At 72.4% G+C, this 40569-nt stretch carries 33 protein-coding genes (1 of these 33 cut by a window edge); 17 read left to right on the top strand and 16 right to left on the bottom strand.

From position 1 onward, the window contains the following. From ACFYVL_RS28810 to ACFYVL_RS28825, 4 genes are all read right to left on the bottom strand, one after another. Positions 1–248 carry the start of a serine/threonine-protein kinase gene (locus ACFYVL_RS28810; RefSeq protein WP_389249895.1) on the bottom strand. The gene continues 1537 nt to the left of window position 1, outside the view, so only the first 248 of its 1785 coding nucleotides appear in the window; the start codon lies at positions 246–248; its stop codon lies off the left edge, out of view. Positions 249–463: 215 nt separating this feature from the next. Beyond that, positions 464–3553 carry a protein kinase gene (locus ACFYVL_RS28815; RefSeq protein ID WP_389249897.1) on the bottom strand — a complete coding sequence of 1030 codons (3090 nt, stop codon included), beginning with the start codon at positions 3551–3553 and terminating at the stop codon, positions 464–466. Between the two features lie 210 nt (positions 3554–3763). Next, positions 3764–5881 (bottom strand): serine/threonine-protein kinase, encoded by a 2118-nt coding sequence (locus tag ACFYVL_RS28820; RefSeq protein ID WP_389249899.1) that lies wholly within the window; start codon positions 5879–5881, stop codon positions 3764–3766. 227 nt (positions 5882–6108) lie between these two features. Further along, a complete protein-coding gene (locus ACFYVL_RS28825) occupies positions 6109–7815 on the bottom strand; it encodes a glycerol-3-phosphate dehydrogenase/oxidase (protein WP_389249901.1) in 1707 nt (568 codons plus the stop codon). 345 nt (positions 7816–8160) lie between these two features. Here ACFYVL_RS28825 and ACFYVL_RS28830 point away from each other — a divergent pair, with 345 nt between their 5' ends. Both ACFYVL_RS28830 and ACFYVL_RS28835 read left to right on the top strand, forming a co-directional pair. Continuing rightward, a complete protein-coding gene (locus ACFYVL_RS28830) occupies positions 8161–9423 on the top strand; it encodes a nucleotide sugar dehydrogenase (RefSeq protein WP_389249902.1) in 1263 nt (420 codons plus the stop codon). Positions 9424–9579: 156 nt separating this feature from the next. Then, on the top strand, positions 9580–10152 hold the full coding sequence (locus tag ACFYVL_RS28835; RefSeq protein WP_389249903.1) for a hypothetical protein: 573 nt from the start codon (positions 9580–9582) through the stop codon (positions 10150–10152). A gap of 90 nt (positions 10153–10242) precedes the next feature. Here the strand turns inward: ACFYVL_RS28835 and ACFYVL_RS28840 are convergent, their stop codons facing one another. The 4 genes from ACFYVL_RS28840 to ACFYVL_RS28855 form a co-directional block, all read right to left on the bottom strand. Further along, positions 10243–11370, bottom strand: a complete 1128-nt coding sequence (locus ACFYVL_RS28840) for a GuaB3 family IMP dehydrogenase-related protein (protein ID WP_389249904.1) — start codon at positions 11368–11370, stop codon at positions 10243–10245. 103 nt (positions 11371–11473) lie between these two features. Next, the gene (gene guaB, locus ACFYVL_RS28845; protein ID WP_389249905.1) at positions 11474–12979 is read right to left on the bottom strand and encodes an IMP dehydrogenase; all 1506 of its coding nucleotides are present in this window, start codon (positions 12977–12979) and stop codon (positions 11474–11476) included. Between the two features lie 187 nt (positions 12980–13166). Next, positions 13167–13754 (bottom strand): sigma-70 family RNA polymerase sigma factor, encoded by a 588-nt coding sequence (locus ACFYVL_RS28850; RefSeq protein ID WP_389249906.1) that lies wholly within the window; start codon positions 13752–13754, stop codon positions 13167–13169. Between the two features lie 253 nt (positions 13755–14007). Then, positions 14008–14619 (bottom strand): response regulator transcription factor, encoded by a 612-nt coding sequence (locus ACFYVL_RS28855; protein ID WP_003948568.1) that lies wholly within the window; start codon positions 14617–14619, stop codon positions 14008–14010. Between the two features lie 330 nt (positions 14620–14949). Between ACFYVL_RS28855 and ACFYVL_RS28860 the strand changes: the two genes are divergently transcribed. Then, a complete protein-coding gene (locus ACFYVL_RS28860; protein ID WP_389249907.1) occupies positions 14950–15348 on the top strand; it encodes a WhiB family transcriptional regulator in 399 nt (132 codons plus the stop codon). Positions 15349–15411: 63 nt separating this feature from the next. Here ACFYVL_RS28860 and ACFYVL_RS28865 read toward each other — a convergent pair whose 3' ends face one another. Beyond that, positions 15412–16308 carry a LysR family transcriptional regulator gene (locus ACFYVL_RS28865; RefSeq protein ID WP_389249909.1) on the bottom strand — a complete coding sequence of 299 codons (897 nt, stop codon included), beginning with the start codon at positions 16306–16308 and terminating at the stop codon, positions 15412–15414. Positions 16309–16389: 81 nt separating this feature from the next. Here ACFYVL_RS28865 and ACFYVL_RS28870 point away from each other — a divergent pair, with 81 nt between their 5' ends. The 4 genes from ACFYVL_RS28870 (at position 16390) to ACFYVL_RS28885 (ending at position 19510) form a co-directional block, all read left to right on the top strand. Next, positions 16390–17070 carry an MOSC domain-containing protein gene (locus ACFYVL_RS28870; RefSeq protein WP_389249911.1) on the top strand — a complete coding sequence of 227 codons (681 nt, stop codon included), beginning with the start codon at positions 16390–16392 and terminating at the stop codon, positions 17068–17070. Between the two features lie 95 nt (positions 17071–17165). After that, positions 17166–18077, top strand: coding sequence for a multicopper oxidase family protein (locus ACFYVL_RS28875; RefSeq protein WP_389249913.1), 912 nt, complete (start codon positions 17166–17168; stop codon positions 18075–18077). Further along, positions 18074–18727 carry a multicopper oxidase domain-containing protein gene (locus tag ACFYVL_RS28880; RefSeq protein ID WP_389249915.1) on the top strand — a complete coding sequence of 218 codons (654 nt, stop codon included), beginning with the start codon at positions 18074–18076 and terminating at the stop codon, positions 18725–18727. Before ACFYVL_RS28875 ends, ACFYVL_RS28880 begins: the two co-directional genes overlap by 4 nt. A gap of 9 nt (positions 18728–18736) precedes the next feature. Continuing rightward, complete coding sequence (locus ACFYVL_RS28885; protein WP_389249917.1) at positions 18737–19510, top strand: SDR family NAD(P)-dependent oxidoreductase; 774 nt, start codon at positions 18737–18739, stop codon at positions 19508–19510. 13 nt (positions 19511–19523) lie between these two features. Here ACFYVL_RS28885 and ACFYVL_RS28890 read toward each other — a convergent pair whose 3' ends face one another. Together ACFYVL_RS28890 and ACFYVL_RS28895 are read right to left on the bottom strand one after the other, a co-directional pair. Next, on the bottom strand, positions 19524–21140 hold the full coding sequence (locus ACFYVL_RS28890; RefSeq protein WP_389249919.1) for a right-handed parallel beta-helix repeat-containing protein: 1617 nt from the start codon (positions 21138–21140) through the stop codon (positions 19524–19526). Then, positions 21137–23005: a DUF2264 domain-containing protein gene (locus ACFYVL_RS28895; RefSeq protein ID WP_389249921.1), complete on the bottom strand. Its 1869-nt coding sequence runs from the start codon at positions 23003–23005 to the stop codon at positions 21137–21139. The genes ACFYVL_RS28890 and ACFYVL_RS28895 overlap by 4 nt, the downstream gene beginning before the upstream one ends. 187 nt (positions 23006–23192) lie before the next feature. Here ACFYVL_RS28895 and ACFYVL_RS28900 point away from each other — a divergent pair, with 187 nt between their 5' ends. From ACFYVL_RS28900 to ACFYVL_RS28920, 5 genes are all read left to right on the top strand, one after another. Next, a complete protein-coding gene (locus ACFYVL_RS28900) occupies positions 23193–24350 on the top strand; it encodes a LacI family DNA-binding transcriptional regulator (RefSeq protein ID WP_389249923.1) in 1158 nt (385 codons plus the stop codon). A gap of 107 nt (positions 24351–24457) precedes the next feature. Then, positions 24458–25783, top strand: a complete 1326-nt coding sequence (locus tag ACFYVL_RS28905; RefSeq protein ID WP_389249925.1) for an ABC transporter substrate-binding protein — start codon at positions 24458–24460, stop codon at positions 25781–25783. Positions 25784–25791: 8 nt separating this feature from the next. Then, the gene (locus tag ACFYVL_RS28910; protein WP_389249927.1) at positions 25792–26811 is read left to right on the top strand and encodes a carbohydrate ABC transporter permease; all 1020 of its coding nucleotides are present in this window, start codon (positions 25792–25794) and stop codon (positions 26809–26811) included. Further along, positions 26808–27683, top strand: a complete 876-nt coding sequence (locus tag ACFYVL_RS28915; protein WP_389249929.1) for a carbohydrate ABC transporter permease — start codon at positions 26808–26810, stop codon at positions 27681–27683. Before ACFYVL_RS28910 ends, ACFYVL_RS28915 begins: the two co-directional genes overlap by 4 nt. A 60-nt stretch (positions 27684–27743) precedes the next feature. Beyond that, positions 27744–28769, top strand: a complete 1026-nt coding sequence (locus ACFYVL_RS28920) for a hydroxyacid dehydrogenase (protein WP_389249931.1) — start codon at positions 27744–27746, stop codon at positions 28767–28769. A 34-nt stretch (positions 28770–28803) separates the two neighbouring features. Here the strand turns inward: ACFYVL_RS28920 and galE are convergent, their stop codons facing one another. Together galE and ACFYVL_RS28930 are read right to left on the bottom strand one after the other, a co-directional pair. Next, the gene (galE, locus tag ACFYVL_RS28925) at positions 28804–29817 is read right to left on the bottom strand and encodes a UDP-glucose 4-epimerase GalE (RefSeq protein ID WP_389249933.1); all 1014 of its coding nucleotides are present in this window, start codon (positions 29815–29817) and stop codon (positions 28804–28806) included. A 133-nt stretch (positions 29818–29950) separates the two neighbouring features. Then, a complete protein-coding gene (locus ACFYVL_RS28930; protein WP_389249935.1) occupies positions 29951–31666 on the bottom strand; it encodes a BTAD domain-containing putative transcriptional regulator in 1716 nt (571 codons plus the stop codon). Positions 31667–32079: 413 nt separating this feature from the next. On the opposite strand from ACFYVL_RS28930, the gene ACFYVL_RS28935 reads away from it, so the two are divergent. From ACFYVL_RS28935 to ACFYVL_RS28950, 4 genes are all read left to right on the top strand, one after another. Next, on the top strand, positions 32080–32793 hold the full coding sequence (locus tag ACFYVL_RS28935) for an LmbU family transcriptional regulator (protein ID WP_389249937.1): 714 nt from the start codon (positions 32080–32082) through the stop codon (positions 32791–32793). 374 nt (positions 32794–33167) lie between these two features. Continuing rightward, positions 33168–33512, top strand: coding sequence for a hypothetical protein (locus ACFYVL_RS28940; RefSeq protein ID WP_389249939.1), 345 nt, complete (start codon positions 33168–33170; stop codon positions 33510–33512). 49 nt (positions 33513–33561) lie between these two features. Then, positions 33562–33777 (top strand): MbtH family protein, encoded by a 216-nt coding sequence (locus tag ACFYVL_RS28945; protein ID WP_389249941.1) that lies wholly within the window; start codon positions 33562–33564, stop codon positions 33775–33777. A gap of 182 nt (positions 33778–33959) precedes the next feature. Next, the gene (locus ACFYVL_RS28950; protein WP_389249943.1) at positions 33960–35135 is read left to right on the top strand and encodes a macrolide family glycosyltransferase; all 1176 of its coding nucleotides are present in this window, start codon (positions 33960–33962) and stop codon (positions 35133–35135) included. A 70-nt stretch (positions 35136–35205) separates the two neighbouring features. Here the strand turns inward: ACFYVL_RS28950 and ACFYVL_RS28955 are convergent, their stop codons facing one another. The 3 genes from ACFYVL_RS28955 to ACFYVL_RS28965 all read right to left on the bottom strand — a co-directional run bounded on the left by ACFYVL_RS28955 (position 35206) and on the right by ACFYVL_RS28965 (position 38604). Then, positions 35206–36474: an activator-dependent family glycosyltransferase gene (locus tag ACFYVL_RS28955; protein ID WP_389249945.1), complete on the bottom strand. Its 1269-nt coding sequence runs from the start codon at positions 36472–36474 to the stop codon at positions 35206–35208. A gap of 75 nt (positions 36475–36549) precedes the next feature. Further along, entirely contained in the window at positions 36550–37764 is a 1215-nt protein-coding gene (locus ACFYVL_RS28960) for a cytochrome P450 (protein WP_389249947.1), read from the bottom strand. 3 nt (positions 37765–37767) lie between these two features. Beyond that, positions 37768–38604: a thioesterase II family protein gene (locus tag ACFYVL_RS28965; protein ID WP_389249949.1), complete on the bottom strand. Its 837-nt coding sequence runs from the start codon at positions 38602–38604 to the stop codon at positions 37768–37770. Positions 38605–38803: 199 nt separating this feature from the next. Here ACFYVL_RS28965 and ACFYVL_RS28970 point away from each other — a divergent pair, with 199 nt between their 5' ends. Next, positions 38804–40405, top strand: a complete 1602-nt coding sequence (locus tag ACFYVL_RS28970; protein WP_389249951.1) for a tryptophan halogenase family protein — start codon at positions 38804–38806, stop codon at positions 40403–40405. Positions 40406–40569: the final 164 nt, after the last annotated feature.

Raw genomic sequence — 40569 nt, forward strand, 5'->3', positions numbered from 1 at the left:
GCCTCCTTCTGGGTGCGCGCGTGCAGTACGGCGCGGTCGGCCTCCGCCGCGTACAGACCGGCCCGCAACTCCTTGACGGCGACGGTGCGGTGCAGCACCTCGTCACGGGCCCGCCAGACGCGGCCCATGCCGCCGCTGCCGAGGACATCGCCCAGCCGGTACCGCCCGGCCAGCAGGTGCCCCTCGCCGGTGCCGCTGTCCGCACCACCGGTCGTACTGCTGCTCGCGTTCTCCACTTTCCAGCCCACCGCCCCGTCTGTCAGGGGACCCAGGTTACGGATCGGAATTGCGGAGGTGGAACACAGGGGCGATCACGAGACCGCACTGTGACCGGCACGCCGAACCCGCGAATCCCTTGACCAGGACGCGTTTCCCGGGTCGGACGGTTCTGGGCGGAGAAGGTCGGCCGTGCGGCACAGGTCGCCTCGTGCGGCGTCGGGGGCCCCTCGGCGGCGCGGCCGGGTCACTTCGTGGAGCGGTAGTGGAGCACCGCGGCGTCGTACACCCGCGTCACCTCGTCGCGCTGCGAGTCCGGGCCGATGACCTGGATGATGTGGTACGCCCCGCCGACGATCATCGCCCTGTTGCGCACGAAGACGTCCCGGCCGCTGCTGTCCTTCCAGGTGAACTGGCCCTCGGCCATGGCCTGCTGGCCGACGCTGATCCGGCGCAGACCGCCCGAGGAGGCCCAGGTGGAGTCGCGCAGCGGCTGGAGCTCCCGCTCCTCCTTGAGCTGGTACGCCATCGGGTCGCCGCCCTTGTCCTTGACGGTGTCCCGGCCGGGAACGACGACGAGTTCGATGTCGTTGCCCTGGTAGCGGACCTGGCGGCTGTCGTTCATCGGCGAGCGCCGCCAGTTCTTGTCGACGGCGACCTGGAAGCCGTCCCGGTCCTTGGCGAGGGTGTACCCGGGCGGCAGGTCGGACGCCGGGTTCTGCTGGGCGGGCGGTGCCGGGGTCGACGGCGAGTCACTGCCCCTGCCGCTGTCGGCGGTCGGCCGACCGGCCGGCTGGCCTCCGGTGCGCTCGGGCTGCGGCTGCGGTCCGCCGCTCTGCTGCCCGGACGGCGCGGGCTGCCCGCTGCCCGTGTTCTCGCCGGGCGAGGTGCCCTCGTCCTTCGGCAGGAACATCACGGCGTAGACGACGGCCGCCGCCAGCCCCGCCATGATGAGCACGAACAGCCACTTGCCCAGCGAACGCGGCTGCCGCGCCCCGATCCTGGGCTCGCGCTGCACCCTGGGGGCGCGCGGCGGCTTCGGCGGTTTCGCCGCCCGCTCCCGCCCCTTGCCCTGCTTGTGCCGGTGCCGCCCGTGCTGGGCCGCGCCCTTGCGCTTGCGGACCAGCTCGCCCCGGCGCCGTACGATCGGCAGCCGGGTGGCGTCGGGCGGCGACGGCAGCGGTACGACCTTGGTGCCCGCGTCCGGCTCGGGCGCCGAGCGCACCAGGGAGCGCAGCCAGCCCCGCAGCTCCTCGAAGTCGGGCCGCTCGGTGGGGTCCTGACGCAGCAGAGACTCCACGACGGGCCGCAGCGGACCGCACTCCTCCGCGAACGCGGGCGGCTCGGCGCACACCATCTGCACCAGTTCGGCGGTGTTGTCCTCCGGGTAGGGGGCGTGCCCCTGGACGACGCGGAACAGCAGCGCGCCCAGCGCCCACAGGTCGGTGGCGGGCCCGATCGGCGGGGCCAGCTGCCAGTTCTCGTACACCGGGCCGGCCTGCTCGGGCGCCCAGCGCTCGGTGACCGCGCCGACCACGGCGATCCGGGTCTGCCGGGCCCGCTCGGCGGCCAGCGGGGTGCTGGGGCCTCGGTAGGGCAGGCCCGCGATGACGTCGTCCCAGCGACCGCTGCCGCCGGACGGCTTGGGGACCGGCGGGGCTGCCGGCGCGTCGGGCACGGCGAGCTGCCGGCCGTGCGGCCGGTCCGCCATGTGCTGCCCCGGGAGCTGTCCGGGCGCGTGCCCGGGGGGTTGCGGGCGCTCCGGCTGGCTGTGCCGCAGTCCGTCCGCGCGCAGCGCCTCGCCGCCGGCGCCGCCGCCCCGGGGCAGCGCACCGTGCCAGCTGGTGCCGGGCGTCTGCCCGCCGACCCGCTCGACGCCGGCTCCGCGCTCGACGCCCTCGCGGCGCGGGACGCCCTCGCGGCGCTCCACGCCCGTGCCGCGCTGGTCGCCCGCGCGCTCGGTGCGGGCCGGTGCGGGCGCGTCGCCGTACGGGGAGATCGCCCGGCTGGGCCTGCCGTACGGGGACACCGCGCCCGGCCGGTCGCCCGGTCCGGCCGTCCCGCCGCCCGTTCCGTACGGGGCGACGGCACCCGGCCGCTTCCCGGCGGCTCCGGCGCCCTCGCCGTACGGCGACACCGGTCCGGTCCCGGCCGCCGCGGCACCGTAGGGCGACGCCGCGCCCGGCCCGGTGGCGGAAGCGGAATCCGGGCCCGTGCCGATGCCGGGGCCCGTGTCCCGGCCGGGGGCCGCGGCCGGTCCGGTGTCCGTGTCCGACCCGCCGTCCGGGTCCTGGAGGTACGGGCTGCGCGAGGGCTCGACCGCCTGGCGGCGCTGCTCCTCGGTGGCCCTGGCCGCCGCCCGCGCACCGGCCCGGTACGCGGCGATGGCCCCGGCGCGCGCCGCCCGCGCGTCCGCCACCGGGTTCGCCGGACCCGCCCCCGGTGCCCCGGAACCGGTCGGTCCGGAGCCGGTCGGTCCGTCGGGCCCGGTGCCGCCCGACGGCAACGCCTGCCGCGCCCCGGGCTGCTCGGCGGGGCGGCCGAGGAAGTCCGTCGGCAGTGCGGGCAGCCCGGTGCCCGGTCCGCCCCCCGGGCCCTCGAAGCCGTCTCCGCCCCGGGGGACATGGCCGCGCGGCACCGGAACCTGTGCCGACGGATCGCCCCAGCCGCCGCCCGGCGCCCCCGGCGCACCTGCCGCGTCATCCGCTCCGGGCGCCCCGGCGGGCGCCGTAACGCCGGGTCCTCCCGGTATCGGCGCGTAGCCGCACAGCACCTCCTCCGCGGCGCCCGCCGCCAGACCGGTGAGCACTATGCGCCCGTCGTCGCAGACCAGCACGGTACGGACGGTGATGTTCCGGTGGGTCCAGCCGTGTGCGTGCAGCACCCGCAGCGCGGTGAGCACGTCGGAGGCGACCTCGGCGGCCCGGTACGGGCTGAGCGGCGCCTCGGCGAGCAGCGCGGCCAGCGGCCGTGCCGCCACCAGCTCACTCACTATCCAGAGGGAGCCGTCCTCCTCGAAGACGTCGAAGACCTGGTCGAGGCGGGGGTGGTCGGGGATCTGCGCGGCGGCCTGGGCCGCCTCGATCGCCCGTCGTACGGCGGGGTCGCCGGAGCGTCGCGGAGCACCGCGCCCCGGGGCCGGCCGCCGGTGCACCGGGCCGCCGTCGCTGTCGACGAACTCGGCGTCCACGACCTCGGGCAGCGGCACCTGCCGCACGAGGACTTCCTGTCCGCTGTACCCGTCGAAGGCCCGGGTCTCCACCAGGTCGTACTCGTCGGAGGGCGGCAGCGGCAGGCGGTAGCGGTCGGCAAGCACCCGACCCGCGTAGTCGTCCACGACGCCTCCCCAAAGCGCGCTCTTCCCCGCTGTCCCCGGTCGTCGGGACCGGCCCCTGCGGGCCGGCCGTCGATCCGCGGGGCTGACCCTCGGAAGTTCCCGAATCCATCAATTCCGGTCGTTTACCGGCGTATTGCGGCTGCGTACGGTCCGCGAGGTCTCACGATACGTGGCAATACCCCGTCGCGAGGCAGTGTCAACGCATCCCGGTCAGTCAGTCGGCTTGAACGTGGCGAACGCGGTCTCGCGCAGCTTGGTGCACTCCTCGCCCTTCCAGGCGTCGGCCGGGCAGCTCACCATGATCGAGTAGCCGCGCTTGGCGTCGACCTTGAACCCGCGGTTGAGGACGTGAATCCGCTGGCCGCGCTGGTCGCGGGCGAACTCCCAGTCCGCGACGGTGGGGTAGCCGTTGTACTCGACCGGGCTGATGCCGATGTGCTCGTAGCCCTTGCTGGTGGCGGCCACCACGGCGCGCGCGGCGTTCCAGGCGCCCGCGGCGTCGCTGCCGGGACTGCTGTTGAAGTCGACCTGAACGCGCGGGAAACCGCCGTCCTTGCTGTATATCCCGCCCGAGTTCGCACCCGCTATGGCCGTCCGCTTGTACCCGGCGGGCATCGCCATCGTGAAGTGGAACCGGGAGTCGCTGACCGCCTCGAAGCCCGCGGGCACCGCGCCGTCGGCGGGCTTGTCGGCGGACGGCCGGCCGGAGGGCTTGTCACCGGTGCTGCCGGTGGCGCCGCCCTTGTCCGGTCCGCCGCCCTGGTCCGTGGACTTCTCCGGGGTCTTGCCGTCGGCTCCGGCCGTCGCCCCGCTCGAACTGGACGAGCCCTTGCCGTTCTTGCCCTCCTCCGGGGTCCCGTTCGGGGTGTCCTTGTTCATCGCGATGGCCAGCACGGTGCCGAGCACGGCGAGCGCCGCGACCAGCCCGACCACGAGCAGCGCCCGCTTGCGCGCGGCGGGCGACATCCCGCCGACGGTCCCCGACGACATCCCTCCGCCGCCGGAACCGGAACCGGACGGCGAACCGGAGGTCCGGCCGGCGGAAGGCATCGCCGCGGTGGCCCCGACCGCACCGCCCGCAGCCGCGGCGGTGCCCCCCGCCGCAGGCAGGGAGCGCTCGGGCTGCTCCTTCTTCTGCAGACCGGGCTTCGCCGCCGCGGACTTCCCGGTACTCGGGATGTCGGCCGGCACGGGCGGAAGCGGAACCACCTTCGTGGCGTCCGAGCGGGCCAGTTCGTCGCCCGCCGCGTCCGCCTCGTCGAGCTGGTTGAGCACGTCGTTGAGCAGCGCCCGCGCGCCCGCGTCGTCCAGCCGCTGAGCCGGGTCCTTGGCGAGCAGCCCGTAGATGACCTCGTCCAGCGGTCCCGCGTTCTTCGGCGGGTCCACCGGCTCGGTCATCACGGCGGTCAGGGTCGCGATGGCGGACCCCTTGTCGTACGGCGGGACGCCCTCCACCGACGCGTAGATCAGTCCGCCGAGCGACCACAGGTCGGCGGCGGGGCCCGGCTTGTGGCCGCGGGCCCGCTCCGGCGAGATGTACGAGGGGGCGCCGACGAGCATCCCGGTCGAGGTGATCGACGGGTCGCCCTCGACCTGGGCGATGCCGAAGTCGGTCAGGACGACCCGGCCGTCCTCGGCGATCAGCACGTTGGACGGCTTCACGTCGCGGTGCAGGATGCCCTGGCGGTGGGCGGCCCTGAGCACGTCGAGGATGGCGAGGGCGACCTCGGTGGCGCGACGCGGCGTCAGCAGGCCGTCCTCGCGGACGGCTTCGGCGAGGGACTTGCCCTCGATGAGCTCCATGACGATCCACGGCCGGTCGTCCTCGTCGACGACGTCGAAGACGGTGACCGCGCCGTGGTTGCGGATCCGGGCGATGGCCTTGGCCTCGCGCAGGGTCCGGGTGATCAGCCGGCGCTTCTCGTCCTCGTCGATGGCGGTCGGGAAACGCAGTTCCTTGACCGCGACGGTGCGGCCCAGCGTCTCGTCGGTGGCGCGCCAGACCGTGCCCATGCCGCCCCGGCCGAGCACGTCGCCGAGCCGGTAACGGCCCGCCAGCAGCCGGCCCTCGACCTCGCCGGAGGTGTCCGAAGCGGCGTCCCTGGCGGCCTCGGCAGCCGCCGCCTCCGCGCCCGCCCCGTCGTCGGACCCGCTGTCCCGTTCGTCGCCCCGCTCCCGGGACGCGGCGTCGCGCGTCCCGTTCCGCTCGTCGGGCCCGGCGCCCTTCGCGCTCTTCCGCTCGTCGGACCCTGCGTCCTTCGTGCTGTTCCGCTCATCGGACACGGCGTCCTGCGTGCTCTTCCGCGACTGCTCCCGCTCGTCCGACATGCGTCCCCTCTGCGATCCCTGATCTTCGCCCGTGCCCCGGCCGTGCGCGTATGTCCGTCCATGGGCGTCCATGTACGGACCTGTCGTCGGTCGTTTCGGCGGCTTCCCCGGCGATGCGGCAACCCGCCCTGGCAGAGCCCCCATTGTCCCCCACGCGCGGACCGCGAACACCCCCGGGGCGGGAGCGCGCGCTCCCGCCGCGCCCCGCCCGCCTCCCGGCCCGCCCCTTACAGCGGTGCGATGTCCGGTGCGCCCAGCCGTGCGGCGTCCGCCGTCAGGTCGTCGGGCTGGCGCTGCGACTCGCGTTCCGCCTCCACCCGCTTCTCGTAGTGCTCCACCTCGCGCTCCACCTGTCCCTTGTCCCAGCCCAGCACCGGAGCCATCAACTCCGCGCACTCCAGCGCGCTGCGGGTGCCCCGGTCGAAGGTCTCGATGGAGATCCGGGTGCGCCGGGTCAGTACGTCGTCCAGGTGCCGGGCCCCCTCGTGCGAGGCGGCGTAGACGATCTCCGCGCGCAGGTAGTCCTCGGCGCCGGTGAGCGGCTCGCCGAGCCCCGGGTCTTCCGCGATCAGTTCGAGGAGTTCCTCGGCCAGGGACCCGTACCGGTTCAACAGGTGCTCCACGCGCACCACGTGAAGACCCGTCCGGGCCGCGATCCTGGCCCGTGCGTTCCACAGCGCCTTGTAGCCCTCGGCGCCGAGCAGCGGCACGTCCTCGGTGACGCACTCCGCCACCCGCGCGTCCAGCCCGTGCACCGCCTCGTCGACGGCGTCCTTGGCCATCACCCGGTACGTCGTGTACTTGCCGCCCGCGACGACGACGAGCCCCGGCACCGGGTGCGCGACCGTGTGCTCCCGCGACAGCTTGCTGGTGGCGTCCGACTCCCCCGCCAGCAGGGGCCGCAGACCCGCGTAGACACCCTGCACGTCGTCCCTGGTGAGGGGCACGGCCAGGACCGAATTCACGTGTTCCAGGAGATAGTCGATATCCGCGCTGGAGGCCGCCGGGTGCGCCTTGTCCAAATCCCAGTCGGTATCCGTGGTGCCGACAATCCAGTGCCGTCCCCAGGGAATGACGAAAAGGACCGATTTCTCGGTCCGCAGAATCAATCCGGTGGTCGAGTGAATGCGGTCCTTGGGCACCACCAGGTGAATTCCCTTGGACGCGCGGACGTGGAACTGTCCCCTTTCCCCGATCAGCGCCTGGGTGTCGTCCGTCCACACCCCGGTCGCGTTGACCACCTGCTTGGCCCGGATCTCGTACTCGCCGCCCGCCTCGACGTCCTCGACCCGCACGCCGACGACGCGTTCGCCCTCGCGCAGGAAGCCGACCACCCGCGCCCGGTTGGCGACCTGCGCACCGTAGGCGGCGGCCGTGCGCACCAGGGTGGCCACGTAACGGGCGTCGTCCATCTGCGCGTCGTAGTACTGGAGGGCGCCGGTCAGCGCGTCCTTCTTCAAGGCCGGTGCGACGCGCAGCGCGTGACGGCGCGACAGGTGACGGTGCATCGGCAGCCCGCGGCCGTGCCCGGAGGACACCGACATCGCGTCGTACAGGGCCACGCCCGAGCCCGCGTACCACCGCTCCCACCCCTTGTGCTGGAGCGGGTAGAGGAAGGGCACCGGCTTCACCAGGTGCGGAGCCAGCCGCTCCAGGAGCAGTCCGCGCTCCTTCAGCGCCTCGCGCACCAGGGCGAAGTCGAGCATCTCCAGATAGCGCAGGCCGCCGTGGATCAGCTTGCTGGAACGGCTGGACGTGCCGGAGGCCCAGTCGCGCGCCTCGACGAGCCCGGTGGACAGACCCCGGGTCACGGCGTCCAGCGCCGTCCCGGCACCGACCACGCCCGCGCCCACCACCAGCACGTCCAGTTCCCGCTCGGCCATCGCGGCGAGCGCCTGAGCGCGCTCGGCCGGTCCCAGTGTCGCTGTCCTCACTGCTGCCTCCCGTTTGGTGCGGTGGGTGCGGTCGGGCTCGCGGACGTCCCGTGGGACGGGGTTTACCCCGGGCCGCTCCACCGATTCTCGCCGCAGGCGCGTTCTTCAGCCACTGCCTGTGGACAACCAGGGGAACCGGCCGCTCCGCAGCACGCCGGGGAGCGGCCCGAGAGCCACCCCGACCCCGTGCCGGAAATCCCCAATAACGGTCATATTTACGCCTAGTCTGACATTTCTTCGGCTCGAACTGTCCACCGGGCTTGCGCCCCGCCCCGCCTCCGCTTATAGCGGGGCACCCGGCGGGCCGCGGGTCGCAGCGGACTCAAGGGAAGGACGGCTCACGCCATGCCCGCAGATCTCGCCGTCGTCGGACTCGGCCACCTCGGCCTCCCCCTCGCCCAGGCCGCCGTCGCCGCCGGCGTCGCCACCATCGGTTACGACACCGATCCGCGCCCGGTCGCCGAGCTGGCGGCCGGCCGCCCGCCGGTGGAGGGTTCGCTCTCCGCCGCCGAGATCCGCCGGATGCTGGCGGGCGGGTTCCGTCCCACCACCGACCCCGCCGAGCTGGGCCGGGTCCGTACCGCCGTGATCTGCGCGCCCACCAGGCTCGGCGCCGACCGCACCCTCGACCTGTCCGCCGTCGAGGCCGCCGCCCGCACCCTCGCCGCCCGGCTGCGCCCGCACACCACCGTGCTGCTGGAGTCCGCCGTCCACCCGGGCGCGACCGAGGACTTCCTGCGCCCCCTGCTGGAGGCGGGCTCGGGGCTGCGCGCGGGCCGCGACTTCCACCTCGCGTACTCCCCCGCCCGCCTCGACCCCGGCAACCGGGCGCACGGCTACGCGCAGACCCCCAAGGTCATCGGCGGCCTCACCCCCGCCTGCACCGAGTCCGCCGCCGCCTTCTACGGCCGCCTCACCGACAAGGTGGTGCGCGCCCGAGGGCCGCGCGAGGCGGAGACCGTCGGCGTCCTGGAGACCAACTACCGGCACGTCAACATCGCCCTCGCCAACGAGATGGCCGTCCTCTGCCACGACCTGGGCGTCGACCTCTGGGACGTCATCCGCTGCGCCGAGACCAAGCCGTACGGGTTCCAGGCGTTCCGCCCCGGCCCCGGTGTCGGCGGCCACAGCGTCCCCCTCGACCCCAACTACCTCTCGTACAGCAGCCGCACCCCCGGCCACCCGCTGCGCATGGTCGGCCTGGCCCAGGAGATCAACGGCCGGATGCCCGGCTACGTCCTCCAGCGCTGCGCCACCCTCCTCAACGAGCACGGCAAGTCCGCCCGGGGCGCCCGCGTCCTGCTGCTCGGCGTCACCTACAAGGCCGACCTCGCCGACCAGGAGAACTCTCCCGCCCCCGAGATCGCCTCCCGGCTGCGCGACATGGGTGCCCACCTCACGTACCACGACCCGCACGTCCCGCACTGGCGGGTGCGCGACATCCCGGTGCCCCGCGCGGACTCCCTCTACGAGGCCGCGGCGGCGGCCGACCTGACGATCCTGCTCCAGCACCACCGCACGTACGACCTCCAGGGCCTGGCGGTGAAGGCCCAGCTCCTGCTGGACACCCGCGGGGCGGGCCCGGCCGGCGCGACGTACCGCCTCTAGCAGCGACGCTCCCGATCCACCGCACCGCTCCCGGCACACCTCGCCCAGGAGAGAACCCCGGAATCTCCACCCCCATTCGGCGTAGTCGACTGCTACCGTCAAGCGCGCACAACCGAACTTATGCGCGCTTTACGTCACTCCCAGGGGGGAACCACCATGTCTTATCCCGCTCAGCCACCCCAGCAGCCCGGCGGCAACCCGTACGCCCAGAACCAGCCGCCGCAGGGCTTCGGCGCCCCGCAGGGACCGAACCAGTTCCCGGGCGGCCAGTTCCCCCCGCAGCAGGGTCAGTTCGGCGGCGGCTTCCCGCCGCCGCAGCCCGTGCGGCCGAGCGGCAACGTGGGGGCGGGCGTGCTGGTCGGCCTCCTGGTGGCCCTGGTCACCGCGGGCATCTACGGCGCCGTCATCGGGATGCTGGAGGCCGAGGTGGGCTACGCGGCCATCGGCGTCGGCTTCCTCACCGGCCTGGCGGCGGGCAAGGTCGGCGGCCGGAGCCCGGCCGTCATGGTCTTCGCCTCGGTCTTCTCGCTGCTCGGCGTCTACCTCGGCCAGATGCTCGGCATGGCGATCCTGGTCAACAAGGCCATGGGCGCGGGCGTGGTGTCGATGCTCACCGAGCACTTCGACCTGCTCAACCAGGGCTGGAAGGAAGAGCTGGACTTCATGACCTTCCTCTTCTTCGCCCTCGCGGTGGTCGGCGCCGTCTCCGGCGCCAAGAAGGCCTCGTAGCTCCCGGAGCACCACGTACGACGGAAGGGCCCCGCACCGAGTGATCGGTGCGGGGCCCTTCCGTCGTACGGGACCGTGCGGGACCCGCGGTCAGCGGCGGTGCTGGGAGTCCGCGACCGTCACCTCGACGCGCTGGAACTCCTTGAGCTCGCTGTAGCCCGTGGTGGCCATCGAGCGGCGCAGGGCGCCGAAGAGGTTCATCGAGCCGTCCGGGATGTGCGCCGGGCCGGTCAGGATCTCCTCCGTCGTACCGACGACACCCAGGTTCATGCGCTTGCCGCGCGGCACGTCCTCGTGGACGGCCTCCATGCCCCAGTGGTGGCCCTGGCCGGGCGCGTCCGTGGCGCGGGCCAGCGGGGAGCCCATCATGACCGCGTCCGCACCGCAGGCGACGGCCTTGGGCAGGTCGCCGGACCAGCCCACGCCGCCGTCGGCGATGACGTGCACGTACCGGCCGCCGGACTCGTCCATGTAGTCGCGGCGGGCGGCGGCCACGTCCGCGACGGCGGTGGCCATCGGGACCTGGATGCCCAGCACGTTGCGGGTGGTGTGCGCGGCGCCGCCGCCGAAGCCGACGAGGACGCCCGCCGCGCCGGTGCGCATCAGGTGCAGGGCCGCGGTGTACGTGGCGCAGCCGCCGACGATGACCGGGACGTCCAGCTCGTAGATGAACTGCTTGAGGTTGAGCGGCTCGGCCGCGCCGGAGACGTGCTCGGCGGAGACGGTCGTGCCCCGGATGACGAAGATGTCCACACCGGCGTCGACGACGGCCTTGGAGAACTCGGCGGTGCGCTGCGGGGAGAGCGCGGCGGCGGTGACCACGCCCGAGTCGCGCACCTCCTTGATGCGCTGCCCGATCAGCTCGGCCTTGATCGGCTCCGCGTAGATCTCCTGGAGGCGGCGGGTGGCCGCGCTCTCGTCGTTCAGCTCGCGGATCTCGGCCAGCAGCGGCTCGGGGTCCTCGTACCGCGTCCACAGACCTTCGAGGTTCAGTACGCCGAGGCCGCCGAGCTGCCCGATGCGGATCGCGGTCTCGGGCGAGACGACCGAGTCCATGGGGGCGGCCAGGAAGGGCAGCTCGAAGCGGTAGGCGTCGATCTGCCAGGCGATCGAGACCTCCTTCGGGTCCCGCGTACGCCGGCTCGGCACGATGGCGATGTCGTCGAACGCGTACGCCCTGCGGCCGCGCTTGCCGCGCCCGATCTCGATCTCAGTCACGTTGTGTGGCCTTTCCCTCTTGGTCTGCCGTTCCAGTATCCCCGACACACATGGAAGGGGCGGCCCCGGTGATTCCGGGACCGCCCCCCATGCGGGCCAGCGGCTACTTGCGGCTGTAGTTCGGTGCCTCGACCGTCATCTGGATGTCGTGCGGGTGGCTCTCCTTGAGGCCCGCCGAGGTGATCCGGACGAAGCGTCCGTTGTCCTGGAGCTCGGGGACGGTGCGTCCGCCGACGTAGAACATCGACTGGCGCAGACCGCCGACGAGCTGGTGCACGACCGCGGAGACCGGGCCCCGGTAGGGCACCTGGCCCTCGATGCCCTCGGGCACGAGCTTGTCGTCGGTGCGCACGCCCTCCTGGAAGTACCGGTCCTTGGAGTACGACTTGTTGTCGCCGCGCGTCTGCATCGCACCGAGCGAACCCATGCCGCGGTACGACTTGAACTGCTTGCCGTTGATGAACAGCAGCTCGCCCGGGGACTCCTCGCAGCCCGCCAGCAGCGAGCCCAGCATCACGGTGTCGGCACCGGCGACGAGCGCCTTGGCGATGTCGCCCGAGTACTGGAGGCCGCCGTCGCCGATGACCGGGACACCGGCCGCCTTGGCGGCGAGGGAGGCCTCGTAGATCGCGGTGACCTGCGGGACACCGATGCCGGCGACGACGCGGGTGGTGCAGATGGAGCCCGGTCCGACACCGACCTTGATGCCGTCGACACCGGCGTCGATGAGCGCCTGGGCGCCGTCGCGGGTGGCGATGTTGCCGCCGATGACGTCGATGCCCGAGGTGTTCGACTTGATCTTGGCGACCATGTCGCCGACCAGCTTGGAGTGGCCGTGCGCGGTGTCCACCACGATGAAGTCGACGCCGGCCTCGGCCAGCGCCTGGGCGCGCTCGAAGGCGTCACCGGCGACGCCGACGGCGGCACCGACCAGCAGCCGGCCCTCGGCGTCCTTGGCCGCGTTCGGGTACTTCTCGGCCTTGACGAAGTCCTTGACCGTGATCAGGCCCTTGAGGATGCCCGAGTCGTCGACCAGCGGCAGCTTCTCGATCTTGTGGCGGCGCAGCAGCTCGACCGCGTCCACCGCCGAGATGCCGACCTTGCCGGTGACCAGCGGCATCGGCGTCATGACCTCGCGCACCTGACGGCTGCGGTCGGTCTCGAAGGCCATGTCGCGGTTGGTGACGATGCCGAGCAGTTTGCCCGCCGCGTCGGTGACCGGCACACCGCTGATGCGGAACTTGGCGCACAGGTGGTCGGCCTCGGCCAGCGTGGCGTCCGGGTGGACGGTGATCGGGTCGGTCACCATGCCGGACTCGGAGCGCTTGACCAGGTCGACCTGGTTGGCCTGGTCGGCGATGGAGAGGTTGCGGTGCAGGACGCCGACACCGCCCTGGCGGGCCATCGCGATGGCCATCCGGGACTCGGTGACCTTGTCCATGGCGGCGGACAGCAGGGGGATGTTCACCCGTACGTTCCGCGAGATGAGGGAGGAGGTGTCGATCTGGTCGGGTGCCATGTCGGACGCGCCGGGAAGCAGCAGCACATCGTCGTAGGTCAGCCCGAGCGTCGCGAATTTCTCCGGCACTCCATCGACGTTCGCAGTCATGACACCTTCCCAAATGGTCTTGCCCGGCGCGGATGTCCATGCTAACGGGAACCGGAGGTGTCGGATTCCACGATCATGACAAGCGGCCGAGTTTGTACGTTTCTCCCGCGCGCGCGTACGACGAAGGGCGGTGCGGCGCGGTGTCGCCCGGCCGGGTCGCTGTCCGGCCGGTGCGGTGCGGGCCGGGCTACTGCTCGGCGAGGGCGCGGAGTCTGCTCAGCGCCCTGTGCTGTGCAACGCGCACGGCCCCCGGGGACATTCCGAGCTTCTGTCCGGTCTCCTCCGCGGTCAGCCCGACGGCGACCCGCAGCACCAGCAGCTCGCGCTGGTGCTCGGGGAGGTTGGCCAGCAGTTTCTTGGCCCAGGCGGCGTCGCTGCTGAGCAGCGCGCGCTCCTCGGGGCCGAGCGAGTCGTCGGGCCGCTCCGGCATCTCGTCGGAGGGCACCGCGGTCGACCCGGGGTGGCGCATCGCCGCCCGCTGGAGGTCGGCGACCTTGTGCGCGGCGATGGCGAAGACGAACGCCTCGAAGGGCCTGCCGGTGTCCTTGTAGCGCGGCAGTGCCATCAGCACCGCGACGCAGACCTCCTGGGCCAGGTCCTCGACGAAGTGACGAGCGTCACCGGGCAACCGGGACAGTCGTGACCTGCAATAACGCAGAGCCAGGGGATGAACGTGGGCGAGCAGGTCGTGCGTGGCCTGCTCGTCCCCCTCCACGGCGAGGTGCACCAGGGCACCGATGGCCCCCTGGGTCGCCACCGCCTCGTCGTCGCGCATCGGTCCATGGTGCCTTGACGTTCCGGCATCCGCGCCGCCGCGCCCGTAGTTGTGCACTGAAGCGTTATGAGCAGGTACGCCAGGACTCATCTCCCGCGCCCTCCCCTTCCGCTCGACCGATCCGTTCCCGAGGAACCCCATCCCTCAAGGATGCGGCATCGGCCGCCGAACCGGGATCGGGCGTCCTGCGCCCCGTCCGCACGAGGCGGACGGGGGACCTTCTCACGCGTGCTGGTTCACACCGGCCACGGCCCTAGCGGACCAGTCCCCAGCGGAATCCGAGCGCCACCGCGTGGGCCCGGTCCGAGGCGCCGAGCTTCTTGAACAGCCTCCTGGCGTGCGTCTTCACCGTGTCCTCGGAGAGGAAGAGCTCGCGGCCGATCTCCGCGTTGGAGCGGCCGTGGCTCATGCCCTCCAGCACCTGGATCTCCCGGGCGGTGAGGGTCGGCGCCGCACCCATCTCGGCGGACCGCAGCCGGCGCGGGGCGAGCCGCCAGGTCGGGTCGGCGAGCGCCTGCGTGACGGTCGCGCGCAGCTCGGCGCGGGACGCGTCCTTGTGCAGATAGCCGCGGGCCCCGGCGGCGACCGCGAGCGCGACGCCGTCGAGGTCCTCCGCGACCGTGAGCATGATGATCCGGGCGCCGGGGTCGGCCGACAGCAGACGCCGGACCGTCTCGACACCGCCGAGACCGGGCATCCGTACGTCCATCAGAATCAGGTCCGAACGGTCGGCGCCCCAGCGGCGGAGGACTTCCTCGCCGTTGGCAGCCGTCGTCACGCGCTCGACGCCGGGCACGGTCGCGACCGCGCGGCGAAGCGCCTCTCGGGCAAGCGGGGAGTCGTCGCAGACGAGGACGGATGTCATGACCGACCTCCGCCGCTCGCACAGCTGATGCGCGTCACCTTGGGCCTCCAGGCTGAATACAAGTCGTCACCTGTGCGGTTGACACTCTCGGACACCTGCCCGATCGCTCTTTCCTTCAACCGCCTCAGCCAACTCAACGACGGTCACTCGAAAGAGTTACGGCCCAGGAATCGGACTCTCGTGGCCTTAGTGCCCCATTTAGTCGGTTTTCTTCCTTTTTGCTGGTGTCTAGGGCTAGATTTCCAATGAGTCATATTTTCATCTACTCACACCGTAGATGGGTGGGCTCGCTCAAGTTTCCGGCTCAGCACAGACGCAAGGGGACAACCAATGGCAGATTTCTCCCGCCTTCCCGGACCCAACGCCGACCTGTGGGACTGGCAGCTCCTGGCCGCCTGCCGCGGCGTCGACAGCTCGCTGTTCTTCCACCCGGAGGGCGAGCGCGGGGCCGCGCGGAGCGCACGTGAGAACTCGGCGAAGGAGGTCTGCATGAGGTGCCCGGTGCGCGCGCAGTGCGCGGCACACGCGCTCCAGGTGCGCGAGCCCTACGGAGTGTGGGGCGGCCTCACGGAGGACGAGCGCGAGGAGCTGATGGGCCGGGCCAGGCACCGTCTGGTCCCCACCGGCCAGGCGGCGGCCCCCGGCGCGAAGACGGCGGGACCGGCGGGGCGGGCCCCGGTGCGGGGCGGCGGCGCCGAGCACGCGCGCCGCGTCACCCTGGTGAAGTAACCGCCCGGCCCCGCGCGCGAAGGAACGTTTCTGCGATGCGGTACCCGTCCAGCGGGCGGCCGGTCAGCGGGCCGCCGCCAGGGCGAGCTGGTCGAGGGTGGCCGCCACCGCCGGCACCTGGGCCAGGTCGGGCAGGGTGAGCGCGACGATCTCGCGCTGCACCGCCGGTTCGACCGCGACGGTGCGCACGGCCTTGTGCCGTACGGACTCCATGGCCAGCGCGGGCAGCACCGCGACGCCCAGACCGGCGCCGACCAGGCCGATCACGGCCGGGTAGTCGTCGGTGGCGAAGTCGATCCGCGGGGCGAAGCCCGCGCTCTCGCAGACCTCGACCAGTTGTCGGCGGCAGCGCGGGCAGCCCGCGATCCAGGGCTCCTCGGCGAGTTCGCCGATGCCGACGGTGCCCGCCCCGTCGAGCCGGTGCCCCTCGGGGACCAGGCCGACGAGGCGGTCGGTGAGGAGCGGGCGGACGACCAGGTCGGTCCAGTCCTCGGTGGCCCCGCCCGGCCCGTAACGGAAGGCGAGGGCCACGTCGCAGTCGCCCTCGCGGAGCATCTCCACCGAGCGGGGCGGCTCCGCGTCGACGAGGGAGACGCGGGTGCCGGGGTGGGCGGCGCGCAGGGCGGCGAGCGCGGTGGGCACCAGGGTGGAGCTGCCGGAGGGGAAGGAGACCAGCCGCACCCGGCCGGCCCGCAGGCCCGCGATGGCGGCGACCTCCTCCTCCGCCGCGGTGAGCCCGGCGAGGATGCCCGCGGCGTGCCGCACGAGCACCTCGCCGGCCTGGGTGAGGCGCATCTCGCGGCCGGTGCGGATCAGCAGCGGGGTGCCCGTCGACTGCTCCAGCGCCTTCATCTGCTGGCTGACGGCCGGCTGGGTGCAGCCGAGCTCGCGGGCGGCGGCCGAGAAGGACCCGGTGGCGGCGACCGCACGCAGGACGCGGAGGTGGCGGGCTTCGATCATACGCCAATCATAAGGCTGGCTTGGACTTTCAGGCGAATTATTGCTGTCGGCTTTTAGCTGGACTGGGTTAGCGTTCCCGCCATGGAACTACTGAGCGTGAATCTGGGGCGGGCCACGGCCAGCGAGCACACCGACAACCCGAGCGGCATGACCGGCATCGGCAAGATCCCCGCACAGGGGCCGGTGGAGGTGCGGGAGCCGGGGCCCAGCGGCACCGGCGGCAGCGGTCTCGTCGGTGACGACGTCTGCGACCTGCGCCACCACGGCGGCACCCGGCAGGCGGTCTACGCGTACGCGCGCGAGGACCTGGACCGGTGGGAGGAGGAGCTGGGCCGGCCGCTGCGCTCCGGGGAGTTCGGCGAGAACTTCACCACGGCGGGGCTCGACGTGAACGAGGCGCGGCTCGGCGAGCGCTGGCGCGTCGGGGCGGACCTGGTGCTGGAGGTGACCGCCTCGCGCATCCCGTGCCGGACGTTCGCGGGCGCGCTGGACGAGAAGCAGTGGGTGAAGCGCTTCACCCAGGCGGTGGTCCCGGGGGCGTACCTCAGGGTGGTGGAGCCCGGTGCCGTACGGGCCGGGGACCCGATCGAGGTGGTGCACCGGCCCTCGCACGAGGTGACGGTGGCGATGCACTTCCAGGCCTACACGCTGCGCCGGGAACTGCTGCCGAGGCTGCTGGAGGCCGGCGACGTGCTGTCCCCGTACACCCGTGAGAAGGCCCTCGCCTATCTGGAGCAGCAGGGCGGGACCGCCGAGAAGTGAGGGAAATCCCTTAGGCGGCAGGCGAGTTGGAGTCGGGGGCGGCCGGGGGGCCGCCCCCGATGCCGGTGCACGGGGTGCGGCGCGAGGGTCGTGTCATGTCCCGTGGGAAGCGCGTCCTCATCGTCCTCGGCACCCTTGCCGCCGTGTTCGTCGCCGCCGTGGGCGGCCTGTTCGTGTCGGTGTGGACGGGTGCGGAGATCAGCACCGTCGGCACGACGGACTTCCGCAACGAGCTGAAGGTGCCACCGCTCGCGGCATCGGTGGTGGACAAGGACGGCACCCGGGTCTTCGACCTGCGGATGCAGGCGGGGACCACGGAGTTCCTGCCCGGGACGAAGACCCCGACCTGGGGGTTCAACGGCTCCTACCTCGGGCCGACGCTGCGGGCCGCTCGCGGCGAGAAGGTGAAGGTACGCGTCTCCAACGGGCTCGACGAGGCGTCCAGCGTGCACTGGCACGGCATGCACGTCCCCGCCAGGATGGACGGCGGCCCGCACCAGGAGGTCGCGGCGGGGAAGACCTGGACGCCGTACTGGAAGATCGACCAGCCGGCCGCCACCCTCTGGTACCACCCGCATCCGCACGGGCGGACCGAGGCGCACGTGCGGCGCGGGCTGGCGGGGATGTTCCTGGTCGACGACGCGAAGGCGGGGGCGCTCGCGCTGCCGAAGCGGTACGGGGTGGACGACGTGCCGGTGGCGGTGCAGGACGTGACCTTCGACGGGGCGGAGCTCGACGACGGCAAGGGGATGATGCGCAACACCGGGTTCCTGGGCGAGCGGACCATGGTGAACGGGACGCTCGACCCGTACAAGGTGGTCGGTGACGAGCTGGTGCGGCTGCGCCTGCTGAACGCCTCGACGGCCCGGGTCTACGACTTCGGGTTCGGCGACGACCGCGCCTTCGCCCTGGTCGGCACGGACGGCGGGCTGCTGGAGAAGCCGGAGACCCTGCGCCGGGTGCAGCTCTCGCCGGGAATGGGGTCTCCCCTGCTCGAACGAAGTTGAGAGCTTGGGGAAGGGCGGAGGTCGTGGTGCGGATGCGGGCGGGCGAGCGGACCGTGCTGCGCAGCTTTCCGCAGGACAACTACGGGGACGCGTGGAACCGCCGGTTCGGGGGCGGCGACGACTCCTTCGACGTGCTGGAGCTGCGGGCCGCCGCCTCCCTGCGCAGGTCGCCGGCGCTGCCGGCCGTGTTGGGGAAGCTGGAGGTTCCGCAGGCGAAGGACGAGGTGCGGGGTCGGTACTTCGGGCTGCGGATGTCGGGGATCAACGGCCGGAAGATGGACATGGGGCGCGTGGACGAGACGGTCACCCGGGGCACGGCCGAGACCTGGACCGTGCGCAACGAGGACGGTGTACCGCACAACTTCCATGTGCACGACGTGCAGTTCCGGGTGCTGGAGGTGGACGGCAGGCCGCCGGAGGGGACGCTGCGCGGGGCCAAGGACACGGTGTTCGTGCCGGGCGGGAGCACGGTGAAGCTGGCGATGCGGTTCGACGGGCCTGCCGATCCGGACACTCCGTACATGTACCACTGCCATCTGCTGTACCACGAGGACCGGGGAATGATGGGGCAGTTCGTGGTGGTGGAGAAGGGGCAGCGGGCCGGTTCGCCGGGCGGCGGCGGGGGCACGGGCGATCATGCCGGGCACTAACGTAGCCGTATGACGACTGCACTGATCACAGGAGCGACCGCGGGCATCGGCTCCGCGTTCGCGCGGCGGCTGGCCTCCGACGGGCACAACCTGGTGCTGGTGGCCCGCAACACCGAGCGCCTCCAGGAGCAGGCGACCGAGCTGCACGACAAGCACGGGGTCGAGGCGGAGGTGCTGAGCGCCGACCTGGCGACGGACAAGGGCATCGCGGCCGTCGAGGCGCGGCTGGCGGACCGCACGCACCCGGTTGACCTGCTGGTCAACAACGCGGGTTTCGGCAACAAGGGCGAGTTCCTGGAAGTGCCGATGGCCGACGAGCTGACGATGCTGAAGGTGCACTGCGAGGCGGTGCTGCGGCTGACGTCGGCGGCGGTGACGGGCATGAAGGAGCGCGGGCGCGGCGGGGTCGTCAACGTCGCCTCGGTCGCCGCCTTCGTGCCGCGCGGGACGTACGGGGCGAGCAAGGCGTGGGTGGTGCAGTTCACCCAGGGTGTCGCGAAGGACATGACGGGCAGCGGGGTGCGGCTGATGGCGCTGTGTCCGGGCTTCGTGCGCACCGAGTTCCACGAGCGGGCCGGGATGGGGACCGACAACATCCCCTCGTGGATGTGGCTGGACGCGGACAAGCTGGTGGCGGAGGCGCTGAAGGACCTGGCGCGCGGCAAGGCGCTGTCGATCCCCGACCCCCGCTACAAGGCGCTGATGGGTGTGGTGAAGGTGGCGCCGCGCGGCCTGCTCGGGGGGATCACCTCCCGGACAGGCCGCAAGTACGGGCCTCAGTAGCCGTGCGGGGCGCTCAGCGGCCGGGGCCCGCGTAGGCGCCCAGGTTCGGGGCGCCGGCCGGGATCCGGTTGCCGAAGTAGTCCTTGCCGCCGTTGTCGGGGATCTCGGCTCCGGCGGCGAGGGCGGGCGAGCCCTTGGCGAGCCGGAAGTCGGCGCGGACCTTCGGGTCGGTGGTGAGGCCGCCGGGGTTGGGGCGGGTCATCGGGACGCCGTGGAAGGCGTTGTGGTCGAAGGTCAGCCCGGCGGTCGGGTTCTTGAACGCGTAGCCGCCGGTGCCGATGCCGACGAAGACGTTGTTGCGGATCGTCAGCTCGTGCCGGGTGGTCTCGGGCTTGGTCGCGTCGTCCTGGACGAGGAAGTTGGGGACCTTGGCCCGGTTGACGAAGGTGTTGTGGTAGATCTGCGTGTTGATGATCGGCCCCCAGCAGTTCTGGATCAACCGCTCGCCGTCGTCCTCGCTGACGTTGTAGCGCACGACGGTGTCGACGGTCTTCGCGCCGCTGTACGGGCAGATCAGCAGGAAGCCGCCCAGGTTGTCGTGGCTGTAGTTGTACTGGAAGGTCGTGCGCTGCGAGGCCCCGTCGGCGTCGAAGGACATGCCGTCGCGGGTGCCGCCACCGCCGGAGACCTCGTTGTACTGGACGAGGGTGTCGTCGGTGTTGAAGGTCCACAGACCCGCGTTGGCCTCCTTGGAGCGGAGCTGGAAGCCGTCGATGCGGTTGTGCTCGACGACCGCTCCGGCGGTGGTGTCGAGCTTGATGCCGTCGCCCGCCATGGACTTGAGCGTGTTGTGGTGGATGTGCACGCGGGTGGAGGGGGTCCACTCGCCGGGGTAGGCCTGGGGGTCCTGCTGCTCGCCGACCAGGTCGCGCTTGGAGAAGGTGGACTTGAAGTAGATGCCTTCGCGGTCGACGTCCTCGATGCGGTTGTGGTGGATGTCCAGCCCGTCGTAGCTGCTGGCCCTGGCGGTGCCCTCGACGGCCACGTGGATGGCGCTGGAGCCGGTGAGCTTCTTGGCGTCGCCGCCGCGCACGTCGTGGATGTAGAGGTTGCTGATCTCGAAGTTCCGCGCCGTGCCGTAGTCGGTGAGGCGCAGGCGGACACCGTTGCGCTCGGTGTTGGTGTTGGGGATCGTCGCGTTGGTGATTTCGAGGTTGTTGAGCTTGATGTGCTGGGTGTTGCTGAGGAGTACGACGTCGTGGACGCCGTTGCCCGCCAGCTTGGCGCGGTCCTTGGCGCGGCCGTAGTCGGAGATGGTGAAGGGGGCGGTGGCGGAACCGGCTCCCCGGGGTTCCAGGGAACCCTCGCAGGTGGCCCCGCGTTGGAAGAGCAGACGGTCGCCGGGGCCGAAGGTGTGGGCGTTGGCCTCGGCGAGGGTGGTCCAGGGGGCGGACCGGGTGCCGGAGCCGGGGGCGCCGGTGGCTTTGCCGTTCCTGTCGGCTCCGGTGGCTCCGGTCGCTCCGGTGGCGGAGCAGTCGACGTAGTAGGTCGTGCCCGGGGCCTTGGCGGCGGGCCGTACGGCGGCCGTGGCGGGCCCGGTGTCGGCCAGGGCCGCGCCCTGGGACAGCGCGGCGAGGGAGGCGGTGGCGGTCAGCGCGGCGAGCGCGGCGGTGGTCAGACGGTGTCTCACAGTTCCTCCGGGGTGAGGCGGAGCAGGGTGGTGGTGCCGTTCTGCCAGGTCACGTGGATGTCCGTGCCGTGCGGGTCGGCGTCGCGGACCTGGACGTGAGCGAGGGACTCCACGGGGGCGGGGTCGGGGTCGGCCGTCAGGGAGGCGAGCGCCACGAAGAGGGACGCGCCGTCCGCCGACGTACGGCCGTAGAGGGCGAGCGCGTCGGAGTCGGGGCCGAACTGGGTGGGGCCGCAGCGGAGTTCGGCGACGGCCAGGTCGTACCCGTGGACCGGGTGGAGCTGGGCGGTGGGGCCGCCGGGGGCGGTGGCCCAGCCGGTCTGGCGCACCGGGGTGTCCGCGGGGGCGCCGGTGACCAGATGGGCGCGGACCTCGGTGCGGTCGTGGGCGGCGGTGGCGGACAGGACGCGGACGCCGGGGGCCGGGGTGTGTGCGGAGGCCGCCCAGTCGGGGCCGTGGCCCTGCGGTGCGGCGGGGCCGCGCGAGGTCTCCCGGCCGTCGAGGAGGAGGGAGAAGTGGTTGTCGGGGGTCTCGTGGGCGGGGCCGGTGCGGGTGGAGTAGGCGAACCGGGCGTAGCCGGGGTCGTCCTCGGGGCCGACGTGGTTGCTGCCGTGGTTGTGCAGCCGGACCAGGCCGTCGGAGGCGGTGGACTGGAGGAGGAAGTTGGGCGGGCCGACGGGGGTGACCCGGTCCGCCGTCTCGGCGGGGAGGGGTTCCTCGGTGGCCGTCCAGACGGGGTGGTCGGCGGGCAGCAGCAGGCCGAGGAAGCCCTTGGAGGCCCAGTAGGGGGAGCCGGGGCCCGAGTAGTTCTGGACGATCGGGGCGTAGGGGCCGTGCCAGCCGAGGGTGAGCAGCCCTTCGGCGTCGGTGGCGCCGTGGTCCAGGAAGTGGCGGAGGGTGCCGGAGGCGAGGCGGCGGGTGGCGCCGGGGCCCAGCGGGGTGTGCCCGGTGAGCGCGCCGAGCCAGGGGGCGGCGGCAGCGGCGAACCGGTAGGTGAGGGAGCGCCCGTACGGCATGGGGGCGCCGTCCGCGCCGAAGAGGCGGGTGGCGGTGGTGAGTTGGTCGTGCAGGCGGGGCCCGTAGAGGTCGAGGAGGGCCTTGCCGCCGGCGGGGTGCGCGGCGGCGGGGTCCTCCTGTTCGGCGCTCGCCGTGAGGTGGGCGTGCAGGACCGGGTAGAAGTGCAGGGCCCAGGCGTTGTAGTGGTCGAAGGAGCGGTTGGGGCCGTCGCTGTACCAGCCTTCGCCCAGGTGCCATTCCTCGATGCGGGCGAGGGCGGTGTCGATGGTGGCGGCGGCCCGGTCTGTCTCGACGCCGATGTCCTGGAGGAAACCGGCGACGGTGAGGCCGAAGAGCCACCAGTTGTTGTTCACCGGGGACGGGCCGAGGGCGGGCAGCAGCCAGTCGACCGCGCGCTGCCGTACGGCGTCGTCGAGGGTGTCCCAGAGCCAGGGGCGGGTGAGGCGCAGGCCGAGGGCGACCGAGGCGGACTCGACGACGGCCTGGCGGATGTCGGTGGTGCGGGGCCAGGACTCGGGATCGGCCGCACTCAACCCGGCCTGTGCGGTGGGGTGTCCGGTGCCGGCGGCGAGGCCTTCGGCGTAGCGGGCGAGGTGGCCGTGCGGGTCGTCGCCCCGGGCTCCGGCCACCCGGAGCGCGGCCAGCAGGAACGTCCGGGCGTAGCCTTCGAGGCCGTCCGAGCGGGGGCCCGAGACGCTGGGGCGCGGGCCCGGGAGGTGGATCATGCCGTTGCGGGGCGTGGCGTAGGGGCGGACCGCGAGCAGCAGGCGGTCGGCCGTGTGCTCCCAGTGGGCGCGGGTCCAGCCGGTGTACGGGCTGAGCTCACGGTTCTCGGGCGGCGTGGACATGCTGCTCCCTGGGGCGTACGGCTGCGGCGGCGTCGCCCGGAATCATCAACTTCCGCTGATCGAAGGTCAATGGATCGCGTTCGAATGATCGAAACTTCTGTCGTTCGATCAGCCTTGCTGGTCTAGGGTCGGAGGCGTTCGCATCACCGGATGCGTACCGCAGAGCCACTTCCCGGGGGAGGCAGCCGTGCGCGAGAGCGCAGCTGAACGTCATGACCGCCTGCTGGAGCTGGTCCGCAGGCACGGCACCGCACGGGTCTCCGACCTCGCCGGGCTGCTCGGGGTCTCCCCCGTGACCGCCCGCCGCGACGTCGAGGTGCTGGCCGGCCGGGGCCTGCTGGACCGGGTGCACGGGTCGGTCTCCTGGCCCCGGTCGTCGGAGGCGGGGCCGCACGGGGCGGCCGACGGGCTGGTCCTGGGGCTGCTGGCGCCCTCCGCCACGTACTACTTCGCCGAGGTGATCCGCGGTGCGCACGAGGCGGCGGCGCGGGCCGGGGCGCGGCTGATCCTGCGGATCTCGGACTACCGCCCGGAGGAGGACCACGCCCGGGTGGAGGGACTGCTGGCGGCGGGCGCGCAGGGGCTGCTGGTGGCGCCGGGCTGGCGCCGGCCGCAGGACCCGGCCGAGCACGGCGGGTGGCTGGCCGGACTGCCGGTGCCCGCGGTGCTGCTGGAGCGCCAGCCGGAGCCGGGCACCCCGGCGGACGCGCTGGACCGGGTCTGCTCGGACCACCGGTACGGGGCGCTGCTCGCGGTGCGCCACCTGGTGGGGCTGGGGCACGGGGCGCCGGTGCTGGTGGCGCGGGCGGACAGTCCCACCGCGCTGTCGGTGCGGGCCGGTTACGCGGCGGCGCTGGGTTCGCTGGGGCTCGCGGCCCCGCGTCCCGCCATCGACTCCGTACCGGCGGAGCTGGACCCGGCGGGGTTCGAGACGGCGGTGGCGGACCTGCGGGCCGCGGTGGCGGCGGGGGCGACGGCGGCGCTGGTGCACAACGACGTGGACGCCATCCAGATCGTGCAGCGGCTCGCGGAACTGGGGGTGCGGGTGCCGGACGACCTGGCGGTGGTGGCGTACGACGACGAGGTGGCGGCGCTCGCCGACACCCCGCTGACCGCGGTGGCGCCGCCCAAGCGGGAGGTGGGCAGGCACGCGGCGCAGCTGCTGGTGGAGCGGCTGGGCGGGGCCGGTGGCGGGGAGTCGGCGCGGCGGCACCTGACGCTGCTGCCGCGGCTGCGGGTGCGTGCCTCGTGCGGGGCCGAGCGGACCGGCGCGGGTGCCGAGGACGAGCTTCCGGGGGCGGTGCGCGGGAGGGTCCCGCGTCCGGCAGCCCGCACATCCGACTGATCTGATTTCGATCATTCGATCATTCGCTCTTGACTTCGGTCACGGCTGGTCACAGGATCGCGGCCATCCCCACACGTCAATGTCGCCTTCCGTACAGGAGCCGTGCCGTGAGCCGCAGTTGGAACCGTACGACCCATGCCATAGCCGGTGCTGCCACCGCCCTCGCCGTGCTCACGGCGTGCGGCGGCGGGGGCGACGGTGACACCGCCGCCCCGGGGGCCGACGGCAAGCCCGTCGAGATCACCTTCTGGGGCTGGGCGAAGGGGACGAAGGACGTCGTCGACGCCTTCAACGCCTCGCACACGGACATCAAGGTGAAGTTCGAGGAGATCCCGTCCGGCAACGCGGGCGGCTACGCGAAGATCTCCAACGCGGTCAAGGCGGACAACGCCCCCGACCTGGTGTCCATCGAGTACCCGATGCTGCCGGAGTTCGTCAGCCAGGGCTCGGTGCAGGACATCGGCGAGCTGGTCGGCGACGACACGAAGAAGAAGTTCCTGCCGCAGACGGTCGAGCTGACCACACTGGGCGGCAAGACGTGGGCGGTGCCCTTCGACGCGGCGCCGCAGGCCTTCTTCTACCGCAAGGACCTGTTCGCCAAGTACGGCGTCGAGGTGCCGAAGACCTGGGACGAGTTCCGCGCTGCGGCCGAGAAGGTCAAGAAGGCCGACGCCAAGGCCCGGATCGGCACCTTCTTCCCGGACGACCCGACCACCTTCCAGGCGATGACCTGGCAGGCGGGCGCCCAGTGGTTCAAGGCCGAGGGCGACACCTGGAAGGTGAACACCACCGACGCCGCGACCACCAAGGTCGCCGCGTACTGGCAGAAGCTCCTCGACGACGACCTGATCCGCAACAACGCCTCCTTCAGCCCGGAGTGGACCAACTCCCTCAAGAGCGGCGGCACCGTCGGCTACCTGGGGGCCGCCTGGGGCGCGGGCGTGCTCAAGGGCACGCTGCCCGAGCAGGACGGCAAGTGGGCGGTGGCCCCGGTCCCCAGCTGGGACGGGAAGGCCGCCAGCGGAATGCTCGGCGGGTCGACCTTCGCGGTGACCAAGAGCAGCAAGAAGGCCAAGGCCGCCGTCGAGTTCGCGAAGTGGATGACGACGACCGAGGAGGGCGTCAAGGCCCGCATCGCCTCCGGCACCTCCAGCGCGTTCCCGGCCGCCGGTGAGCTGCGGCCCGCCGCGAAGAAGGCCTTCGACGCGAAGTTCTACGGCGGCCAGGACATCTACCAGGTGTTCGAGGACGCGGGGAAGTCGATCAACCCGAACTGGTCGTGGGGCCCGAGCACCGGCACCACCAACAGCGTCGTCAAGGACCGGTTCGGCAAGGTCTCCGGCGGCGGCGCGACCATCGCCGACGCGGTGAAGGCCGGGCACGACGCCACGGTCGCCGAGCTGAAGAAGCGCGGCCTGAAGGTCGAGGGCTGAGCGGCACCATGACCCTCACGAAGGCCGACACCCCGGGCGGGCCGGCCGGCACCTCCGCCGAAGGCCGGGGCCCCGCCCCCGCCGAGGGCCGGGTCCGCTCCGCCGCCCGCGCCCGTACCAACGCCGCGGCAGCCCTCCTGCTGACCCCCTTCTTCGTCCTGTTCGTGCTGGTGATGGTGGTGCCGATCGGCTATGCCGTCTGGCTCAGCCTCTTCAGCGAGAAGCAGTCCGGGCTGGGCTTCGGCGGGACCGAGACCGTCTTCAGCGGACTCGGCAACTACACCGCGGCGCTGGGCGACCCGGCCTTCCGCGAGGGCTTCGCCGTACTCCTCGGGTACTGCGTGCTCTACATCCCGCTGATGATCGGCGGAGCCCTCGCCCTGGCACTGCTGCTGGACTCGGCGCTCGCCCGCGCGCGCCGCTTCTTCCAGCTCGCCCTGTTCCTGCCGCACGCGGTGCCCGGCATCATCGCCGCGCTGATCTGGGTGTACCTCTACACGCCGCAGCTCAGCCCGGTGGTCGAGGCGATGGAGGCCGGCGGGATCGGCTTCGACTTCTTCTCGCCCTCGGGCGCACTGCCCTCGGTGGTCAACATCGCGCTGTGGGAGTGGCTCGGCTACAACATGGTGATCTTCTACGCCGCGCTGCAGGCCGTGGACCGCTCGGTCCTGGAGGCCGCGACGGTGGACGGGGCGGGTGCCTGGCGCACCGCGTTCAGCATCAAGGTGCCGCTGATCAGGGCCTCCGTGGTGATGGTCGCCCTGTTCACGGTGATCGGTTCGCTCCAGCTGTTCACCGAGCCCTTGATCCTCAACAAGGGGACGGGTTCCGCCGTCTCCTCCACCTGGACACCCAACATGTACGCCTACACCGCGGCCTTCGACCGCAACGACTACGGGCTCGCCGCGGCGGCCTCCGTGCTCCTCGCCCTGACGGCCGCGCTGCTGTCGTTCGTGGTGACGAAGCTGTCCGCCGGCCGCAAGCCGAAGCAGGCGAAGAAGCAGGACCGGAAGGCGGCGGCGATATGAGCACCCACACGGGCGCCGCCTCCCCGGCGGCTCCGGCCAGCCGCTGGCTGTCGCGCACCGCGGTCAACGGCGCACTCGTCCTGGCCACCCTCTACATGCTCTTCCCCCTGGTCTGGCTGGTCACCGCCGCCACCAAGGACGCCGGCGGACTGCTCGCGGGCAACGCCTTCTCCTTCGAGGGCTTCGACCTCGGCTCCAACCTCTCCGCACTGGCCGAGCACGGCGACGGCATCTACTTCCGCTGGTACGCCAACTCCCTTCTGTACGCGGGTGCCGGCGCCGTCCTCAGCTCGCTGGTGAGCGTCGCCGCGGGCTACGCCTTCGACAAGTACGCCTTCCCCGGCAAGGAGAAGCTGTTCTCCACGGTGCTGCTGGGCGTGCTGGTGCCGACCACCGCGCTCGCGCTGCCCATGTACCTCCTGGCCAGCAAGATCGGCCTGGTCAACACGTACTGGTCGGTCCTGCTGCCGGTCCTGGTGCACCCCTTCGGCGTGTACCTCTCGCGGGTCTTCAGCGCGGGCTACATCCCCAACGAGGCCCTGGAGGCGGCCCGGATCGACGGCGCCGGCGAGCTGCGGATCTTCTTCTCCATCGGTCTGCCCATGATCATGCCGGGCTTCGTGACCGTCTTCCTCTTCCAGTTCACCGCGATCTGGAACAACTTCTTCCTCCCGCTGGTGATGCTGTCGGACCAGAAGCTCTTCCCGCTGAGCCTCGGTCTGTACGCGTGGAACTCCAACGCCCACGCCGAGCCGACGTACCTCCCGATGGTCGTGACCGGCTCGCTCCTCGCCGTCGTCCCCCTGATCGTCGCCTTCGTCTCCCTCCAGCGGCACTGGAAGGCCGGGCTCACCGCCGGCAGCGTCAAGTGACGGGCGCCCGGGTGCACCACCCGGGCATCCAACGAACCGATGAGGAGCCCGAGTTCCACCATGCCCCACGCCACTGACAACCGCCCCGCGACCCTGCTCGCGATGGCCCCCAGCATCGCTGCCCGCCTGTTCACCGAGGACCGCCGCGCCCGGCTGGCGGCCATCGCCCGCACCGACCCCCACCTGGTCGCGCACGACCTGCACGCCCCCGAGTTCGCGGCGGCGCTCGCCGAGGCCGAGGTGCTCCTCACCTGCTGGGGCGCCACCCCGCTCACCCGGGAGGTGCTGGAGCGGGCCCCGCGGCTGCGCGCCGTGGTGCACGCGGCGGGCTCGGTGAAGCAGCACATCACCCCGGCCTGCTGGGAGCGCGGCCTGCGGGTCAGCTCGGCCGCCGGGGCCAACGCCCTGCCCGTCGCCGAGTACACGCTCGCCGCGATCCTCTTCGCCGGGAAGCAGGTCGCCCGCGCGGCCCGCTCCTACCGGGAGCTGGACGGCACCGGCCACGACTGGCGCGCCGCCCTGCACACCTCGGGCAACTACCGCCGCACCGTCGGCATCGTCGGCGCCTCCCGGATCGGCCGCCGGGTCATCGAGCTGCTGCGCCCCTTCGACGTGACGACGCTGCTGTACGACCCGTACGTCGACCCCGCGCAGGCCGCCGCGCTCGGCGTGCGGCTGACGGACCTGCCCACGCTCTGCGCCCGCTCCACCGTGGTCTCGGTGCACGCCCCGCAGCTGCCGGAGACCCGGCACATGATCGGCGCCGCCGAGCTGGCGGCGATGCCGGACGGGGCGACCCTGATCAACACCTCGCGGGGCTCGCTGGTCGACGAGGCCGCGCTGCTCCCGCACCTGGAGTCCGGGCGGCTGGACGCCGTACTGGACGTGACGGACCCGGAGGTGCCGCCGCCGGGCTCGCCGTTCTACTCGCTGCCCAACGTGCTGCTCACCCCGCACATGGCCGGGTCCTTCGGCAACGAGCTGCACCGGATGGCCGACCACGCGCTGGCCGAGCTGGAGCGGTACGCGGCCGGGGCGCCGTTCGCCGAGGCGGTGCGCCCGGACGTACTGGACCACTCCGCGTAGCGGCCGGGGCGTCCGGCGCCCGCCGGGCGGCGCCTCAGCGGGCGCCGTCCGGCGCGGGCACCCGGTCCTCGTGCCAGGTGCGGGCCCAGGCGAGGGCGTCGCGGATGCCGTCGGCGAGGGTGAGTTCGGTGCGCCAGCCGAGCAGTTCGGCGGCCCGGTCGGTACGGGTGAAGGCGCCCGGGGAGTCGCCGGGGCGGGGCGGCACCACGACGGAGGCGACGGGGGTGCCGGCCGCCGCGTTGAACGCGGCCAGCAGCTCGAAGACCGTGGTGCCGGTGCCGGTGCCCAGGTTGATCACGGCGGACCGGGCGCCCCCGGTGAAGGCGTTGTCGTAGTTGCGCAGCGCCGCGACATGGGCGGCGGCCAGGTCCCACACGTGGAGGTAGTCGCGGATGCCCGAGCCGTCCCGGGTGGGGAAGGAGTCGCCCGCGACCCGGAAGGGCGCGCCCGTCTCGTACGCCTCGACCAGGCTCCCGATGACCTGGCGGGTCCTCGGGAACTGGGTGCCGGTGCGCAGCGCGGGGTCGGCGCCCAGCGGGTTGAAGTAGCGCAGGGAGAGGGTCCGCAGCGGGGTGACGGCGGCGATGTCGCGCAGCATGTCCTCGCAGATCGCCTTGGAGCGGGCGTACGGGCTGCGCGGTTCGACGGCGGAGTGCTCGTCGACGGTGAAGTCCTCGCCCGCCCGGTAGACGGAGGCGGACGAGCTGAAGATCAGCCGCTCGCAGCCGTTGCGCAGCAGGTGGGAGACGAAGTCGAGGGTCTTGGAGACATTGGCTCGGTAGTAGCCGACGGGGTCGGCGACCGACTCCGGCACGACGATGAGCGCCGCGCAGTGGATCACCGCGTGAATGTCGGGGTGCTCCGCGTAGACGCGGTCGACGAGCGCGCCGTCCGCGATGTCGCCCTCGTAGAAGACCCGCCCGGCGGTGAACTCGCGCCGGCCGGTGGTCAGGCTGTCCAGGAGGACGGGGGTGATCCCCGCGTCCAGACAGTACGACGCGACCGTGCTGCCGATGTATCCGGCGCCGCCCGCGATCAGGACCTTCATGCGCCCACTCACCTCTCGTTCGCCCCGTGCCGTCGGTCCGGTCGTCCGGGGACTTCCCTGGGAACCGGCCGGTCCTCGTGAACCGGCCGGTCCTCGTGCTGTGTTCGCGTCACGGCAGCGGCACCACTGCCGCTCACGGCAGCGGTACCCCGACCGCGGACCGGACCGCGAGGCGGACCAGCGGGTGGAGGCCGTAGCGCAGGCTGCCGTCGTGGCCGAAGCCGCGGATCTGGAGCATTCCGGCGTCCACCAGCGACTCCAGCAGTTCCTCGGCCCCGGCCCGGGGAACGACGAGGGTCGCCGCGACGCCGTCGGCCTCGAACTCCGTACCGTCGAGCAGCGCCAGCCGGTCCAGTGCCCCGGCCGTCTCCGGTCCGAGGGCGCGGCGGGCGGAGAGCAGCCGGGCGCCCACGTCCAGGTCGCCGAAGCGCAGCAGCTCCAGCCGGCGGCCCGGGTCGGCGAGCCGGTCGGCGAGCAGCCGCGGCTGCCAGTGCGGCCGGTAGGCGAGCCGGGCGCCCGCCACCCGGATGGCCAGGGGCAGTCCGGCGCAGTGGGCGAGCACGGCGCGGGCGCCCTCGGGGGCGGCGGCGATCCGGGCCTCGCCCGCGGTGGCCGCGAGCAGGGCCATGGCCGCGCTCTCGCCCAGCGGTTCCAGCACGGTGATCCGGGAGCCCACCATGGAGGACAGCGGGGCCCGCGAGGTCACCAGGACAGCGGAGTCCGGGGAGTTGGGCAGCAGCGGGGCGAGCTGGGCGTCGGAGACCACGTCGTCCACGACCACCAGCACCCGGCGGCCGTCCAGTGCCTCGCAGTACCGGCCGGCCAGCGCGCCGAGGCCGAGTCCGGCCAGTTCGCGGTCGGCGTGGCCGAGGGACTTGAGCAGCGAGGCGAGCACCTCGGAGGGCGGGCGGGGGGTGCCGTCGTCGGCGCGCAGCCGGGCGAAGAGCTGGCCGTCCGGGAAGTGGGCGCGGGCCGCGTGCGCGGCCCGGACCGCGAGGGCGGTCTTGCCGACGCCGGGCATGCCCAGGATCACCGCGCGGCGGGGCCGCCGGGAGCCCGCGTCGCCGTTCCTGTCACGGGTCAGCTCGGTGTGGATCAGCTCGTGCTCGACCTCGCGCCCGGTGAGGTCGGCGATGTCGGGGGGCAGCATGAGCGGCACCCCGGGCAGCGCGGTGCCGCCCGTGTGCACCCGGTCGTCCAGCACGGACTGGTAGACGGCGTTCAGGCCCTCCCCCGGGTCGACGCCCAGTTCGTCGACGAGCAGTCGGCGGCCCTCCTGGTACAGCCGCAGCGACTCGCCCTTGCGCCCGGTGCCCGCCAGTACGGTCATCAGCTGGCCGCGCAGCCTCTCGCGCAGCGGGAACTCGTGGACCAGTCTGGTCAGTTCGGACACCAGCTGCTGGTGCAGGCCGCGCTCCAGGTCGGCGGCGATCCGGTTCTCCCAGGTCGTCAGGCGGCTCTCCACCAGCCGGGGCGCCTCCTCGTCGGCGAGCTGCTCGGTGACGTCGGCCAGCGGCGGGCCGTGCCACTGCAGGAGGGCCTCGCGCAGCAGCAGCCCGGCCTGGTCCGCGTCCCCGGCGGCGAGCGCCTCGCGGCCCGCGGTGTTCATGCGCTCGTACGCGTCGAGGTCGAAGGCGCAGTCGCCGATGTCGAGGACGTAGCCCGGGGAGACCCGGGTGATGGCGGCGTGGTCGCCGATGAGGCGGCGGAGCCGGGAGACGTGGGTGTAGAGCTGGGCGCTCACGGTGGCCGGCGGGTCCCAGCCCCACAGGAGGGTGCTCAGTTTCTGGTCGGAGACCGTTTCACCGCGGGCCAGCAGCAGTGCCGCGAGTATGGTGCGCTGTTTCACTCCGGACAGAGGAATGCGCTTTCCGTCGTGACGCACCTCGACCCGGCCAAGAATTCGGAATTCCATTCCACTCCCCCTGTCACCGCTCCCGATTTCCGGTTCCCGATTTCCCAACGCCCCGAATCGCGCCTCCCGGCAAGTCGAATCCCCGTGGAAGCTAACACGCCCAACTGGCGCCCCTGGCAAGCCGATTGCCCCGTTCTTGGCGGTGCGGCCCGGTGGTGGCCGCCGGGGTCCGAGGCCCGCGGCTGTCCCGCTGGCGGGACAGCCGGAAACATGGCAGTGCGATGGACTGGACCTGGCGCGGAATCATGTGTTCGATTCAATCGTTGGCGCAGTTGACCACGCGTCAGTGGTGGTCGCCCGCCTGCACACACGACGAACACGCGCAACCTAGGCACGGGGGAAAAGGTATGCCGGATTCAGGACAGCACACGGACGTCGGCCCGCAGGGGCCCGCGGCACCCGCCGCCACCAGCACCGCAGCCACCGGCGCCACGGCGGGCGCCCCGGCCGCTCCCGGCGCCGCCGCGCCCGCCGTCCCGGCCGGGTCCGACGCCGCGTCCGCCCCCGTGGCCGAGGGCACCTCCCTCCGGCTGCCGCCGTCCCTCCCGCTGGACGAGTGGCAGGACCTGGGCAGGAAGATCTTCGGCGCCGCGGACTCCAGCTCGTGGTGGCTCGGGGACTGGCTGGTGTACGGGCGCTCCGCCTACCCGGACCGCTACCGCCGCGCGGTCGAGGAGACACTGCTCGACTACCAGACGCTGCGCAACTACGCCTGGGTGGCCCGGCGTTACGCGCCGCACCGGCGCCGTGCCGGGCTGAGCTTCCAGCACCACGCGGAGCTGGCGAGCCTGCCGGAGAACGAGCAGGAGTACTGGATGGACCGGGCCGAGCGGCTCAACTGGTCCAAGAGCTTCCTGCGCAACCGGGTCAGGGCGGCCCGTCAGGGCGAGGAGCCCGCGGCCGTCGAGCAGCGGGTGGACATCCACCTGAATCTGCCGCAGGAGCGCAGGGACCGCTGGAGCCAGGCGGCCCTGGACGCCGAGCAGGACCTGCAGACCTGGGCGATGTCGATGCTCGACGACGCGGCGGCGCACATCCTGAAGCAGGGCGAGGCGGCCTGACGCGCGGCAGAGCCGCTTTCGGTAAGGCCTGCCACGGGCCGCGCGGGTTTCGGTAAGGCCCGCCGCCGACCGAGCGGATTTCGGTACGGCCCGCCGCCGACCGAGCCGGTTTTCGCACGGCCCGCCGCGCCCGTCGGCGGGCCCGTCTCGCCGGCGGGACAACCGGCCGCACCGGTAATGCGTCGGCGGCGGTCGCCCGCACGGCACCCGCATTCCCACAATTCGCTTCTCACACACCTCAATTCCGATGTTTCTCGGCCCTTTATTGCCCCGACGGAGAATCGGCGGTTACGGTCGGATCGCATCGACAATGAAACTCGATCGAGTCCCGCCCTCGGCGACGCGTATCGACGGCGAAGGAGCCCTGAAAACTCATGTCGGACAACGAGACGAATACCGTCAGCGACCCGCTCTTCATCGAGGAGTTCACCGAGCTGATCCGTCGGACGGCAGCCACCATCTGCGCCGAGCAGCCCGACATTCCCGAGCCCGAGGAGCTCAGCGACCTGGATTCCTTTTCCATGGTCCAGGTGGTGCTCGACCTGGAGAACGCGCTCGGCGTCAAGGTCCTCGAACAGCTGGAGGGCTTCGGCGGGCGCACGTTCCGCGAGCTCGCCGAACTCATCGAGGAACTCGCGCACCGCGAGGACGCGTCCGCCGCCCTCGTCGCCGCGGTCAAGGAGCGCATCGCCGAGGACTCGGTCGACACCGCCCGGTAACCGTGTCCGCACGGACGCGCCGGCCCGATACCGATACAGGAGACCGCGTATGAACGACAGCAGCACGCCGGACGGCTCGTACCTCGTGGTCGTCAACGACGAGCAGCAGTACTCGATCTGGTGGGCGAACCGCGCGCTCCCCGACGGCTGGAGTGCCGAGGGGAAGCAGGGCAGCCGCGAGGAGTGCCTGGCCCACATCAACGAGGTGTGGACCGACATGCGCCCGCTCAGCCTGCGCCGCCGCATGGAGTCCGCAGGAATCTGAGCCTGCCGTGGTGCGTGCTCATCGGGCGGGTGGACGGGCACGCATCACCCCGGGAATCCCCTTCGTGATTTCCCCGCGGCTTTCGCCATGAATTTCCGTAGGCCAGGAATTCGTTCCCGGTTTACGGATTTTCTGCTTTCGTACGGACCGCGCGCCTCGCGCCAACACCTATTCTTCGGCTCATGAATTCATCGCCGACCACCGCAGGCAGGCCCGCGCACATAGCAATGTTCAGCGTGGGAACACACGGTCATGTCCAGCCGAACATCGAGGTGATCCGGGAACTGGTGGCACGCGGCCACCGCGTGACGTATTCCATTCCCGAGCAGTTCGCCGAAATCGTCGCGTCGACCGGCGCGGAACCCCGGGTCTATGTCTCCTCGCTCCCGCCGCGGGACGAGCCGGGCGCCTGGGGAACGGAGATGGTCGACCATCTGCGGCAGTTCCTGCGGGACTCCGGCCGCGTCCTTCCGCAGCTCCAGCGCGCCTACGAGGACGACCGCCCCGATCTGGTGGTCTACGACCCGGTGGCGTACGCGGCCCGGGTGCTGGCCGACCGCTGGCAGGTGCCCGAGGTGCAGCTCAGCCCGACGGCCGTGGCCTACGAGGGGCTCACCGACGACGGGGCCGACGGCGGGGACGACGACCGGGACGACCGCTGGCTGGCGGTCAATCAGCTGGGCCTGGGCAGCGGGCGCACCGGCCGCCGCCCGCGCCGCTGCATCGCGCTGATCTCCCGGTCCCTCCAGCCGCACGCGGACCGGGTGGACAGCGACGTCTACGCCTTCACCGGGCCCTGCCGGGGCGCCGGGGCCCGGCAGGGCGACTGGCAGCGGCCGGCCGGTGCCGAGCGGGTCCTGGTGGTCTCGCTGGGCACGATCTACACCCACGCCCCCGAGTTCTACCGGGAGTGCCTGGCCGCCTTCGGCGATCTGCCGGGCTGGCACGTGGTGCTCCAGGTCGGCAAGAGCCTCGACGTCTCCTCGCTGGGCCGGATCCCGGACAACGTCGAGGTGTGCACCTGGTTCCCGCAGCTGCGGGTGCTGGAGCAGGCCGATGCCTTCATCACCCACGCGGGCGCCTCCAGCGCGCACGACGGGATCGCCTGCGCGGTGCCGATGGTGGCCCTGCCGCAGGCCGCCGACCAGTTCACCAACGCCCGGATGCTGGAGGAGCTGGGGGTCGCCCGCCGGCTGAAGCCCGAGGAGGCCACCGCGCGCACCCTGCGCGAGACCGTCCTGGCCCTCCTGGAGGACCCGCGCACCGCCGAGCGGTGCGAGCGGGCCCGGCGGAACATGGCGGCCGAGGGCGGCGCCCGGCGCGCCGCCGACCTCGTCGAGGCGGAGCTGCCGGGCTGAGAGCGGCCGGGGTGCGCAGACGGATGCCGCGCGGGGCTGCCCCGCGCGGCATCCGTCGTCGTACCCCGGTTCAGCCCACCCGCGTCGCCGCGAGGCTCTCCAGTTCCGCTACGAGGTCGTTGGGGGACGGCATCGCGAGCATCTCGCCGCGCAGGTCGCGCGCCCGGTCGCGGAAGCCGCCCTCGCCCAGCAGCCGTTGCAGGCTCTCGCGGACGAACGCGCCGGTCGCCTTCGTCGAGTGCCTGGTGAGACCGGCGCCCTGGGCGGCGAGCCGCTCGGAGAGGATCGGCTGGTCGACGTCCCAGGGCAGGGCGATCTGCGGCACTCCGTAGAACGCCGCCGTCGACAGGGTGCCGACGCCCGCGTGGTGGATGACGGCCGAGCAGGTGGGCAGCAGCGCCTGCATCGGCACGTAGTTCACCAGCCGGGCGTTGTCGGGCACGTGCGTCAGCTTGCGCTGGGCGGCCTCGCCGACGGCGGCCACCACCTCGATGTCCAGGTCCGCCACCGAGTCGAGGATCTCCGCGAGGTCGATGGGCAGCCCGATGCCGTGGTCGGTGACGGTCAGGCCCAGTGTCAGCGCCACCCGCGGGCGCGTCGGCGGCTCCCACAGCCAGCGCGGGACGCTCGCGGGGCCGCCGTACGGGGTGAAGCGCATCGGCCGGTAGTCGAGGCCGGGGGCGTGCACCTGGAGCGAGGGCGGCAGCAGGTCGATGCTGAACTGGCCGGTGACCAGCTCCTCGGAGAACTCGCCGCCGTAGCTGCGGGCGTACGCGCCGAGCCACTCCCCCAGCGGGTCGCCGCCGCCGTCGCCCGCCTCGGCGGACAGCCGGTTGAAGTGGGCGCGGGTGACGCCGTACACGTCGGCGCCGACCAGCAGCCGGCAGTGCGCGGCGCCGACCGCACGGGCGGCGACGGCGCCCGCGTACGTCATGGGCTCCCACACCACCAGGTCGGGCCGCCACTGCCGGGCGTACTCGACGAGGGCGGCGGTCAGCGGGGCGTTCATCATCTTGTGGGTACTGGCGACCCTGACCCGGTAGCCCTCGCGGAGTTCGTCGAGGTCGAGGTCCTCGGGGTTCTTCTCCACCGCGTCGTACGGGGAGAGCAGGCCGGGCGCGGTGCGCGCGCCGGCGCCGGTGAGCCGGCCGTGGACCTGCCACAGGTCGCGGTCGCTGCCGACCGGGACGGCGGTGAGGCCGGCCTGGTTGACGGCCTCGGTCATCTTCGGCTGGCAGGCCACCCGCACGTCGTGCCCGGCCGAGCGCAGCGCCCAGGCGAGGGGCGCCATCAGCAGGAAGTGCGTGCGTTCCGGATAGCAGGTGAACAGGATGCGCATGAGTGGGTTCCTTCTGCCGGGACCGCCTGGGGCGGGTCCTTCGGGCCGGGCGGGTCCTTCGGGCCGGGCACGGCCCTACGCGGTGGCGGTGCGACCGCGCGAGTGCAGCAGGCGCACCGGGAGGCTCTTGACGCCCCAGGTGAAGTTGGAGGAGTTGTAGACCGCCGGGCCCGTCAGCTCGAAGCCGTCCAGGACGCCGGACAACGCGCGCAGCAGGGAGGCGAGTTCGAAGCGGGCCATGTGGGCGCCGAGGCACAGGTGACGGCCGTGGCCGAAGGCGATGTGCCGGTTGGGCCTGCGGTCCACCCGGAAGGTGTGCGGGTCGGTGAACAGGTCCTCGTCGCGGTTGGCGGAGATGTTCCACAGGGTGACCCGGTCGCCCGCGGCGATCGGCACCCCGTTGATCTCGGTGTCGCGGGTGACGGTGCGCAGCGCGTGCACCCCGGGGGTGGTCCAGCGCAGGATCTCCTCCACCGCCGGGGCCACCAGTTCGTCGCCGCGCTCGCGCAGCAGTCGCCACTGACCGGGGTTCTCGGCGAACTGGTGGACGGCGCCGGCCGCCGAGTAGCGGGTGGTCTCGTTGGCGCCGGAGAGGATGCCGCTCAGGTTGAAGACGATCTCCTCGTCGGTGAGCGGGCGCTGTCCCTCGTCGCCCTCGTCGACCCGGGTGTCGTGGGTGATGTGGCTGATCAGGTCGTCGCCGGGGCGCTTGCGGCGCTCGCTCAGCAGCTCCATGAAGTACAGGAAGATCTCGGAGTTGGCGTTGGCGCGGTCCATCTCGTCCTCGGACTCGAAGGCGTCCGTGGTGAGGTCGCCGATCCAGGACCAGTCCTTGACGGGGATGCCCAGCAGCGCGCAGACCACCCGGTTGGGCAGCTGCTTGGCGATGTCGATGAAGTCGAACTCCTCGCGGTCCAGGGCCTCCCCGGCGAGTTCCGAGACGACCTTCTCGACGAGTTCCTCGATGTACGGCATCCGCTGCGGGCCGACGGCCTGGTGCAGGGCGCGCTTGAGCCGGGTGTGCTGGGGGGCGTCGGAGACGATGAGCATCCGCTGGGAGACGCCCGCGATGACGGAGGGGTGGCTGCCCAGGCGCATGCCGGAGGCCGAGCTGAACGTCTCGGTGTCGGCGTATACGCGGGTGATGTCCCGGTGCCTGGTGAGCGCCCAGAACCCTTCGCCGTCGGGCTCCGGGTGCCGGTGTACGGGGTCGTTCGCGCGCAGCCAGGCGAAGGTGGACCAGAAGTCGTTGCGGGCGAACGGGCCGGGGTCGAGCAGATCTACGTGCATGGGTCAGGCTCCCGTGTGAACGGCGGTGGTGGGAGGAGCGGTGGGTGCGGCGGCGGCGTCCCGCAGGAGCTCCGCGAGCCGGTCCAGCAGGGGTCCGGGGCGGCGCAGGACCGCGTGGTGGCCGCCGGGGACGCGGTGGTGCAGGGGCGGGCCCGAGGTCACCTCGGCCCAGCCTTCGAGCGCGGCCGGCGGGACGACGGTGTCGCCTTCGGCCCCCCACACGTGCACGGGCAGGTGCAGCAGCGGGAGCGGCCGGTGTACGCGGGTGAGGGAGAGCCGGGCGTCCCGCAGGATCATCTCCCGCATGTGCTCCCGGAGCGTCTCGTCCCGCAGGGCGGCGGCCCTGGCGGGGTCGAGGTCCGGGTCGTCGGCGTCGAAGAGCCGGTCCAGCTCGTCGTCGCCGAGGGTGCGGCCGACGATGCGGCCGCCGGCCTCGCGGGCCCCGGCGGGCGGTCTGCTGCTGCTCACCACGAGGGCGTACGGGGAGGTGCGGCGGGCCACCTCGTAGGCGAGGAGGCCGCCGAAGCTGTGGCCGTACAGGACGAAGGGGCGGCCGGGGCCGAGCCGTTCGGGCAGGGCGCCGGTGACGGCGGTGACGGCCTCCTCGAAGGTGTCCGGCATCGGTTCGTGCCAGCGGTCCTCGCGGGCGGGAAGCTGGACCCCGTACACCTCGGCGATCCCTGCCAGGGGCCGCCGCCAGGCGCGGAACTGGCCGCAGCCGGCGCCGGCCGGGGGCACGCAGACCAGGGCGGGGAGCGGTCCGGCGCTCCCGCGGGGGCCGCCGGTGTCGTCCGGTCCGCCCGCGGGGGCGGCGCTCCAGCCGGTGATCCAGTCGCCCATCCGCGCCGCCTTCCCTCGTGGTCCCCCGCCGCACCTGCGCACACGGCACTGCCCGTACCAGCCTGCTGAGGGGATCTACCGAATCTCTATCGGTGCCGTGCAAGACGCCGGTAGGGCAGTGATCGAGGTCCTTCCCACACTTGTGTCTCGTCTGCCGCAGACTCGGCTTCGGCAGCTCCGGAAACGAGGGTTGAGCAACATGAACAGTGGTGACACGCGGATACGGAAGGTCGTCATCCTCGGTGGTGGCACCGCGGGCTGGATGACTGCCGCCTACCTGGGCAAGGCACTCCAGGACACGGTGGAGATCACGGTCCTGGAGGCCCCGAGCATCCCCCGCATCGGCGTGGGCGAGGCCACCGTCCCCAACCTCCAGAAGTCGTTCTTCGACTACCTCGGGATTCCCGAGGAGGAGTGGATGCGGGAGTGCAACGCAAGCTTCAAGATGGCGGTGCGCTTCGTGAACTGGCGCACGCCCGGCAACGGCGAGCCCACTCCCCGCAAGCTGGCGGACGACGGGCCGGACCACTTCTACCACCCGTTCGGGCTGCTGCCCGACCACGACCAGACCCCGCTGTCGCACTACTGGTTCAAGAACAAGTACGAGGGCCAGACGAGCGAGCCGTTCGACTACGCCTGCTTCCGTGAGCCCCCGCTGATGGACGCCAACAAGGCGCCGCGCACCCTGGACGGCGAGGCCGCGACCCGTTACGCCTGGCACTTCGACGCGCAGCTCGTCGCCGACTTCCTCAGCCGGTTCGCCACCCAGAAGCAGGGCGTCAACCACGTCCAGGACGAGATGGTGCGCGTCGAGCAGGACGAGCGGGGCTATGTCACCGCGCTGCACACCAAGGGCGGGAAGGTCCTGGACGCGGACCTGTTCGTGGACTGCTCGGGCTTCCGCGGGCTGCTGATCAACAAGGCGCTCGAAGAGCCCTTCATCGACATGAGCGACCACCTGCTGTGCGACAGCGCGGTCGCCACCCAGGTCCCGCACGACGACGAGAAGGACGGCGTCGAGCCGTACACCTCGGCCATCGCGATGTCCTCCGGCTGGTCGTGGAAGATCCCGATGCTGGGCCGCTTCGGCTCCGGCTACGTCTACTCCAGCAAGTTCACCTCCCAGGAGGAGGCGACCGAGGAGTTCTGCAACCTGTGGGGGCTGGACCCGGAGAAGACGGAGTTCAACCACGTCCGCTTCCGCGTCGGCCGCAACCGCCGCGCCTGGGTCAACAACGTCGTCAGCATCGGTCTGTCGTCCTGCTTCCTGGAGCCGCTGGAGTCGACCGGCATCTACTTCACCAGCGCGTCGATCTACCAGCTCGCGCGGCACTTCCCGGACCGCACCTTCAACCAGGGCCTGGTCGACAGCTTCAACCGCGAGATCGAGTTGATGTTCGACGACACCCGGGACTTCCTCCAGGCGCACTTCTACTACGCGCCGCGCACGGACACCCCGTTCTGGAAGGCCAACAAGGAGCTCCAGCTCACCCAGAACATCAAGGACAAGATCGCCGCCTACAAGGCCGGTCTGCCGATCAACCCGCCGATCTCCGACGAGTCGACGTACTACGGCAACTTCGAGGCGGAGTTCCGTAACTTCTGGACCAACGGCAGCTACTACTGCATCTTCGCCGGGCTCGGCCTGGAGCCGGACGCGCCGCTGCCGGCCCTCGCGCACAAGCCGGAGTCGGTCGCCGGGGCGCAGCCGCTGTTCGCCGAGGTCAAGCGCAAGCAGCAGGACCTCCTGGAGAAGCTGCCGAGCGCCTACGACTACCTGAAGCAGCTGCACCGGTCCTGATGAGGACCCGGGCAGCTCGAAACCCCGGCCACGGGATCCTCCGGCCGGGGGGGGGGGGCGCGGGGCCCCCCCCCCGCCCCCCCCCCCCCCCCGCCCCCCCCCCCCCCCCCCCCCCCCCCCCCGGCGCGCCCCCCCCGCCCCCCCCGCCCCCCCCCGGACCCACC

The organism is Streptomyces sp. NPDC004111 (assembly GCF_042874215.1).
Classification (GTDB): Bacteria; Actinomycetota; Actinomycetes; order Streptomycetales; family Streptomycetaceae; genus Streptomyces.

Coding starts and splice junctions, on each gene's coding strand:
- ACFYVL_RS28820 (WP_389249899.1), bottom strand. CDS start 5,881: ATGTCGGACGAGCGGGAGCAGTCGCGGAAGAGCACGCAGGACGCCGTG.
- ACFYVL_RS28830 (WP_389249902.1), top strand. CDS start 8,161: ATGCCCGCAGATCTCGCCGTCGTCGGACTCGGCCACCTCGGCCTCCCC.
- ACFYVL_RS28835 (WP_389249903.1), top strand. CDS start 9,580: ATGTCTTATCCCGCTCAGCCACCCCAGCAGCCCGGCGGCAACCCGTAC.
- guaB (WP_389249905.1), bottom strand. CDS start 12,979: ATGACTGCGAACGTCGATGGAGTGCCGGAGAAATTCGCGACGCTCGGG.
- ACFYVL_RS28850 (WP_389249906.1), bottom strand. CDS start 13,754: ATGCGCGACGACGAGGCGGTGGCGACCCAGGGGGCCATCGGTGCCCTG.
- ACFYVL_RS28855 (WP_003948568.1), bottom strand. CDS start 14,619: ATGACATCCGTCCTCGTCTGCGACGACTCCCCGCTTGCCCGAGAGGCG.
- ACFYVL_RS28860 (WP_389249907.1), top strand. CDS start 14,950: ATGGCAGATTTCTCCCGCCTTCCCGGACCCAACGCCGACCTGTGGGAC.
- ACFYVL_RS28865 (WP_389249909.1), bottom strand. CDS start 16,308: ATGATCGAAGCCCGCCACCTCCGCGTCCTGCGTGCGGTCGCCGCCACC.
- ACFYVL_RS28870 (WP_389249911.1), top strand. CDS start 16,390: ATGGAACTACTGAGCGTGAATCTGGGGCGGGCCACGGCCAGCGAGCAC.
- ACFYVL_RS28875 (WP_389249913.1), top strand. CDS start 17,166: ATGTCCCGTGGGAAGCGCGTCCTCATCGTCCTCGGCACCCTTGCCGCC.
- ACFYVL_RS28885 (WP_389249917.1), top strand. CDS start 18,737: ATGACGACTGCACTGATCACAGGAGCGACCGCGGGCATCGGCTCCGCG.
- ACFYVL_RS28895 (WP_389249921.1), bottom strand. CDS start 23,005: ATGTCCACGCCGCCCGAGAACCGTGAGCTCAGCCCGTACACCGGCTGG.
- ACFYVL_RS28910 (WP_389249927.1), top strand. CDS start 25,792: ATGACCCTCACGAAGGCCGACACCCCGGGCGGGCCGGCCGGCACCTCC.
- ACFYVL_RS28915 (WP_389249929.1), top strand. CDS start 26,808: ATGAGCACCCACACGGGCGCCGCCTCCCCGGCGGCTCCGGCCAGCCGC.
- ACFYVL_RS28920 (WP_389249931.1), top strand. CDS start 27,744: ATGCCCCACGCCACTGACAACCGCCCCGCGACCCTGCTCGCGATGGCC.
- galE (WP_389249933.1), bottom strand. CDS start 29,817: ATGAAGGTCCTGATCGCGGGCGGCGCCGGATACATCGGCAGCACGGTC.
- ACFYVL_RS28935 (WP_389249937.1), top strand. CDS start 32,080: ATGCCGGATTCAGGACAGCACACGGACGTCGGCCCGCAGGGGCCCGCG.
- ACFYVL_RS28940 (WP_389249939.1), top strand. CDS start 33,168: ATGTCGGACAACGAGACGAATACCGTCAGCGACCCGCTCTTCATCGAG.
- ACFYVL_RS28945 (WP_389249941.1), top strand. CDS start 33,562: ATGAACGACAGCAGCACGCCGGACGGCTCGTACCTCGTGGTCGTCAAC.
- ACFYVL_RS28950 (WP_389249943.1), top strand. CDS start 33,960: ATGAATTCATCGCCGACCACCGCAGGCAGGCCCGCGCACATAGCAATG.
- ACFYVL_RS28955 (WP_389249945.1), bottom strand. CDS start 36,474: ATGCGCATCCTGTTCACCTGCTATCCGGAACGCACGCACTTCCTGCTG.
- ACFYVL_RS28960 (WP_389249947.1), bottom strand. CDS start 37,764: ATGCACGTAGATCTGCTCGACCCCGGCCCGTTCGCCCGCAACGACTTC.
- ACFYVL_RS28965 (WP_389249949.1), bottom strand. CDS start 38,604: ATGGGCGACTGGATCACCGGCTGGAGCGCCGCCCCCGCGGGCGGACCG.
- ACFYVL_RS28970 (WP_389249951.1), top strand. CDS start 38,804: ATGAACAGTGGTGACACGCGGATACGGAAGGTCGTCATCCTCGGTGGT.